The sequence below is a fragment of the Streptomyces sp. NPDC038213 genome, assembly GCF_055600495.1.
This window is the reverse complement of the sequence record NZ_JBVJYM010000028.1, coordinates 1-55,650: the sequence shown is the minus strand read 5'-3', so window position 1 is coordinate 55,650 and position 55,650 is coordinate 1. Positions and strand designations below refer to the sequence as shown.

General features: G+C 72.9%; 51 protein-coding genes and 1 pseudogene (1 of these 52 only partly in view). 18 read left to right on the top strand and 34 right to left on the bottom strand.

Translation table 11 applies throughout. The annotated features are described in order from the left end of the window. Positions 1–782 carry the 5' portion of an SCO1860 family LAETG-anchored protein gene (locus tag ACZ7JZ_RS28635; RefSeq protein ID WP_470944279.1) on the bottom strand. It extends 124 nt beyond the left edge of the window, so only the first 782 of its 906 coding nucleotides appear in the window; the start codon lies at positions 780–782; its stop codon lies off the left edge, out of view. Positions 783–1,136: 354 nt separating this feature from the next. Then, a complete protein-coding gene (locus tag ACZ7JZ_RS28630; RefSeq protein ID WP_470944184.1) occupies positions 1,137–2,246 on the bottom strand; it encodes an amidohydrolase family protein in 1,110 nt (369 codons plus the stop codon). 122 nt (positions 2,247–2,368) lie between these two features. Between ACZ7JZ_RS28630 and ACZ7JZ_RS28625 the strand changes: the two genes are divergently transcribed. After that, positions 2,369–3,454: a pyridoxal-phosphate-dependent aminotransferase family protein gene (locus tag ACZ7JZ_RS28625; protein ID WP_470944182.1), complete on the top strand. Its 1,086-nt coding sequence runs from the start codon at positions 2,369–2,371 to the stop codon at positions 3,452–3,454. Positions 3,455–3,495: 41 nt separating this feature from the next. On the opposite strand, the gene ACZ7JZ_RS28620 is transcribed toward ACZ7JZ_RS28625, so the two are convergent. The 5 genes from ACZ7JZ_RS28620 to ACZ7JZ_RS28600 form a co-directional block, all read right to left on the bottom strand. Beyond that, positions 3,496–4,554: an aminotransferase class V-fold PLP-dependent enzyme gene (locus ACZ7JZ_RS28620; RefSeq protein WP_470944180.1), complete on the bottom strand. Its 1,059-nt coding sequence runs from the start codon at positions 4,552–4,554 to the stop codon at positions 3,496–3,498. A 107-nt stretch (positions 4,555–4,661) separates the two neighbouring features. Beyond that, a complete protein-coding gene (locus ACZ7JZ_RS28615; RefSeq protein ID WP_470944177.1) occupies positions 4,662–5,393 on the bottom strand; it encodes a DsbA family oxidoreductase in 732 nt (243 codons plus the stop codon). A gap of 169 nt (positions 5,394–5,562) precedes the next feature. Continuing rightward, the gene (locus ACZ7JZ_RS28610) at positions 5,563–6,042 is read right to left on the bottom strand and encodes a GNAT family N-acetyltransferase (protein ID WP_470944176.1); all 480 of its coding nucleotides are present in this window, start codon (positions 6,040–6,042) and stop codon (positions 5,563–5,565) included. 119 nt (positions 6,043–6,161) lie between these two features. Beyond that, positions 6,162–7,613, bottom strand: coding sequence for a peptidoglycan D,D-transpeptidase FtsI family protein (locus tag ACZ7JZ_RS28605; protein ID WP_470944174.1), 1,452 nt, complete (start codon positions 7,611–7,613; stop codon positions 6,162–6,164). A gap of 105 nt (positions 7,614–7,718) precedes the next feature. Further along, a complete protein-coding gene (locus ACZ7JZ_RS28600) occupies positions 7,719–8,489 on the bottom strand; it encodes an IclR family transcriptional regulator (RefSeq protein WP_470944172.1) in 771 nt (256 codons plus the stop codon). Between the two features lie 160 nt (positions 8,490–8,649). Between ACZ7JZ_RS28600 and ACZ7JZ_RS28595 the strand changes: the two genes are divergently transcribed. The 4 genes from ACZ7JZ_RS28595 to ACZ7JZ_RS28580 all read left to right on the top strand — a co-directional run bounded on the left by ACZ7JZ_RS28595 (position 8,650) and on the right by ACZ7JZ_RS28580 (position 12,221). After that, complete coding sequence (locus ACZ7JZ_RS28595) at positions 8,650–10,269, top strand: aldehyde dehydrogenase family protein (protein WP_470944169.1); 1,620 nt, start codon at positions 8,650–8,652, stop codon at positions 10,267–10,269. Positions 10,270–10,394: 125 nt separating this feature from the next. Further along, positions 10,395–10,616 carry a hypothetical protein gene (locus ACZ7JZ_RS28590; protein WP_470944167.1) on the top strand — a complete coding sequence of 74 codons (222 nt, stop codon included), beginning with the start codon at positions 10,395–10,397 and terminating at the stop codon, positions 10,614–10,616. Positions 10,617–10,676: 60 nt separating this feature from the next. Continuing rightward, a complete protein-coding gene (locus tag ACZ7JZ_RS28585) occupies positions 10,677–11,948 on the top strand; it encodes a TerD family protein (protein ID WP_470944165.1) in 1,272 nt (423 codons plus the stop codon). Positions 11,949–12,026: 78 nt separating this feature from the next. Further along, positions 12,027–12,221, top strand: coding sequence for a hypothetical protein (locus ACZ7JZ_RS28580; RefSeq protein WP_470944162.1), 195 nt, complete (start codon positions 12,027–12,029; stop codon positions 12,219–12,221). A 277-nt stretch (positions 12,222–12,498) separates the two neighbouring features. On the opposite strand, the gene ACZ7JZ_RS28575 is transcribed toward ACZ7JZ_RS28580, so the two are convergent. Next, a complete protein-coding gene (locus ACZ7JZ_RS28575) occupies positions 12,499–14,028 on the bottom strand; it encodes a hypothetical protein (RefSeq protein WP_470944159.1) in 1,530 nt (509 codons plus the stop codon). A gap of 326 nt (positions 14,029–14,354) precedes the next feature. On the opposite strand from ACZ7JZ_RS28575, the gene ACZ7JZ_RS28570 reads away from it, so the two are divergent. Then, on the top strand, positions 14,355–16,205 hold the full coding sequence (locus ACZ7JZ_RS28570) for an endonuclease/exonuclease/phosphatase family protein (protein ID WP_470944157.1): 1,851 nt from the start codon (positions 14,355–14,357) through the stop codon (positions 16,203–16,205). Between the two features lie 198 nt (positions 16,206–16,403). Further along, the gene (locus ACZ7JZ_RS28565) at positions 16,404–16,658 is read left to right on the top strand and encodes a hypothetical protein (RefSeq protein WP_470944155.1); all 255 of its coding nucleotides are present in this window, start codon (positions 16,404–16,406) and stop codon (positions 16,656–16,658) included. Between the two features lie 94 nt (positions 16,659–16,752). Here the strand turns inward: ACZ7JZ_RS28565 and dapD are convergent, their stop codons facing one another. Together dapD and ACZ7JZ_RS28555 are read right to left on the bottom strand one after the other, a co-directional pair. Then, complete coding sequence (dapD, locus tag ACZ7JZ_RS28560; protein ID WP_470944152.1) at positions 16,753–17,730, bottom strand: 2,3,4,5-tetrahydropyridine-2,6-dicarboxylate N-succinyltransferase; 978 nt, start codon at positions 17,728–17,730, stop codon at positions 16,753–16,755. Positions 17,731–17,739: 9 nt separating this feature from the next. Next, positions 17,740–19,044 carry an MFS transporter gene (locus ACZ7JZ_RS28555; protein WP_470944151.1) on the bottom strand — a complete coding sequence of 435 codons (1,305 nt, stop codon included), beginning with the start codon at positions 19,042–19,044 and terminating at the stop codon, positions 17,740–17,742. A 103-nt stretch (positions 19,045–19,147) separates the two neighbouring features. Here ACZ7JZ_RS28555 and ACZ7JZ_RS28550 point away from each other — a divergent pair, with 103 nt between their 5' ends. After that, positions 19,148–20,029 (top strand): winged helix-turn-helix transcriptional regulator, encoded by an 882-nt coding sequence (locus tag ACZ7JZ_RS28550; RefSeq protein WP_470944149.1) that lies wholly within the window; start codon positions 19,148–19,150, stop codon positions 20,027–20,029. Between the two features lie 52 nt (positions 20,030–20,081). On the opposite strand, the gene ACZ7JZ_RS28545 is transcribed toward ACZ7JZ_RS28550, so the two are convergent. Further along, on the bottom strand, positions 20,082–20,654 hold the full coding sequence (locus ACZ7JZ_RS28545) for a TetR/AcrR family transcriptional regulator (RefSeq protein ID WP_470944147.1): 573 nt from the start codon (positions 20,652–20,654) through the stop codon (positions 20,082–20,084). Beyond that, positions 20,654–20,974, bottom strand: coding sequence for a DMT family transporter (locus ACZ7JZ_RS28540; RefSeq protein WP_470944144.1), 321 nt, complete (start codon positions 20,972–20,974; stop codon positions 20,654–20,656). The genes ACZ7JZ_RS28545 and ACZ7JZ_RS28540 overlap by 1 nt, the downstream gene beginning before the upstream one ends. A gap of 151 nt (positions 20,975–21,125) precedes the next feature. Here ACZ7JZ_RS28540 and ACZ7JZ_RS28535 point away from each other — a divergent pair, with 151 nt between their 5' ends. Next, positions 21,126–22,253: a hypothetical protein gene (locus tag ACZ7JZ_RS28535; protein WP_470944143.1), complete on the top strand. Its 1,128-nt coding sequence runs from the start codon at positions 21,126–21,128 to the stop codon at positions 22,251–22,253. A gap of 73 nt (positions 22,254–22,326) precedes the next feature. On the opposite strand, the pseudogene ACZ7JZ_RS28530 reads toward ACZ7JZ_RS28535, so the two are convergent. From ACZ7JZ_RS28530 to ACZ7JZ_RS28490, 9 genes and pseudogenes are all read right to left on the bottom strand, one after another. Continuing rightward, positions 22,327–22,638: pseudogene (locus tag ACZ7JZ_RS28530) on the bottom strand (metal-sulfur cluster assembly factor); the annotation flags it as partial. A 119-nt stretch (positions 22,639–22,757) separates the two neighbouring features. Beyond that, on the bottom strand, positions 22,758–23,219 hold the full coding sequence (gene sufU, locus ACZ7JZ_RS28525) for a Fe-S cluster assembly sulfur transfer protein SufU (protein ID WP_470944140.1): 462 nt from the start codon (positions 23,217–23,219) through the stop codon (positions 22,758–22,760). 28 nt (positions 23,220–23,247) lie between these two features. Next, the gene (locus tag ACZ7JZ_RS28520) at positions 23,248–24,504 is read right to left on the bottom strand and encodes a cysteine desulfurase (protein ID WP_470944137.1); all 1,257 of its coding nucleotides are present in this window, start codon (positions 24,502–24,504) and stop codon (positions 23,248–23,250) included. Then, positions 24,501–25,265 carry a Fe-S cluster assembly ATPase SufC gene (gene sufC, locus ACZ7JZ_RS28515; RefSeq protein ID WP_470944135.1) on the bottom strand — a complete coding sequence of 255 codons (765 nt, stop codon included), beginning with the start codon at positions 25,263–25,265 and terminating at the stop codon, positions 24,501–24,503. The genes ACZ7JZ_RS28520 and sufC overlap by 4 nt, the downstream gene beginning before the upstream one ends. Positions 25,266–25,272: 7 nt before the next feature. Further along, the gene (locus tag ACZ7JZ_RS28510) at positions 25,273–25,590 is read right to left on the bottom strand and encodes a bifunctional 3-phenylpropionate/cinnamic acid dioxygenase ferredoxin subunit (RefSeq protein ID WP_470944133.1); all 318 of its coding nucleotides are present in this window, start codon (positions 25,588–25,590) and stop codon (positions 25,273–25,275) included. Continuing rightward, positions 25,590–26,768 carry a Fe-S cluster assembly protein SufD gene (gene sufD, locus ACZ7JZ_RS28505; protein WP_470944130.1) on the bottom strand — a complete coding sequence of 393 codons (1,179 nt, stop codon included), beginning with the start codon at positions 26,766–26,768 and terminating at the stop codon, positions 25,590–25,592. The genes ACZ7JZ_RS28510 and sufD overlap by 1 nt, the downstream gene beginning before the upstream one ends. Before the next feature lie 71 nt (positions 26,769–26,839). Further along, positions 26,840–28,255 carry a Fe-S cluster assembly protein SufB gene (gene sufB, locus ACZ7JZ_RS28500; RefSeq protein WP_470944127.1) on the bottom strand — a complete coding sequence of 472 codons (1,416 nt, stop codon included), beginning with the start codon at positions 28,253–28,255 and terminating at the stop codon, positions 26,840–26,842. Further along, positions 28,252–28,989 (bottom strand): helix-turn-helix transcriptional regulator, encoded by a 738-nt coding sequence (locus tag ACZ7JZ_RS28495; RefSeq protein WP_470944277.1) that lies wholly within the window; start codon positions 28,987–28,989, stop codon positions 28,252–28,254. The genes sufB and ACZ7JZ_RS28495 overlap by 4 nt, the downstream gene beginning before the upstream one ends. A gap of 128 nt (positions 28,990–29,117) precedes the next feature. Next, complete coding sequence (locus tag ACZ7JZ_RS28490; RefSeq protein ID WP_470944125.1) at positions 29,118–29,921, bottom strand: formate/nitrite transporter family protein; 804 nt, start codon at positions 29,919–29,921, stop codon at positions 29,118–29,120. 121 nt (positions 29,922–30,042) lie between these two features. Here ACZ7JZ_RS28490 and ACZ7JZ_RS28485 point away from each other — a divergent pair, with 121 nt between their 5' ends. The 4 genes from ACZ7JZ_RS28485 to ACZ7JZ_RS28470 all read left to right on the top strand — a co-directional run bounded on the left by ACZ7JZ_RS28485 (position 30,043) and on the right by ACZ7JZ_RS28470 (position 34,156). Then, complete coding sequence (locus ACZ7JZ_RS28485; RefSeq protein WP_470944122.1) at positions 30,043–30,969, top strand: ABC transporter ATP-binding protein; 927 nt, start codon at positions 30,043–30,045, stop codon at positions 30,967–30,969. Then, positions 30,966–31,748 carry an ABC transporter permease gene (locus ACZ7JZ_RS28480; protein ID WP_470944120.1) on the top strand — a complete coding sequence of 261 codons (783 nt, stop codon included), beginning with the start codon at positions 30,966–30,968 and terminating at the stop codon, positions 31,746–31,748. Before ACZ7JZ_RS28485 ends, ACZ7JZ_RS28480 begins: the two co-directional genes overlap by 4 nt. A gap of 184 nt (positions 31,749–31,932) precedes the next feature. Further along, complete coding sequence (locus ACZ7JZ_RS28475) at positions 31,933–33,162, top strand: hypothetical protein (protein WP_470944118.1); 1,230 nt, start codon at positions 31,933–31,935, stop codon at positions 33,160–33,162. A 4-nt stretch (positions 33,163–33,166) separates the two neighbouring features. Beyond that, a complete protein-coding gene (locus ACZ7JZ_RS28470; RefSeq protein ID WP_470944116.1) occupies positions 33,167–34,156 on the top strand; it encodes a COX15/CtaA family protein in 990 nt (329 codons plus the stop codon). 55 nt (positions 34,157–34,211) lie between these two features. Here the strand turns inward: ACZ7JZ_RS28470 and ACZ7JZ_RS28465 are convergent, their stop codons facing one another. The 3 genes from ACZ7JZ_RS28465 to ACZ7JZ_RS28455 all read right to left on the bottom strand — a co-directional run bounded on the left by ACZ7JZ_RS28465 (position 34,212) and on the right by ACZ7JZ_RS28455 (position 36,738). After that, complete coding sequence (locus ACZ7JZ_RS28465) at positions 34,212–35,321, bottom strand: amidohydrolase family protein (protein WP_470944113.1); 1,110 nt, start codon at positions 35,319–35,321, stop codon at positions 34,212–34,214. A 130-nt stretch (positions 35,322–35,451) separates the two neighbouring features. Next, on the bottom strand, positions 35,452–35,763 hold the full coding sequence (locus ACZ7JZ_RS28460; RefSeq protein WP_470944111.1) for a hypothetical protein: 312 nt from the start codon (positions 35,761–35,763) through the stop codon (positions 35,452–35,454). A 24-nt stretch (positions 35,764–35,787) separates the two neighbouring features. Then, entirely contained in the window at positions 35,788–36,738 is a 951-nt protein-coding gene (locus ACZ7JZ_RS28455; protein WP_470944109.1) for a heme o synthase, read from the bottom strand. A gap of 333 nt (positions 36,739–37,071) precedes the next feature. On the opposite strand from ACZ7JZ_RS28455, the gene tkt reads away from it, so the two are divergent. Genes tkt through pgl form a run of 5 tightly spaced genes read left to right on the top strand, consistent with a single transcriptional unit; the run spans position 37,072 to position 43,727 of the window. Beyond that, positions 37,072–39,156, top strand: coding sequence for a transketolase (gene tkt, locus ACZ7JZ_RS28450; RefSeq protein ID WP_470944106.1), 2,085 nt, complete (start codon positions 37,072–37,074; stop codon positions 39,154–39,156). 35 nt (positions 39,157–39,191) lie between these two features. Next, on the top strand, positions 39,192–40,310 hold the full coding sequence (gene tal, locus ACZ7JZ_RS28445) for a transaldolase (protein ID WP_470944103.1): 1,119 nt from the start codon (positions 39,192–39,194) through the stop codon (positions 40,308–40,310). A 5-nt stretch (positions 40,311–40,315) separates the two neighbouring features. After that, complete coding sequence (gene zwf, locus ACZ7JZ_RS28440) at positions 40,316–41,842, top strand: glucose-6-phosphate dehydrogenase (protein WP_470944100.1); 1,527 nt, start codon at positions 40,316–40,318, stop codon at positions 41,840–41,842. Beyond that, positions 41,839–42,963, top strand: coding sequence for a glucose-6-phosphate dehydrogenase assembly protein OpcA (gene opcA, locus ACZ7JZ_RS28435; RefSeq protein ID WP_470944097.1), 1,125 nt, complete (start codon positions 41,839–41,841; stop codon positions 42,961–42,963). Before zwf ends, opcA begins: the two co-directional genes overlap by 4 nt. After that, positions 42,960–43,727, top strand: coding sequence for a 6-phosphogluconolactonase (gene pgl / locus ACZ7JZ_RS28430; protein ID WP_470944093.1), 768 nt, complete (start codon positions 42,960–42,962; stop codon positions 43,725–43,727). Before opcA ends, pgl begins: the two co-directional genes overlap by 4 nt. 267 nt (positions 43,728–43,994) lie before the next feature. Here pgl and pgi read toward each other — a convergent pair whose 3' ends face one another. The 10 genes from pgi to ACZ7JZ_RS28380 all read right to left on the bottom strand — a co-directional run. Next, positions 43,995–45,647: a glucose-6-phosphate isomerase gene (gene pgi / locus ACZ7JZ_RS28425; protein ID WP_470944275.1), complete on the bottom strand. Its 1,653-nt coding sequence runs from the start codon at positions 45,645–45,647 to the stop codon at positions 43,995–43,997. A gap of 151 nt (positions 45,648–45,798) precedes the next feature. Then, on the bottom strand, positions 45,799–46,134 hold the full coding sequence (locus ACZ7JZ_RS28420) for an RNA polymerase-binding protein RbpA (RefSeq protein ID WP_007263454.1): 336 nt from the start codon (positions 46,132–46,134) through the stop codon (positions 45,799–45,801). A gap of 114 nt (positions 46,135–46,248) precedes the next feature. Next, the gene (gene secG, locus ACZ7JZ_RS28415; RefSeq protein WP_226735004.1) at positions 46,249–46,479 is read right to left on the bottom strand and encodes a preprotein translocase subunit SecG; all 231 of its coding nucleotides are present in this window, start codon (positions 46,477–46,479) and stop codon (positions 46,249–46,251) included. A 153-nt stretch (positions 46,480–46,632) separates the two neighbouring features. Beyond that, positions 46,633–47,409, bottom strand: coding sequence for a triose-phosphate isomerase (gene tpiA, locus ACZ7JZ_RS28410; protein ID WP_470944091.1), 777 nt, complete (start codon positions 47,407–47,409; stop codon positions 46,633–46,635). Between the two features lie 5 nt (positions 47,410–47,414). Further along, a complete protein-coding gene (locus tag ACZ7JZ_RS28405) occupies positions 47,415–48,626 on the bottom strand; it encodes a phosphoglycerate kinase (protein ID WP_470944088.1) in 1,212 nt (403 codons plus the stop codon). A 134-nt stretch (positions 48,627–48,760) separates the two neighbouring features. Next, complete coding sequence (gap, locus tag ACZ7JZ_RS28400; protein ID WP_470944084.1) at positions 48,761–49,768, bottom strand: type I glyceraldehyde-3-phosphate dehydrogenase; 1,008 nt, start codon at positions 49,766–49,768, stop codon at positions 48,761–48,763. Positions 49,769–49,977: 209 nt separating this feature from the next. Then, positions 49,978–52,929: a M14 family metallopeptidase gene (locus ACZ7JZ_RS28395; RefSeq protein WP_470944082.1), complete on the bottom strand. Its 2,952-nt coding sequence runs from the start codon at positions 52,927–52,929 to the stop codon at positions 49,978–49,980. 221 nt (positions 52,930–53,150) lie between these two features. After that, positions 53,151–54,140, bottom strand: a complete 990-nt coding sequence (gene whiA / locus ACZ7JZ_RS28390) for a DNA-binding protein WhiA (RefSeq protein WP_470944080.1) — start codon at positions 54,138–54,140, stop codon at positions 53,151–53,153. Beyond that, positions 54,131–55,180 carry a gluconeogenesis factor YvcK family protein gene (locus ACZ7JZ_RS28385; RefSeq protein ID WP_470944078.1) on the bottom strand — a complete coding sequence of 350 codons (1,050 nt, stop codon included), beginning with the start codon at positions 55,178–55,180 and terminating at the stop codon, positions 54,131–54,133. Before ACZ7JZ_RS28385 ends, whiA begins: the two co-directional genes overlap by 10 nt. Next, positions 55,177–55,650: RapZ C-terminal domain-containing protein (locus ACZ7JZ_RS28380; RefSeq protein WP_470944075.1), on the bottom strand; the 474-nt coding region annotated here is incomplete at its 5' end. The genes ACZ7JZ_RS28380 and ACZ7JZ_RS28385, both read right to left, overlap by 4 nt.

Sequence of the window (55,650 nt, the reverse complement as noted above, 5' to 3'; positions counted from 1 at the left end):
GTGCCGCCGGACTGCGGTTTGACGTCCGGCTCCGGGACCGCGGGGGCCGGGGTGCTGGGCTTCGGGGTGGGCTTGGCGGCCTTCGGGGACCGGCAGGTGGCCTGCGCGAGGGTGACCTCGCCCTCGACCTCGGCCACGTTCAGCTTGAGCGGGTTCACGGAGACCTTGAGGCTCAGGGCGGTCGCGGCAGCCGTCCGGGAGGTGGTCTCGGTGCTCGACAGGTCGAGGGTGACCACGCCGACGGCGGGGACCTCCACCCGGGTGGGTCCGCCTGCGGAGAGGGTGACCTTCTTGCCGAGGACGGTGACGCTCCCGAGCACGTTCGACTCGGCGACCGGCCGCTTGCCCGCCACGCACAGGGCGCGCGAGGTGACCTTCTCGACCTGGACGAGCGAGAGCAGCGGCAGACCGGGCACGTGCACCTTCGCCCGGGCGAGGTTCACGTAGCCCTCGGCCCGCTTGCGGTCCGCGGTGGCCCTGGCGGTGGCGACGTCGGCGCGCAGCACGCTCAGGGGGCGGCCGCCCTCGATGCCGTCCAGGGTGACCGTGAGGGCGGTCTTCTCCGCGGTGCCCGGGGCGTGGACCTCGTTCAGGGTGGCCTCGAGGGGGACGTGGACGGTCTTGTTGAGCAGACCGACGTCGAGCCCGGTGCGCAGGACGACGGCGCTCGCCCTGCCCTCCCCGGCGCCGGTGGCGTGCGCGGGACCCGCAGCCATCAGGGAGAAGGGGCCGGCGGCCAGGGCGGCGGCCGCCAGGACTGCGGAGGTGCGGCGTGCGGGCATGCGGGAGGTGGCGGTGGTGCTGTTCAAGGTGGTGGAACCCCCAAGGAGTTATGGAGCCGAACGGCGCCGCCAATGGGGGACATTGCGCGCGCCGACGACCTCGACCCGGGAATCTTTACGCACGGAGAGTGAACGGGCGGCAACCTGACGTGAGTTCACCCCAAAGAGGGGTTTCCGCCCGTACATTCGAATCTATTGACCCGATCGGCCCCACCCACCCCGCGCGTCACAGCGTGAAGGGGCCCGAGCCGGGGTGCGCGCCATCCCGCCCGCCGCCGGAGGGCCTTGAGAACGAGCAGGTCCGGGCCGGGGTCACGGGTCCGTCAACCCGGCCGCGGCCGAAGGCCCTTCTGCTCAGCCCACGATCCGGCCGTTCAGCACCACCCGCCGCGGCTGCGCCAGCACGCCCGCGTCCGCCCGCGGGTCCGACGCGTAGACGACGAGGTCCGCCGGGGCCCCCTCGGTCAGCCCCGGCCGCCCCAGCCACGCCCGCGCGGCCCAGGTGGTGGCCGAGAGGGCGTCCAGCGGCGGCAGCCCCGCCTTGACCAGTTCGGCCACCTCGGCGGCGACGAGCCCGTGCGGCAGGGAGCCCCCGGCGTCCGTGCCGACGAACACCGGGACGCCCGCGTCCCAGGCCGCGCGCACGGTGTCGTACCGCCGCTCGTGGAGCCGGCGCATATGGGCCGACCAGCGCGGGAACTTCCCCTCGCCGCCCGCCGCGAGCCGCGGGAAGGTCGCGATGTTCACCAGGGTCGGGACGATCGCCACGCCCCGCTCGGCGAACAGCGGGATGGTGTCCTCGGTCAGGCCGGTGGCGTGCTCGATGCAGTCGATGCCCGCCTCGACCAGGTCCCGCAGCGCGTCCTCGGCGAAGCAGTGGGCGGTCACCCGGGCGCCCAGCCGGTGGGCCTCCGCGATGGCGGCCCCGACCTCGGCGCGCGGCCAGCAGGCCGTCAGGTCCCCGGCGTCCCGGTCGATCCAGTCCCCGACGAGCTTGACCCAGCCGTCGCCGCGCCGGGCCTCCCTGCCGACGTACTCGACCAGGTCGGCGGGCTCGATCTCGTGCGCGTAGTTGCGGATGTAGCGGCGGGTACGGGCGATGTGCCGGCCGGCGCGGATCACCTTCGGCAGGTCCTCGCGGGCGTCGATCCAGCGGGTGTCGGAGGGCGAGCCCGCGTCCCGGATCAGCAGGGTGCCGGCGTCCCGGTCGGTGAGGGCCTGCTTCTCGCTCGTCTCCTCGTCCACGGGCCCGTGGGCGTCGAGCCCCACGTGGCAGTGGGCGTCCACCAGGCCGGGCAGCGCCCAGCCCTCGACGGTGACGCTCTCGCGGGCGGTGCGGGGCCGGTCGTACGAGATCCTGCCGCCGACCACCCAGAGCTCGTCGCGGACCTCCTCCGGTCCGACGAGCACGCGGCCCCTCACGTGCAGCACGGTCCCGGTCTCCCGCTCACCCTGATCGCTCATGGCCGCACTGTACGCAGGCCCGGTGCGGGCTGCGGATACCCTCGGGGGCGCGGTACCGGACAATCCCCGCCAGCCGGGGACGAACAGTCACGGACGACAGTCATGGACGAAGGAAGCTGCACGTGAACCACCCCCTCCTGGACCTGCCCCCGCTGACCCCCGGGCGGTTCGCCTCGATCGAGCAGCGGGTCGCCCGCCTGCTGGACACCCGGCAGGACGTGGTCGTCATGCAGGGCGAGGCGCTGCTGCCGCTGGAGGGCTGCATCCGCTCGGGGGCGCGGCCCGGTTCGACGGCGCTGAACGTGGTGACGGGCCCGTACGGGAACACCTTCGGCAACTGGCTGCGCAGCTGCGGGGCCGAGGTCGTGGACCTGGCGGTGCCCTTCGACTCGGCGGTGTCCGCGGAGCAGGTGGCGGCGGCGCTGGCGGAGCGGCCGGAGATCGACTTCGTGTCCCTCGTCCACGCGGAGGCGGCGACCGGGAACACGAACCCGGTGGCGGAGATCGGCGGGGCGGTCCGGGCGCACGGCGCGCTGTTCATGCTCGACGCGGTGGCCTCGGTGGGCGCGGAGCCGCTGCTGCCGGACGCCTGGGGCGTGGACCTGTGCGTGATCGGGGCGCAGAAGGCGATGGGCGGTCCGGCCGGGGTCTCGGCGGTGTCGGTGAGCGGCCAGGCCTGGGAGCGGTTCGCGGCCAACCCCGCCGCGCCGCGCGGCTCGTACCTGTCGCTGCTGGACTGGAAGGAGCGCTGGATCGACGGCGGGCGCAGGGCCCTGCTGCACGCTCCGGCGCAGCTGGAGATGCTGGCCCTGGAGGCCTGCATCGAGCGGATGGAGGCCGAGGGGCCCGCGTCGGTGATGCGGCGGCACGCGGCCGCGGCGGCGGCGACCCGGGCGGGTGCGGCGGAGCTGGGCCCGGGGGTGTCCCCGTACGTGCGGGAGGCGGCCGCGGCGGCGCCGGTGGCCACGACCCTGCGGGTGCCGGACGCCTCGGCGGTGGCGGCGAAGGTGCTGGCCGCCGATCCGGCGCTGCCGGTGCTGGCGGGCGGGGGCGCGCTGGCCGGGGAGATGCTCCGGGTCAACCACTACGGCCCTGCGGCCGGTTCCGGTGTGGTCCGGGCCTGCCTGGAGGCCCTCGCCGCGGCCCTGGGCGTGCCCGCGGGGCCCGCGGTGGCGGCCGCGGAGGCCGCCTGGGCCGCGACCGTCTGACCCGTGCGGGCCCGACCGGGGCGGGCCCGCGCCCGCCCGGGTCAGTCCGCCAGGGCGTTCAGCAGGCGGTCCACGTCGGCCTCGGTGTTGTAGAGGTGGAAGGACGCCCGCAGCGATCCGGCGCGGGCCGCGGTCGCGATCCCGGCCGCGGCCAGCGCCGGCTGCCGGTGCGCGAGGCCGGGCACCGAGACGATCGGGGCCGCGCCCGGCACCGGCTCGTGGCCCAGCCGCAGGAGCCCGGCCCGGTAGCGGGCGGCGAGGGCGGTGTCGTGGGCGTGGACGGCCGCGATGCCGATGCCGTCGAGGAGTTCGAGGGCCGCGGCGGCCGCGTGGTAGGCGAGGAAGGCCGGGCTCTCGTCGTAGCGCCGGGCGTCCGGGGCCAGTTCGGGCATCGGCCCGTACGTGGCGTCCCACGGGGAGCGCGCCGCCACCCAGCCCGCGTGCAGCGGCACCAGGGTCTCCTGGGCCTCCTCAGAGACCGTCAGGTACGAGGCCCCGCGGGCGCCCAGCAGCCACTTGTACCCGGCCGTGACGGTGTACGCGTACGGCGAGGCGTCGAAGGGGAGCCAGCCCGCGGCCTGGGTGGCGTCCACGAGGATCCGGGCCCCGCAGCCCTCGGCGGCCTCGCGGACGGCTGCGAGGTCGGCGGTGCGGCCGTCGGCGGACTGGACGGCGCTCAGGGCGACCAGCGCCGTGCCCCGGTCGACCGCCTCGGCCACGGACTCCAGCGGGACGAACCGCACCTTGAGGTCCCCGCGCACCACGAAGGGGTTGACCACCGAGGCGAACTCCCCTTCGGGCGCGAGGACTTCCGCGCCCGGCGGCAGCTGGGCCGCGATCAGCCCCACGTGCGAGGCCACCGAGGAGCCGACGGCCACCCGGCCCGGGGCCACGCCCGCGAGCCCGGCGAAGAGCGTCCGCGCGCGCTCGACCCGGCCGAAGTCCCCGAAGCCGGCGGGCTCCCCCGCGCAGGCCGCGTCGGCCAGCTCCCGTACCGCCTCGCGGGCCCTGCGGGGCAGCAGCCCGCAGGTGGCGGTGTTGGCGTAGGTGGTGGTGTGCGTGAACTCCGCACCTGTCTGGTCGGAAAGGGCGCGATCCATGGCCCCACCCTGCACCGACTCGGACCCAAAGTCCATGGGCTGTTTTTATGGGGTGACCCAAAGGATCGCTTATTTACCGCGGGTGCGGCGCGGTCCGCGGGCCCACATCAGGCCTGCGGTACCGCGCAGGCCTCGTCCGGCCCGCACGCCGCCTCCGCAGCCGCGGCCGCCGTCGCAGGCGCAGCCGCCGCGGACTGCGGCTCGCGGCTCTCCCAGGCCTGCGCCAGGGCCTGCGCGAACACCTCGGCCGGCTGGCCGCCCGAGATGCCGTAGCGGCGGTCGATCACGAAGAACGGCACGGCGCTGGCGCCCAGTTCGGCCGCCTCCTGCTCGTCGGCGCGCACCTCCTGCGCGTACGCCTGCCCGTCGGCCAGCACCGCGCGCACCTCGGCCTCGTCCAGCCCGGCCTCCGTGCCCAGCGCGACCAGCACCTCGGGGTCGAAGACCGAGCGCTCCTCGGCGAAGTTGGCCCGGTAGGCCAGGTCGAGGAGGGCCTCCTGCCGGCCGCGGGCGGCCGCCAGGTGCAGCAGGCGGTGGATGTCGAAGGTGTTGCCGTGGTCGCGGCCCTCGGTCCGGTACCCGAGCCCCTCCTCGCGGGCGCTGCGCGCCACGTGCTCCTCCATGCCGCGGGCCTCGTCCAGGGTGCGCCCGTACTTGCGGGCCAGCATCTCCACGACGGGTGCGGTGACGCCCTTGGGGCTGCGCGGGTCGAGCTCGAAGGAGCGGTACACGACCTCGACGTCCTCCCGGTGCGGGAAGGCCGCGAGCCCCTTCTCGAAGCGGGCCTTGCCGATGTAGCACCAGGGGCAGGCGATATCGCTCCAGATCTCGACGCGCATGTTCTCTTCTCTCCGGTCCGTGGGGGGGGGCGGGGCCGTACCCGGTGGGGTCGGGCCCGCGGGGGCGTGCCGGTGGCACGGGCGGGCGCGGACGGGGCGCAGGGGTCTCCCGCGGCCGTCCGGGGAGCACAACGCGCAACCGGGCCCGGCTCATTCCCCGGCGCCCGGTTCACTGCCCGGCGGGGACCGCGAGCCAGAGGGTCAGGTGGGTCCCGGAGCGCGGTTCGCCCTCCCGGGCCCGCCAGCCGCGGGCGGCGTAGAAGGCCTGGGCGCGCAGGTTGTGCTCGTAGACCTCCAGGCGGGCCCGGGCCACGGCGGCGCGGCGCCAGGTCTCCACGCAGACGGCGTGCAGCTCCGATCCGATGCCGCGGCGCCAGCCGGACGGGTCCACGTGGAGCTGGGTGAGGTTCATCTCCCCGTCGACGGCGCGGAAGGCCGCGACCCCGGCGATCCGGCCGCCGCGCTCGGAGCACAGCACCCCGCCGTCCCCGCGGCCGACCGCCCGCGCCCAGGCCTCGCGGGTGCGGGTGAGCTCCGCCGCGCCCGCGTAGGCCTCCTCCGGGATCCGGTCGCGGTAGTACGTGGAGCGGGCCCGGAGGTGGAGGGCGGCGATCTCGTCGAGGTCTGCGGGTGCGGCGTTTCTGATCACGAACAGGAGTACGCGCCGGGTAGCGCGCCGGTTCCCGGCCGGGGCGCCGGTTCCGGCCGGACGACCGGATTCCGGGCCGCCCCGGACCCGGCTGCCCGCGCCGCCCGGCCCGCCCCGGGCTACTTCAGCGCCGCCGCCATCATCTTCTGCGCCACGGGGGCCGCGAGGCGGCCGCCCGCGATCTCGGAGCGGTCGGTGTCGGAGTTCTCGATGACGACCGCGACGGCCACCTGCCTGCCGTCCTTCTTGCCGTACGAGGTGAACCAGGCGTACGGGGACTTGCTGTTGTTCACCCCGCGCTGGGCCGTGCCGGTCTTGCCGCCGACCTCCGCCCCGTCCACCTGCGCGGTCCTGCCGCCGCCCTCGGTGACCACGGTCCGCATCGCGTCGCGCAGCTTCTCCGCGGTCTCCCCGCTCATGATCTGCTTCGACCCGCGGTCCTTGTGGCTCTCCAGGGAGTTGCCGTCCGCGTCGGTGACCTCGGAGACCATGAACGGGTCGACCAGCTTGCCGCCGTTCTCGACGGCGGCGGAGACCATGGCCATCTGGAGCGGGGTGGCGGTGACGTCGAACTGGCCGATGCCGGTCTGGGCCACCTGGTCCGGGGACATCTTCGCCTTCGGGTACAGGCTGGTGGTGGCGCGGACGGGGATGTCCTGCTCGGGGTCGTTGAAGCCGAACTTCTCGGCCGTCTCGCGCATCGTGTCCTGGCCCAGCCTGTGCGCCAGGTTCGCGAAGACGTTGTTGCAGGAGTAGCGCAGGGCCGTGCGCAGCGAGGCGTTCTCGCAGGGGGCGGAGGCGCTCTCGTTCTTCAGCACGGTCCGGGTGCCGGGCAGGGTGTACGGGTCCGGGCTGTCGGTGGGCTCGTCGATGGAGCCGTAGAGCCCCTTCTCCAGGGCCGCGGCCATGGTGACCAGCTTGAAGGTGGAGCCGGGGGCCACCGGCTGGCGCAGGGCGAGGTTGAGCATGGACCTGCCCTCCTCGGCGGAGAGCTCCTTCCAGGCCTTCTCGTACGCCTTGGTGCTCCCCGCGATCCGGCCGGGGTCGTAGGAGGGGCTGACGACGATGCCGAGGACGGCGCCGGTGGCGGGGTCGAGGGCGACGGCGGCGCCGGTCTTGCCCCTGAGGGCCTCGTAGCCCGCCTTCTGGACCGCCGGGTCGATCGTGGTGATCACGTTGCCCGGTTCGGCGCGCTTGCCGGTGAGGACGTCGAGCGGGTTCTTCAGCCGGGTGTCCGAGCCGTCGAGGACCTTCTCGTAGAGCTTTTCGAGCTGGTTCTTCCCGTACACCTGGGAGCTGTAGCCGGTGACCGGGGCGTACAGCGGACCGTCGGTGTAGGTCCGCATGTACATGTAATTGCCCTGGTCGACCTTCTTGGAGCCCGTGACCGCCTTCCCGCCCACGATGATGTTCCCGAGCGGCCCGGCGTACCGCTCGATGACGTTCCTCTTGTTGTGCTCGTCGTCTGCGAGGGCCTGGCCTTGGTACGCCTGCACCCAGGTGACCCGCACCAGCAGGGCGAGTACCAGGAGCAGGCAGAAGACCGACGCACGCCTGATCGTCTTGTTCATCCCCCTGCAAGACGCACGGCCGGGCGCAGCCGTTCCGTTCTGCCCCGGTTGTGGCGGGGTTCTCAGTGTTTCTTCATGAACGGCAACGCCGCCGGCCGCCCGGTGTCAGAGCCTCCGGGTGGCGAGCACCAGCCGGTCCCGGGCCTCGGACAGCGCCTCCCGGATGGCCCGCTCCCGCTCCGGGGCCAGCCGGGCGGCGGGGACCGAGCAGCTGATCGCGTCGCGGGCGGGGGTGCGGTACGGCAGGGCCACGCCGAAGCAGCGCAGTCCGAGCGTGCTCTCCTCGCGGTCCACGGCGTAGCCCTGCTCCCGGACCAGCGCGAGCTCTTCGATGAGCTGCTCGCGGTCGGTGGTGGTGTGCCCGGTGACGGGTTCCAGCCGCTCGGGCAGCAGCGCGCGGACCTGCTCGTCGGTGTGCGTGGCCAGCAGGGCCTTGCCGAGGGCGGTGGAGTGCGCGGGGAGCCGTCGGCCGACGCGGGTGAAGGGGCGCAGGAAGTGCTGGGACTGCCGGGTGGCCAGGTACACCACGCTGGTCCCGTCGAGCCGGGCCAGGTGGACGGTCTCGGTGGTCTCGTCGGCGAGCCGGTCGAGGGCGGGCCCGGCCGCGGCGACCACCTCGTCCCCGTCGATGTACGAGCTGCCGACGAGGAGGGCCCGCACCCCGATGCCGTACCGGGTGCCGGTCACGTCGGTCTCGACCCAGCCGAGGTCGACGAGGGTGCGCAGGAGCATGTACAGGCTGGACTTGGGGTAGCCGACGGCCTCCTGGACCTCGGCCAGGCTGTGCATCCCCGGGTGCCCCGCGCACCACTCGAGCAACTCGACCGTCCGCACCGCGGACTTGACCGGTGCCGCCCCCGACTCCGCTGCTGCCATGCGCGCCTCGCCCCTCTTGTCACGCGTCCGGCCCGGAAATAGAGTCCGCACCAGAATCGATCATTCACCTACTCGAACGGTGTTCAGAATACTGAACGACTGGACCCCGTCCGGGCAGGTCCGCGGAACTCCCCGCACAGATCCAGGAGGCAACGGCGCCATGGCAGCAGCACCAGTCTGGAGTGTGGACCCCCGCACCGGGAAGCAGCGCGAGCAGGTTGCGGCGGAGGCCACACCCCAGGACGTGGACGCGGCCGTACGGGCGGCCCACGCGACGCGCGCCGCGCTCGCCGACCGCTCCGTGCGCACCGCCTTCCTGCGGGCCGCGGCCGACCTCCTCGACGCCTCCGCCGAGGCCGTGGTGGCGGCGGCCGACGCCGAGACCGCGCTCGGCACCCCCCGGCTGACCGGCGAGCTCGGCCGGACCACCTACCAGCTGCGCGCCTTCGCCGACGCCGTCGAGGAGGGCTCGTACCTCGACGTGCGCATCGACCGCGCGGACCCCGGGCTGACCCCGCCCCGCCCCGACCTGCGCCGCTACAAGGTGCCCCTCGGCGTGGTCGCCGTCTACGCCGCCTCGAACTTCCCGCTCGCCTTCTCCGTCCCCGGCGGGGACACGGCCAGCGCCCTGGCCGCGGGCTGCCCGGTCGTGGTCAAGGCCCACCCGGACCACCCCGCGACCTCCGCGCTCTGTGCCGCCCTGCTGCAGGAGGCCGCCGTGCGCAGCGGGCTGCCCGCCGGGGTGGTCTCCGTGGTGCACGGCTTCGACGCGGGCCTCGCCCTGGTCCGGCACCCGCTGGTCACGGCCGCCGGGTTCACCGGCTCCATCCGCGGCGGGCGCGCCCTCTTCGACGCCGCCGCGGCCCGCCCGGTGCCCATCCCCTTCCACGGCGAGCTCGGCTCCCTGAACCCGGTCGTGGTCACCACGGCGGCCGCCGCCGAGCGGGCCGAGGAGATCGGCACCGGGCTCGCGGGCGCGGTGACGCTCGGCATGGGGCAGTTCTGCGTGAAGCCCGGCCTGGTCCTGGTGCCGGAGGGACCCGACGGGGACCGGCTGGCCGAGGCCCTGGCCAAGGCCGTGGGCCAGGCCCCCGGGGGCGTCCTGCTCGACCACCGGATGCGGGAGGGCTTCCTCGCGGGGGTCCGCGAGCGCGCGGCGCTCCCGGAGGTCACCTCCCCCGTGGCCCCCGGCGCCCCGACGGAGCACACCGTCAGCGCCGGGTTCCTGTCCGTGCCCGCCCGGCACCTGACGGCCGCGGCGGGTACGGACGGCGGCGCGGACGCCGGGGCGCCGGCCGGCGGGGACCCGTACGGGCTGCTGCTGGAGGAGTGCTTCGGGCCCGTGACGGTCCTCGCCCGGTACTCCGGGCCCGACGAGGCCGCCGCGGTGCTCACCCGGCTCCCCGGGAACCTGAGCGCCACCCTCCAGCTCTCCGCGGCCGAGGCCCTGGGCGCGCCCGGACCGGCCGCCGCCCTCCTCGACCTCGTCACCGGGCTGGCCGGCCGGGTGCTGGTCAACGGCTGGCCCACCGGCGTGGCCGTGGCCCCCGCCCAGCACCACGGCGGCCCGTACCCGGCCGCCACCTCGCACTCCACCTCCGTCGGCGGCACCGCGATCGAGCGCTGGCTGCGCCCGGTCGCCTACCAGTCCGTACCGGACCCGCTGCTTCCGGCGGAGCTGCGCGAGGGCAACCCGCTCGGGCTGCCGCGGCGCGTGGACGGCGCCCCGGAGCAGGGCGGGCCGGAGCAGGGCGGGCCCGGGCAGGACGGGCGGGCGTAGCCCCGGTCCGTACCGAAGCGGCCCGGCGCGCGACGCCGGGCGCAGGGCCGCGCCCGGACCGGACGGGGCAGCCGGGAGGGGAAACCCGGTTGCCGGGCCGGGCGCGGCCGGGTGAGCCTTTGCGCATGCCGAGACCCTTTGGATTCACGTACGAGCAGCGCGGCGACGGAAGCGTCGTCATCACCCACCGCGGACGCGCCGCGGGGACCCTGCGCGGGTCCCGCGCGGACAAGTTCCTCGAGGAGGTGGAGTCGGGCGACGCCCAGCTGGTGATGGCCCGCTGGACGGGCGCGTACAAGTTCGGCAACGAGCGGCTCGCCCGCAGCCATCCGCGCAACCGGGGCTGAAGTTCCCGCAGGGTAAGGGAACGGCAAAAGGGGTTCGGTCGTTCACGGGGCATGACCGCTATGACCCCTGGTGCGAACCTCCCCCTGAACTCCGTCCGCGTGACGGTCGACGTCGCCGCCCCCGTACGGCTGGACGTGTCGGGGCTGCTGCTCGCCGCGGACGGCAAGGTGCGTTCCGACGAGGACTTCATCTTCTACAACCAGCCGGCGGGCCCCGGTGTCGCCTACCGCTCCGGCGGCGGCGCCGCCCCCGACTCGATCGCGGTGGACACCTCCGCGGTCCCGGCCGGCATCGAGCGGATCGTGGTCACGGCCAGCCCCGACGCGGCGGGCCAGACCTTCCAGGGCATCGAGCCCACGGCCACGGTGCGCAACGCCGACGACGGCAGCGTGATCGCGACGTTCACCCCGCCGCAGCTGGGCTCGGAGACCGCGCTCGTCGTGGTCGAGGTGTACCTGCGCGGCGGCGCCTGGAAGGTCCGCGCGGTCGGACAGGGGTACGCGGAGGGCCTGGCCGGGATCGCCCGGGACTTCGGGGTCTCGGTGGACGAGGAGCCCGCCGCCCCGGCCGCGGCCCCGCAGGCGCCCCCGGCCCCCGCCCCGGCGGCCCCGGCGGCTCCCGCCGCGCCCGCCGCCTGGCCGGCCGCCCCCGCGCCCGCCTCGCCGCCCACGGCCGCGTGGCCCGCCCCGTCGGAGCCCACGCTGGCGCAGCCCGCGCCGGCCGCTCCCCCGGCGGCCCCCGCACCGGGCGCGGGCAAGATCAACCTGGACAAGGGCCGGGTCAGCCTCCAGAAGAACCAGACCGTCTCCCTGGTCAAGGGCGGCCGCCCGCTGCTCTCCCAGGTCAAGATGGGCCTCGGCTGGGAGCCCGCCTTCCGCGGCAAGGACATCGACCTCGACGCCTCGGTCATCGCGTACGGCCCGCAGCGCAACCACCTCGACAGCTGTTACTTCGGCAAGCTGACGATCCTGGGCGGCGCCATCAAGCACTCGGGCGACAACCTGACCGGCGAGGGCGCCGGGGACGACGAGGTGATCGTCGTCGACCTGGGCCGCCTGCCCGCGGAGGTCACGGGTCTGGTCTTCACGGTGAACTCCTTCTCCGGCCAGAAGTTCACGGACGTGGCCAAGGCTTACTGCCGCCTGATCGACGCGGCGAGCGGGGAGGAGCTGGCCCGCTTCGACCTCACGAGCGCGGAGCCCCAGACGGGCGTGATGATGGCGAAGCTGATCCGCCAGTTCTCGGGCGAATGGGAGATGACGGCCATGGGGGAGTTTGTGAAGTCCCGCACAGTCCGCGGCATGGTCAAGCCCGCTGCCCAGGCACTTTGACCGCCGGGCGGGCCCGACATGACGGATCGGCGCGAAAACCGGGCGTGACTGTCAGTGCCCGCCCGTAACCTGGTTCCCATGCACGACACACTCACACCCGCGGGCCCCGCGCGTCCTTCCGCCGCCGAGGCGAACGACGCGATACGGCTGCTCGTGGACAACCTCGCGGGCGAGGAGTGGCCGGCAGCGGCGTACGAGTTCCTGCTGGAGCAGTGGGCCGCCGCATCCCGCTCCGAGTCCGAGGCGGCGGCCGCCGGGTACGGGGAGTACTGACCCCCGTACCCGCGGCCCCGGCCGGGCCGCCCGCGGCGGTCCCGTCCCCCGCGCACCGCCCCTGCGGCCTCCCCTGAAGCACCGTGCTTCCCGCACCACCCCTGAAGCACGCGCCCGAAGCACAGCGCCTCCCGCTCCTGCGGACCCCGCACCGCCCTGCCCATACCCGCGGCCTCCCCGGGGAGCCCGGACTGCGCGTACCCGCCGCCTCCCCGCGGACCCCGGACTGCCCGTACCCGGAAGCCCGTTCGCCCCGGTCCAGCCGGGGCCGGATCCCTCAGCCCTGGCGGGAGCGGGCCCGGTGGGCCGCCCTGCGGGCCTCCTTGGCCGCCTTGCGCTCGGGGTGCAGCCGCCCCATCGCCTCCAGCACCTCCGCCGTGGCCGGGTGCTCCACCCGCCAGACCGCCTCGAAGAACCCGCTGTGCCCCTCGGTCAGACCGGCCATCAGCCCGGCCAGGTCCGCCGTCTCCCCCTCCGCGGCCAGCTGCGCCGCGATCGTGTCCACGGTCAGCCAGAAGACCATGTCCTGGTCGGGGGCCGGGACTCCGTCGACCACGCCCCGCTCCGCGAGCCAGACCCGGGCCAGCCCGCCCAGCTCCCCGTCGTCGAGCACCGCCCGCAGCGCCGGTTCGGCGGCCGTGTCCATCAGGGCGAGGGCCTGCTGGCAGCGCAGCCGGCGCAGCGGGCCGCCCGCGTCGCCGCCGCGGGCCGCGGCGAGCAGTTCGGCGGCGGCCCCCGGGTTCTCCCGGCGGGCGAGCCACAGCTCCGTCTCGGCGCGGGCCGCCTCCTCGGGGAAGTGCGCGACGGCGTCCAGCAGGGCGTCCGCGCCCTTGTCCGCGAACTCGCCCACGGCCGGGGCGGCCACGCCCGCCTCCACCAGCCGGGCCCGGATGCCGAACACCCCGAGGGGGGTCAGCCGCACCATCCCGTACCGCGCGACGTCCTCGTCCCCGCCGGCTGCGCCCGCAGCTCCGCCCGTACCGCCGCCCGCGGCGAGTTCGGCGTCCCCGGCCTCGGCCATCAGCTCCTCGTCGACCGGGCGGTACTCGACCAGGCCGACCGCCTCCAGCTGCCGGAACTGGTCGTCCAGCCGCATCATCGTGTCGGAGACCCGCTCGAGCACCTCGTCGGTGGGCTCGGCCATGCCCTCCGGCACGACCATGGACGCGGCGAGCACGGGCAGCGGCACCGGCCCGTCCCCGGCCCCGCCCTCGGCCACGGTCAGCAGGTACAGGTTGGCGAGTACGCCGTCCAGGAAGTCCGCCTCGCCCTGCGGGTCCCAGTCCAGCCGGTCGAAGTCGATCCCGCCGCCGGAGTCCAGGGCGTCGACCAGGTCGTCGAGGTCGGGCACGGCCGCGTCGGCCAGCACGGTGTCGAGGGCCGCCAGCCACAGTTCCAGCACGTCGGCCGGGGAGCCGCCCGTGACCTGGGCCAGGTCCTCGCCGGGAGCGGCGGTCCCGGCCGCCTCCCCGCCGTTCCCGTCCCCGCCGCCGTCCCCCTCGTCCGTGTCGCCGAAGGCGGCCCCGGCGTCCTCGGCCACCTCCACCAGCCCGGTGTCCAGCGCCACCCGCCACGCCTCGCTCGCGTACGCCTCGCCGTCCGGGTCCTCCGCCAGCCCGAGCAGGGCGGCCGCCTCCGCCAGCTGCGCGCGCAGGAGTTCGCCGCCCGCGCCGACCGGGACCGCAGGCCCGGCCCACCGGGCCAGGAGCACCGCGCGGGCCAGCAGCGGGGCCGCGAGGGCGGCCCGGGCGAGCTCCGCCTCGGAGTGCAGCCGTACCGGCGGCAGCGTGGAGCGCTCTGCGGACATCGGGGGTCTCCTCGTGCTGGTGGGAGCGGCGGGGCCGGTGCCTGGGCCGCGGGGCCGCCGCCGCGGCCGGGTCGAGCCGGACCCGTGCCGGAAGGGCGCGGCCCGGGCTCCGCCGGCGGTCCGCACGCGGCCCGTCGGCGGCCCCAGCGTAGACGCAATTCACCCCATCCCGACCCGTTCACCGGACGGTCCGCCCCCGTACCCCCGGTAGACCTTGACAACAGACCTGGTCAACCAAGAGATTGACGCGCGTAGAGCGCGCAGATCCCCCTCAGAGATCGCACCGCCACTCCGTTTCCCTCATCCTCACACCGGAGTTCCTGCCCATGCGTTCCCGTCCTCAGGTGACCGGACCCCTTTCCCGTTCCGCAGCCGTTGCGACCGTCGTGGCCACCGCCCTGGCCGCCGGCCTGCTCGCCGGCACCGCCACCGCCGCCGAAGGCGACGCCCCCGTCCGCATCCACGACATCCAGGGCACCACCCGGATATCCCCGCTCGTCGGCAAGCAGGTCGCCGGCGTCGAGGGCATCGTCACCGGTGTCCGCACCTACGGCTCCCGCGGCTTCTGGATCCAGGACCCGCAGGCCGACGACAGCGAGGCCACCAGTGAGGGCGTCTTCGTCTTCACCAGCTCGGTCCCGACCGTCGCCGTCGGCGACGCCGTCACCGTCTCCGGCCTGGTCGGGGAGTTCGTCCCCGGCGGCCTGAACTCGGGCAACCAGTCGGCGACCCAGATCAGCAAGCCGACCGTCAAGGTGCTGTCCTCCGGCAACGCCCTGCCCGAGGCCGTCCACATCAACGAGTACTCCGTCCCGGAGCTGTACGCCCCCGCGGGCGACGCGGCCGCCGGCGGCAGCATCAACGGCCTGGAGCTGGAGCCCGGCACGTACGCCCTGGACTACTACGAGTCCCTGGAGGGCATGAACGTCCGCATCGGCACCTCCCGGGTCGTCGGCGCCACGGACCCGTACTCCGAGCTGTGGGTCACCGTGAAGGGCTGGGAGAACCCCACCAAGCGCGGCGGCACGGTCTACGGCTCGTACGAGTCCCAGAACACCGGCCGCCTCCAGGTCCAGCAGCTCGCCCCGATCGCGCAGAGCCCCTTCCCGGTGGCGAACGTGGGCGACCGCCTGACCGGCACCACCGAAGGCCCGCTGGACTTCAACCAGTTCGGCGGCTACACGCTGGTCGCGCGCACCCTCGGCACCGTGGTCTCCAAGGGCCTGGAGCGGGAGCGCACCAAGTCCCAGAAGCCCGGCGAGCTGGCCGTGGCCACGTACAACGTGGAGAACCTGGACCCGAGCGACCCGCAGGAGAAGTTCGACGCGCTCGCCAAGGCGGTCGTCGAGAACCTGGCCTCCCCCGACGTCCTCGCCCTCGAGGAGATCCAGGACGACACGGGCGCCAAGAACGACGGCGTGGTCTCGGCCGGCCAGACCCTGACCAAGTTCACGGACGCGATCAAGGCCGCGGGCGGCCCCGCGTACCAGTGGCGCACGGTCGACCCGGAGAACAACAAGGACGGCGGCGAGCCCGGCGGCAACATCCGCCAGGTCTTCCTCTTCAACCCGGAGCGCGTGTCCTTCAACGACCGCGCCGCGGGCGACGCCGCCACCGCCACCGGCGTGGTGCGCGAGGGCGGCCACGCCCGCCTGACCCACTCCCCCGGCCGCATCGACCCGGCGAACACCGCCTGGGAGAACAGCCGCAAGCCGCTCGCGGGTGAGTTCACCTTCCGCGGCCGCACGGTCATCGTCGTCGCCAACCACTTCGGCTCGAAGGGCGGCGACCAGGGCCTGACCTCGCAGTTCCAGCCGCCGGCCCGCTCCTCGGAGGCCAAGCGGCTGCTCCAGGCGCAGTCCGTGAACGCCTTCGTGAAGGACGTCCTGGCCGCCCAGCACAACGCGAAGGTCGTCGTCCTCGGCGACATCAACGACTTCGAGTTCTCGGCGACCACCGAGGCGCTGACGGACGGCGGGGCCCTGTACCCGGCCGTCAAGTCCCTGCCGCGCGCGGAGCGCTACTCGTACGTGTACCAGGGCAACTCGCAGGTGCTGGACCAGATCCTGACCAGCCCGGCGATCCGCAACTTCACGTACGACAGCGTCCACATCAACGCCGAGTTCGCGGACCAGAACAGCGACCACGACCCGCAGGTACTGCGCTTCATCCCGTAGCCGCCCGCGCCCCGGAGGGCCCGGCCGCCGTCCCGGCCGGGCCCTCCGGCACACCCCCGCCCGACCCTCTCGGGACAACTCGGGACTTTCGGCACTGGCGTGATCCTCGCCACATCCGTCCGCGTTTCGCCCCGGATGTGGTGTTGAGTGTCCCCACGCACGCACCGCTTGCGCCCGCACCCCCCTCTGGAGGTCCGTGTGTCCCCCTCCATCTCGACCGCCCAGGAGATCGGCCTCGCCATCCTGGCGGTCGCCGCCGTGGTCTGGCTGCTCGGCCTCGGCCACATGCTCTGGGACAGCCGCTTCCACCACCCCGAGCCGGGCGCCTACGAGGGCCTCCCCTCGATCCCGACCCAGCGCACCGCACAGTCGCACCCCCTGGAACGCGTGGAACTCACCCAGGAGGAACAGGAGGCCTTCGCAGGCCTGGTCCGCACCATCGCCCTGCCGTAGGGCCCGGCGCGCCTGCGCATACGACAGCCCGCCGACCGGAGTCCGGTCGGCGGGCTGTCGTGCGGGCGGCCTACGGCACCGAGGTGCGGGCCACTCAGTTGTGGCTGTGGAGGACCTCGTTCAGGCCGCCCCAGTTCGCCTTGTACGGGCGGGCCTCGACGGTGCCGGTGACCGAGTTGCGGCGGAAGAGGATGTTGTCGGCGCCGGAGAGCTCCAGGGCCTTGACGACCTGGCCGTCCGGGAGGGTGACGCGGGTGCCGGCGGTGACGTAGAGGCCGGCCTCCACCACGCACTCGTTGCCGAGGGCGATGCCGATGCCCGCCTCGGCGCCGACCAGGGTGCGCTCGCCGATCGAGATGATCTGCTTGCCGCCGCCGGAGAGGGTGCCCATGGTGGAGGCGCCCCCGCCGATGTCGGAGCCGTCGCCGACGACGACGCCCGCGGAGATGCGGCCCTCGACCATGGAGGTGCCGAGGGTGCCGGCGTTGAAGTTCACGAAGCCCTCGTGCATGACCGTGGTGCCCTCGGCCAGGTGCGCGCCGAGGCGGACCCGGTCGGCGTCGGCGATGCGGACGCCCTTGGGGGCCACGTAGTCGGTCATCCGCGGGAACTTGTCGATCGAGGTGACCTGGAGGTGCAGGCCCTCGGCGCGGGCGTTCAGGCGGACCGTCTCGACCTGGTCGACGGCGACGGGGCCGAGGGAGGTCCAGGCCACGTTGGTCAGGAGGCCGAAGACCCCGTCCAGGTTCTGGCCGTGCGGCTTGACCAGGCGGTGGCTGAGCAGGTGCAGGCGCAGGTACGCGTCGTGCGCGTCCAGCGGCTTGTCCTCCAGGGAGGCGATGACGGTGCGGACGGCGACGACCTCGACCCCGCGGACCGCGTCCGTGCGGACCGCCTTGGCCGCGGCGGCGCCGAGGAGTTCCACGGCCTGCTCGGCGGTGAGGCGCTCGGTGCCGGCCGGGCCGGGCTCGGCGACGAGCGCGGGGGCGGGGAACCAGGTGTCGAGGACGGTGCCGTCGGCGGTGAGGGTGGCAAGTCCGGCGGCGACGGCGCCGGTGGTACGCGTAGTCATGCCCGAACGCTAACCGGCCGCGGCCGCTGCGGGCGAACCGGTCTCATGTGCCGGGCGCCCGGCCCCGCCCGGCCCTGCGTCCGGGGAGGCGGCCGCCGGGGAGCCGGCCCGGGCCGGCGCGGAGGCCGCCGTCCTGCGGCCGGCCAGGAGGACGGCGGTCCCGGCAGCGAGGCCCAGCGCCGCGCACAGCGGCCACAGCAGCCCGGGGGCGGCGGCGTACAGGGCCCCGCCGAGCGGCGGTCCGAGGACGACCCCGGTCACGGACACCCCCGCGTACAGGCTCTGGAAGCGCCCGGCCGCGTGCGCGGGGGCCTCGTCGGCGACGTAGGCGGTGGCGGTGGTCTTGTAGAGGATCTCGCCGAGGGAGAGCAGGACCATCATGGCGAGGGCGGTCGCGATGCCGGTGCCGAGCAGCAGGGCCGCGTACCCGGCGCCCACCAGGACCAGGCCGGTGCCGATGACCCGCAGGGCGGGGTGGCGGCGCAGGGTGAGGGCCAGGGGGAGTTCGAGGAGGAGGATCACGGCCCCGTTGACGGCGACCAGCAGCCCGTACGCCCGGGTGCCGAGGCCGTGGTCGGCGAGGTGCACGGGGAGCGTGTAGTACTGCTGCCGGTAGACCACGTCGACCACGACGATCGAGCCGAGGAGCACCAGCAGGGCGGGCCGGGCGCGCAGTTCGCGCAGGATGCCGCCGCCCCGACCCCCGTCCGGGGCTGCGGCCGGCCGCGGTGCACCGGCCTCGGGGACCACCCGCGCGGTCCAGGCGGCGAGGAGGAGGGTGCCGAGCCCGTCGCCGACGAACAGCCAGTCGTACGAGGCGCCCGTCGCGACCAGCGCCCCCAGCGGGGGCCCGATGGCGAACCCGCCGTTCGCGGCGCACCGGATGACGGCGAAGGACTGCCGGCGGCCCCCCTCGGGCACGGTCACGGCCACGAGAGCGGCGTTCGCGGCGCGTACCACCCCCGAGGCGTACTGGGCGGCGGGCAGGGCCGCGTACATCAGGGCGGTGGGCAGCAGCGGCAGGGAGACGAGGACGGCTCCCCCGGCGGCGGAGGCGGCGAGCAGCACCCGGCGGTGGCCGAGCCGGTCCCCGAACCAGCCGCCGGTGAAGTTGCCCGCGACCAGCCCGATGCCGCCGAGCCCGGTGAGCACCCCCGCCTCGGCGGCGCCGAGTCCGCGCGGTCCGGTCAGGTACAGGAAGACGAAGACGAAGGTGAAGCTGACGACGGCGTTGACGAACCCGCCCGCCGCCAGCAGCCAGACCGCCTTCGGCACCTCCTTGAGCCCGCTCCGCACCCCTGTGTCCCGTGCCATGCGCACACCCGCCCCCCGAGTCAGTTCCCTTTGGGAACCGACTATGCCAACATGGCAGCCTCGGGTCAACGCCCCCCAGGGACTCACAGGAACCGGAGCGGACATGGCCCAGCGCACGAGCCTCGGTGACGCCGACTGCGCCATCGCGCAGTCCCTCGACGTGGTCGGGGACTGGTGGACGCTGCTGATCGTGCGCGACGCGGCCCGCGGCCTGTCCCGCTTCGAGGAGTTCCAGCGCGAGCTGGGCGTCTCCCGGAAGGTGCTGGCCGAGCGGCTGCGGCTGCTCACCGACGCCGGTGTGCTGACCCGGGAGCCGTACCAGGACCGCCCGGTCCGGTACGCCTACCGCCTCACCCCGCGCGGCCGCGCGCTGCTGCCCGTCCTGGTCGCACTCCAGGACTGGGGTGACACCTGGGTACTGGGAGAGGGAGAGATGACGGCGACCACGGCGCAGGCCTCACGGGAGGCGGAGCGCGTCCACGCGCTGAGGGGCACCCGGCTGCCGGAGCTGCTGCTGCCGGACGCGGACGGGGAGCCGCGCGATCCGGTGGCGGACACCGCGCACACCGTCCTGTACTGCTTCCCCGGGGCGTACGCGCGCTCCGACGCGTACCCGCCGGGCTGGGCCGGGATCCCCGGCGCCCGCGGCTGCACGCTGGAGTCGTGCACGTACCGCGACCAGCTGGCCGAGTTCACGGCCGCCGGGGTGACGGTCACCGGGGTCTCCACGCAGCGCCCCGACGAGCAGCGGGCCTTCGCCGCGGCCGAGCGCCTGAACTTCCCGCTGCTGTCGGACGCGGACCTGGCCCTGACGGCGGCCCTGCGGCTGCCGACCTTCCGGGCGGGCGGGGTGAGCCGGATCAAGCGGCTGACCCTCCTGGTGGACCGCGACCGCACGGTCCGCGAGGTCTTCTACCCGATCACGGACATCGAGGCGAGCGTGACGGCGGCACTGGCGGCGGCCCGGACGGCGGCCAACGGCTGACGGGCGGCGGCCAACGGCTGACCGCTGGCGTACGGCGGGTGGCAGGCGGCAGCTAGGCCGCCCCGCCGCCCCCCGCCGGCGCCCCCCGCAGGATCCGGGACAGCACCTCGCGCGCGTAGGACGCGTCGTACGCGCCGCCCGTCAGCAGCACCTGGAGGCAGATGCCGTCCATGGCCGCCACCAGGGCCCGGGCCGTGACCGGGTCGCAGCGGTCCGCCAGGGCCGCCGCCACCGACTCGCCCCACTCCGCCGCCACCGGCCGCAGGGCGGGGCGCCGCAGGGCGGCGAGGTAGAGCTCGTACTCCAGCTCCGCCCGGGCCCGCTCCCCGTCCAGCCACTCCCCCAGCAGCGCGGCGAGCGCCCCGGCCAGGTCCCGGCCCGGCTCCGCGACCAGCGGGTGGCCGGCCGTCTCGCGGGCGAAGGAGTCGTTGGCCCGGCGCAGGGCGGCGACGAGCAGGTCGTCGAGGGTGGCGAAGTGGTACGTCGTGGAGCCCAGCGGCACGTCCGCCTCCGCGGCCACCGAGCGGTGGCTCAGCCCCGCGATCCCCTTGGCGGCGACCACCCGGATCGCCGCGTCGACGATCCGGTCCCGGCGGCCGGGGTCGTACCGGCGGCCCGCCGCCATCAGTGGGAGCCGCCCAGGTTCAGCAGGACCACCCCGGCGATGACCAGCGCGATCCCGGCCAGTTTGGCCGCGCCCGCCGCCTCCCCGAGGAAGAGCATCCCGATGGCCGCGACGGCCGCGGTGCCGACCCCGGCCCAGATCGCGTAGGCCGTGCCGACGGACATGCTCTTGAGGGTCTGGGCGAGCAGGGTGAAGGCGATGAGGTACCCGACCACCGTGATCACCGAGGGCCAGAGCTTCGTGAACCCCTCGCTGAACTTCATGGCGGTGGTTCCGGCGACTTCCGCGGCGATGGCCGCGGCCAGCAGGAGGTAGGGCATGTGTACGAGCGTACACATCGTTGCGTACACCCGTACACATCCGGTCCCGCGCACCCCCTGCACCACCCGCACCTGGCCCGCCCCGGATGCAACCGGACCTGCGGGTTAGGGTGTCCGTTCCATCAGGTGACCAGCAGCAACGGGGGAAGAGATGGCACACGGAACGGGATGGGGACCACAGCCCTGGGGCGGCGGCTGGATGCCCCCGCCGCCGCAGCCGGGGGTGGTTCCGCTGCGCCCCCTGACCCTCGGCGAGATGCTCGGCGGGTCCTTCTCCACCCTCGGGCGGTACTGGAAGCCGCTGGCCGCCGTCACCGCCGTCGCCCACGGCGCGGCCGCCCTGGTCGTGGCCGCGGCGGCGGGGCTGGCGCTGCTCTTCGTCTACCCGGAGCTCGACGCGGTCCTCCAGACGTTCACGCACGAGGAGGGCGCCGACCCCGGGCACGTGACGACGCTCCTGCTCGCCGCGCTGCCCGTGGGCGTGGTCGCCTTCCTGGCGGGGCTCGCCCTGTACGCGGTCCTGACGGCCGTCTTCCCGGCCGTCCTGATGGACGCGGTGGCGGGCCTGCCCACGACCGCCCGGGAGCTGGGGCGGCGCTGCCTGCCGCGGACCCCCGCGGTCCTCGGCACCCTGCTGCTGACCTGGCTGGTCGTGGCCGCGCCGGTGGCCCTCGGGGCGCTCCTGGGCCTCGCGGGGATGTTCGCGGCCGGGGTGGACTCGCACGGCCCCGGTGCGAGCGTGCTGTTCGTGCCGCTGGGGCTGCTCGCCACCCTGCCGGTCAGCATCTGGCTCGGCGTGAAGCTGGGCCTCGCCCCCGCGGCCGCGGTCTGCGAGGGCCTGGGCCCGGTGGCCGCGATGAGCCGCTCCTCGCGGCTGGTGAGCGGGGGCTGGTGGCGGGCGTTCGGGATCGCGCTGGTGACGATGATCATCGCGGCGACCCTGGCGTACCTCATCCAGATGCCGTTCTCGCTGGTCGGCGTCTTCGCGCTGTTCCCGGCCGCCCTGACCGATTCCGGCGACGGGGCCTCCGCGGCCGGGGCCGTCGGCGGGTTCGTCGTCTACTTCATCGTGCTCATGGTGGGCTCGGTCCTCGGCCAGCTCTTCCAGATCGGCTACCCGGCCCTGGTCTCGGGCCTGCTCTACGTCGACCTCCGCATGCGCAAGGAGGACCTGGCCGCCACCCTCACGGCCACGTACGCCCCGGGGTACCCCACCGGTCCCGCAGGCCCCGCAGGCCCCACCACTCCGTACGGGCCCGGCCCCGGCCCCGCCGTCTGAGGAGCCGGCCCGGACGCACGAAGGCCCCCCGGCTGCTGCCGGGGGGCCTTGCGCATGTCCCTGCGGAACGGGATCAGACGTTGAAGCCCAGCGCGCGGAGCTGTTCGCGGCCGTCGTCGGTGATCTTGTCCGGGCCCCACGGGGGCATCCAGACCCAGTTGATGCGGAGCTCGTTGACGATGCCCTCGGTCGCCGACTTCGCCTGGTCCTCGATCACGTCGGTGAGGGGGCAGGCGGCCGAGGTCAGGGTCATGTCGAGGGTGGCGATGTTGGCGTCGTCGATGTGGACGCCGTAGATCAGGCCCAGGTTGACCACGTCGATGCCGAGCTCGGGGTCGACCACGTCGTAGAGGGCCTCGCGGACCTCCTCCTCGGTGGCGGGCTTGAGCCCGGCCTGCGGGGCCGCGGGGGCCGCGACGGCCTCCGTCGCGCCCTCGGCCGCCTTCGCCGCCTCGGCGCTCTCGCCGGCCTCGGCCACGGCGGCCTCGGGCGTTGCGTTCTCGGTCATGCCGTCTTCCTCTCGGCGTCGCCCAGGGCCTGGGCGGTCGCGTCCTTCCACGCCATCCAGCTCAGCAGCGCGCACTTCACACGGGCGGGGTACTTGGAGACGCCGACGAACGCGACCGCGTCCTCCAGCACCTCCTCCATGGCCTCGTCGGGCTCGATCCTGCCCTTGGACTGCATCATCTCCAGGAAGGTGGCCTGGATCCGCTGCGCCTCGGCGAGCTCCTTGCCGACCAGCAGCTCGTTGAGCACCGACGCGCTGGCCTGGCTGATGGAGCAGCCCTGGCCCTCGTACGAGACGTCCGTGAGGGTCTCGCCGTCGTACTTCACGCGCAGCGTGATCTCGTCGCCGCAGGTCGGGTTGACGTGGTGCACCTCGGCATCGCCGTCGCGCAGGCCACGCCCGTGCGGGTGCTTGTAGTGGTCCAGGATCAGTTCCTGGTACATCGAATCCAGCTTCACAGCGGCCCTCGTCGCCTCGTCGCCCTCGTTATCCGAAGAAGTTCCGTACGTGCTCCAGCCCGTCGACGAGCGCGTCGACCTCGGCCGGAGAGTTGTACAGGTAGAACGACGCCCGCGTGGTCGCAGGAATTCCGTACCGCAGGCAGACCGGGCGCGCGCAGTGGTGTCCCACGCGGACCGCGATGCCCTGCTCGTCCAGGACCTGGCCGACGTCGTGCGGGTGGATGTCGCCGAGTACGAAGGAGAGCGCGGCGCCGCGGTCCTCGGCCGTGGTGGGGCCGATGATCCGCAGGTCCGGGACCTCCTGGAGCCGCTTGAGGGCGTACTCCGTGATCGCGTGCTCGTGCGCGGCGATCTTCTCCATGCCCACCGAGGTCAGGTAGTCCACGGCCGCGCCGAGGCCGACGGCCTGGGCGATCGGGGGCGTACCCGCCTCGAACTTGTGCGGCGCGGGGGCGTACGTGGAGGAGTGCATCGAGACGGTCTCGATCATCTCGCCGCCGCCGAGGAACGGGGGCAGGTCCTCCAGCAGCTCCTGGCGGCCCCACAGGACGCCGATGCCGGTCGGGCCGCACATCTTGTGGCCGGTGAAGGCCACGAAGTCGGCGCCGAGGGCCTGCACGTCCAGCGGCATGTGCGGGGCGGCCTGCGAGGCGTCGATCAGCACCAGGGCGCCGACCTCCTGCGCACGCCGGACGATCGCCTCGACGGGGTTGACCGTGCCGAGCAGGTTGGAGACCAGCGCGAAGGAGACGATCTTCGTCTTCTCCGTGATGACCTCTTCCATGTTCGACAGGTCGAGCCGGCCGTCGTCGGTGAGGCCGAACCACTTCAGCTTCGCGCCCGTGCGCTGCGAGAGCAGCTGCCACGGCACGATGTTGGAGTGGTGCTCCATCTCCGTGATGGCGATCTCGGTCTCGTGGTCGACCCGGTAGGGCTCCTCGGCCCAGCCGAGCATGTTGGCCACGAGGTTGAGCGACTCGGAGGCGTTCTTGGTGAAGATCACCTCGTCGCGGCTCGGCGCGTTGATGAAGGCGGCGACCTTGTCGCGGGCGCCTTCGTACAGTGCCGTGGCCTCCTCGGCGACCACGTACACGCCACGGTGGACGTTGGCGTTGTGCCGCTCGTAGTACTCGTTCAGGGCGTCGAGCACCTGACGCGGCTTCTGCGAGGTCGCCGCCGAGTCCAGGTAGACGATCTTCTTCCCGTCGTGGACCACACGATCCAGCAGGGGGAAGTCCTTGCGGATCGCCTCGATGTCGAGGAGGCCGGGCAGCTGCGTCACGCGGTCACGCCACCCTTCACGTACTTGTCGTAGCCCTCGGCCTCCAGCTGGTCGGCGAGCTCGGCGCCGCCGGACTCGGCGATGCGGCCGTTCGCGAACACGTGCACGAAGTCGGGCTTGATGTAGCGCAGGATGCGCGTGTAGTGGGTGATCAGCAGGGTGCCGACCTCGCCGGACTCGCGGACGCGGTTGACGCCCTCGGAGACGATGCGCAGGGCGTCGACGTCGAGGCCGGAGTCGGTCTCGTCGAGGATCGCGATCTTCGGCTTGAGGAGCTCCAGCTGGAGGATCTCGTGGCGCTTCTTCTCACCGCCGGAGAAGCCCTCGTTGACGTTGCGCTCGGCGAAGGAGGGGTCCATGGACAGCTGCTCCATGGCCTCCTTGACCTCCTTGACCCAGGTGCGCAGCTTGGGGGCCTCGCCGCGGATCGCGGTGGCGGAGGTGCGCAGGAAGTTGGAGACCGAGACGCCGGGGACCTCGACCGGGTACTGCATGGCGAGGAAGACGCCGGCGCGGGCGCGCTCGTCGACCTCCATCTCCAGGACGTCCTCGCCGTCGAGGGTGACGGTGCCGCCCGTGACCGTGTACTTCGGGTGGCCGGCGAGGGAGTACGCCAGGGTGGACTTGCCGGAGCCGTTGGGGCCCATGATGGCGTGCGTCTCGCCCTGCTTCACGGTGAGGTCGACGCCCTTGAGGATCTCGCGGGAGCCGTTCTCGGTCTCGACGGAGACGTGCAGGTCGTGGATTTCAAGCGTAGCCATGGGTGCCTCAGGACTCCTGGGAGAGGGAGACGAGCACATCGTCCCCTTCGATCTTTACGGGGTATACGGGAACAGGGCGCGTGGCGGGCAGGCCCGAGGGCTTGCCGGTGCGCAGGTCGAAGGCGGATCCGTGGAGCCAGCACTCGATCTGGCAGTCCTCGACCTCGCCCTCCGAGAGCGAGACGTTCGCGTGCGAGCAGATGTCGTGGATCGCGAACACCTCGCCCTCGGTGGAGACGACGGACACCGGCGTGCCGTCGAGCTCCACCCGCAGCGGGGTGTTCTCGCTCAGCTCGCTCAGCGCGCAGGCCTTCACGTACGTCATCAGACGGACGCTTCCAGCTCGGCCTCGATCTTGGCGATCAGGCGCTCCTCGATGTCGTCCACGCCGATCTGCTGGACGAGCTCGGCGAAGAAGCCGCGCACGACCAGGCGGCGGGCCTCGTCGGCCGGGATGCCGCGGGCCTGGAGGTAGAAGAGCTGCTCGTCGTCGAAGCGGCCGGTGGCGGAGGCGTGGCCGGCGCCGACGATCTCGCCGGTCTCGATCTCCAGGTTGGGGACCGAGTCGACCCGCGCGCCGTCGGTGAGGACGAGGTTGCGGTTCATCTCGTACGTGTCGGTGCCCTCGGCGGTCTTCTCGATGAGGACGTCGCCGATCCACACGGCGTGGGCGGCCTCGCCCTGGAGGGCGCCCTTGTAGACCACGTTGGACTTGCAGTGCGGGGCGTCGTGGGTGACCAGGAGGCGGTGCTCCTGGTGCTGGCCCGCGTCGGTGAAGTACACGCCGAGCATCTCGGCCTCGCCGCCGGGGCCGGCGTAGGAGACGCGCGGGTGCAGGCGCACCAGGTCGCCGCCGAAGGTGACCACGACGGACTTGAAGGTCGCGTCGCGGCCGACGAGGGCGTTGTGCTGCGAGGTGTGGACGGCGGTGTCGTCCCAGTCCTGCACGGACACGAAGGTGACCTTGGCGCCGTCGCCGACGAGGATGTCGACGTTGGCGGCGCGCACGCCGTCGCCGGTGTGGTCGATCACGATGATCGCCTCGGCGAAGGGCTTGACGTCGAAGACGGTGTGCCCGAAGGTCGTGCCGCCCTCGCCGTGCAGGGCCACGCGGATCGGCTCGGCGAGCACGGTCTCCTTGGGCACCGTGACGACGGTGGCCTTGGCGAAGGAGGAGAACGCCTGCGCCGAGACGCGGTCGACCGGCTTGCCGGCCTTGCCGATGCGCTCGTCGCCGCGGTCCACGGACTCGACGGTGACGCCCTCGGGGGCGTCGATCTGGGCCTTCATGGTGCCGTTGGCGACGGCGGTGCCGTCGTGCAGGCCGCGCAGGCGCTCCAGCGGGGTGAAGCGCCACTCCTCCTCGCGGCCGTGGGGCACGGGGAAGTCGGCCACGTCGAAGGACGGGGGCGCGCTCATCCGGGTGGCGACGGTGGACTCGGCGGCCACCGCGATCGCGCCGGCCGTCGTGGAACCGGCCGGAATGTTCTGAGCCTCAGCCATGGCTGTCGTCTTGCTCTCTTCCTACGTCTACAGAATCGTCGCTGTGCTGCGGGTGTCGGGCCGTCGGCGGATCAGCCGACGGAGCCCTCCATCTGCAGCTCGATCAGCCGGTTGAGCTCCAGCGCGTACTCCATCGGCAGCTCCTTGGCGATCGGCTCGACGAAGCCGCGCACGATCATGGCCATGGCCTCGAACTCGGTGAGCCCGCGCTGCATCAGGTAGAAGAGCTGGTCGTCGGAGACCTTGGAGACGGTGGCCTCGTGGCCCATGGTCACGTCGTCCTCGCGGACGTCCACGTACGGGTACGTGTCCGAGCGGGAGATGGTGTCCACGAGCAGGGCGTCGCAGAGCACGTTGCTCTTGGAGCCCGCGGCGCCCTCGCCGATCTCGACCAGGCCGCGGTAGGAGGTGCGGCCGCCGCCGCGCGCCACCGACTTGGAGACGATGTTCGAGGAGGTGTTCGGCGCCATGTGGACCATCTTGGAGCCGGCGTCCTGGTGCTGGCCCTCGCCCGCGAAGGCGATGGACAGGGTCTCGCCCTTGGCGTGCTCGCCCATCAGGTAGACGGCCGGGTACTTCATGGTGACCTTGGAGCCGATGTTGCCGTCGATCCACTCCATGGTCGCGCCCTCGTACGCCACGGCGCGCTTGGTGACCAGGTTGTAGACGTTGTTCGACCAGTTCTGGATCGTCGTGTAGCGGCAGCGGCCGCCCTTCTTCACGATGATCTCGACCACGGCGGAGTGCAGCGAGTCCGAGGAGTAGATCGGGGCGGTGCAGCCCTCGACGTAGTGGACGTACGCGTCCTCGTCGACGATGATCAGCGTCCGCTCGAACTGGCCCATGTTCTCCGTGTTGATGCGGAAGTAGGCCTGGAGCGGGATCTCCACCTGCACGCCCTTGGGCACGTAGATGAAGGAGCCGCCCGACCACACGGCGGTGTTCAGCGAGGCGAACTTGTTGTCGCCGACCGGGATGACGGTGCCGAAGTACTCCTTGAAGAGCTCCTCGTGCTCCTTCAGCGCGGTGTCGGTGTCGACGAAGATGACGCCCTGCTCCTCCAGGTCCTCGCGGATCTGGTGGTAGACGACCTCGGACTCGTACTGGGCCGCGACACCGGCGACGAGGCGCTGCTTCTCCGCCTCCGGGATGCCGAGCTTGTCGTACGTGTTCTTGATGTCCTCGGGCAGGTCCTCCCAGGAAGCGGCCTGCTTCTCGGTGGAGCGCACGAAGTACTTGATGTTGTCGAAGTCGATGCCCGAGAGGTCGGAGCCCCAGGTCGGCATCGGCTTCTTGCCGAAGAGGCGCAGGCCCTTGAGGCGGAGGTTGAGCATCCACTCGGGCTCGTTCTTCTTGGCCGAGATGTCGCGGACGACATCCTCGTTCAGACCGCGCTTGGCGGCGGCGCCGGCCGCGTCGGAGTCGGCCCAGCCGTACTCGTACTTGCCCAGACCCTCGAGTTCAGGGTGAGCAGTCTCCGTGGTCATGCGGGGTTCCTCCCGGCCGTGCTTGCAGATGCTGGTGTGGTGGTCTGTGCGGCGCTTCGCGGAATGAACGTCGTGCACACCCCGTCGCCGTGGGCGATGGTGGCCAGACGCTGCACGTGCGTCCCGAGCAGGCGGGAGAAGACCTCGGTCTCCGCCTCGCACAGCTGCGGGAACTGCTCGGCTACGTGCGCGACCGGGCAGTGGTGCTGGCAGAGCTGTTCTCCGCTGCGCGGACCGGGAGCGCTGCGCGCCGTAGCAGCGTACCCGTCCGCGGTCAACGCCTTGGCAAGGGCCTCGGTGCGCTGTGCGGGGGCGGCCGCTTCCACGGCCTCCCGGTAGGCCTCGGCCTGGGTCGCCAGCCTGGCGCGGGCGAAGGCGGCGACGGCCGCTTCGCCCTGCTCCCCGCCGCCGGCCGCCTGCGCGATCCAGCGCAGGGCGTCCGCGGCGAGCGCGTCGTAGGACTGGTCGAAGGTCTCGCGCCCGCAGTCCGTGAGGGCGAAGACCTTGGCGGGCCGGCCCCGGGTGCGGGCGCCGTACACGCGCTTCTCGCGGGCTTCGACCACGTCCTCGGCGACGAGCGCGTCGAGGTGGCGGCGGACGGCCGCCTGGGTGAGGCGCAGGCGCTCGGCGAGGTCGGCGACGGTGGACGGGCCGTTGTCGAGGATCGAGCGCACCACCCGGTTGCGGGTCGACCGCTCCCCGGTGGCGAGCTCCCCCTGGGGGGCCTCGATCATCCGTTCGCCGTTTTTCACAACGCCATTGTTGCGTAATTAGTCGAGCCCCGACAAGCCGTGACGGAGGCCACTCCTGGTGTCCTCTATCACTAAGGGTTACCTTATTTGTCTACGGAGAGTTATTCGGATCATGGCATTCCGGTTGTCCGGCGGGCCTCCCCCTCGGGCCTGCTGGAGCCCCCCGCGAACCAGTACACGGCCCCCACCAGCAGTCCTCCGCCCACGATGTTTCCGGGCACCACGTAGAAGAGGTTCCGCAGGAGGTCACCGAAAGACGCCGAACCGTCCAGGACGGCCATGCTGAAAACGGCCATGTTCGCCACGCAGTGTTCGAAACCCACGGCGACGAAGACCGCCACGGGCAGCCACAGCACGAAGATCTTCGCGGCATCGCCCCTGGCCCGGGAGAACATCCACACCGCCAGGCAGACGAGCATGTTGCAGAGCACCCCGCGCCAGAAGAGCTGCCCCCCGCTGAGCGCCGCCTTCCCGTGCACCATCTCGGCGAGCATGGCCCGCGCGGAGGGCGAGGAGGCCACCCCGGAGGCGTGCACCATCGCCCCGAAGGCGAAGGCCCCCGCCAGGTTCCCGACCAGGGAGAGGGCCCAGCTGCCCAGCAGGTCCCTGATCCCGGTCCGGCCGGTCAGCGCCCCCACCAGCATGACCATCACGTTGCTCGTGAAGAGCTGCGCCCCGGCGAACATCACGATCGTCAGCGCGATCGGGAAGACCGCCCCCTCCAGCAGCCGCGTGGCCGCCGACCCGGAGGCCACGAACGGCGAGACCGCCACCAGCAGCAGCACCTCGCCGATCGCGATGTACGCCCCCGCCAGCATCGCCGAGACCAGGTAGCGCGGCGGGTGCGCCAGGTCCCGGGCCTTGTGCTCGGCCAGCCCCGAGGTGGTGTCGACGTTCTGCGCGATGCTGTTCACCCTTTCGACGCTAGGGTTCCCGGCGGCCCCGTCCGACGGGAAAAAGTCATGACATAAGGGCCCCGGGCCCCGGCGCCCCCCGGGACCTCCGGCCCCCCGCGCGCTCCGTAGACTCGCCCGCATGAGTTACGACCCCGCCGTGGAGATCCGCGGACTGGTGAAGCGGTACGGCGCCGAGACCGCGGTGGACGGGCTGGACCTCACGGTCGCCGGCGGCTCGGTGACCGCGGTCCTCGGGCCCAACGGCGCGGGCAAGACCACCACCGTCGAGACCGCCGAGGGCTACCGCCGCCCCGACGCCGGCACCGTCCACGTCCTGGGCCTCGACCCGGTCGCCGACGCCGCCCGGCTGCGTCCCCGGATCGGCGTGATGCTCCAGTCCGGCGGGGTCTACTCCGGCGCCCGCGCGGTCGAGATGCTCACCCACATGGCCAAGCTCTACGCCGACCCCCTGCCCGTCGCCCCGCTCGTCGAGCGCCTCGGGCTGGGCGGCTGCGGCCGCACCCCCTACCGCCGGCTCTCCGGCGGCCAGCAGCAGCGCCTGTCCCTGGCCATGGCCGTGGTGGGCCGCCCCGAGCTGGTCTTCCTCGACGAGCCCACGGCCGGTCTGGACCCCCAGGCCCGCCGGGCCACCTGGGAGCTCGTACGGGAGCTGCGCGCCGACGGGGTCACCGTCGTGCTCACCACCCACCACATGGACGAGGCCGAGCAGCTCGCCGACGAGGTCGCGATCGTGGACGCCGGCCGGGTCGTCGTCCAGGGCAGCCCCGAGGCGCTGTGCCGCGGCGGGGCCGAGAACACCCTGCGCTTCACCGGCCGCCCGGCCCTCGACCTGGCCTCCCTGCTCAAGGCCCTGCCCGACGGCACCGGGGCGGTCGAGCTCACCCCCGGCAGCTACCGCGTCACCGGCGGCGTGGACCCCCAGCTGCTGGCCACCGTCGCCTCCTGGTGCGCCCAGCACGGCGTCATGCCGGACAGCCTCTCCGTGGAGCGGCACACCCTGGAGGACGTCTTCCTCGAACTGACCGGTAAGGAGCTGCGCGCATGAGCGCCGGCACGTTCGCCCCCAGGCCGGGCGCGGCCCCCGTCACCCGCATGATCGCCGCGCAGACCGCGCTGGAGACCCGGATGCTGCTGCGCAACGGCGAGCAGCTGCTTCTGACCGTGGTGATCCCGGCCCTGCTGCTGGTGCTGTTCTCCACCGTCGACATCGTCTCCCTGCCCACGGGCGGGGACGGGTCCGGCAGGGCCGTGGACTTCCTCGCGCCGGGCGTGCTCGCGCTCGCCGTGATGTCCACGGCCTTCACCGGCCAGGCCATCGCCACCGGCTTCGACCGGCGGTACGGGATCCTCAAGCGGCTCGGCGCCTCCCCGCTGCCCCGCTGGGCGCTGATGGCCGCCAAGACCCTGTCGGTGCTGGTCACCGAGGTGCTCCAGATCGCCCTGCTGACCGCCATCGCCTTCGCGCTGGGCTGGTCCCCGCAGGGCGGGCCGCTGCCGGTGGCGGTGCTCGTCCTGGCCGGTACGGCCGCCTTCTCCGGGCTGGGCCTGCTGATGGCGGGCACCCTGAAGGCCGAGGTCACCCTGGCCGCCGCCAACCTGGTCTTCCTGCTGCTCCTGGTGGGCGGCGGGGTGATCGTCCCGCTGGACCGCTTCCCGGAGGCCCTCCAGGGGGTGCTGGGCCTGCTGCCGATCGCCGCCCTGTCCGAGGGGCTGCGCGAGGTGCTCCAGCAGGGGGCCGGGATGCCGTGGCGCGAGGTCGCCGTACTCGCGGGCTGGTCGGTCCTCGGGCTGGGCGCGGCGGCGCGCTTCTTCCGCTGGGAGTAGCGGGAGGAGCCCGTACGGCCTCCGGGATCGGCTCCTGCGGCCGCCCGCACGCCCGCCGGGACCGTTCGGCGGGCCTCCGGCCGACCGGAAGTGACCGGCCGGTAGTGACCTGCCCGCGCGGATGCGCCAGGATGGAGCGCCTCCGGGACACGGAGGTCGCGCACCACGACGCCGGGGGGTGGACATGGGGCAGCTGGAGGCCGCACAGCGGCTCGACGCGCAGTGGGCCCGCATCAGGTCCGGGGAGGCGCACGCCTCCCCCGCCGAACGCACCGGCCTGCTGGAGGCGCTGATCGGCGCCCTGCGCGGGCCCGCCGCGGAGGACCCCGGCTGCGCCGCCCGGCTGGGGCTGCGCCTGGGCGACCTGGCCGCGGAGCGCTTCGCCGCCGGGGACCGCCCCGGCGCCCTGGCCGCCGCCCAGGAGTCCCTCGTCCACTCGGGCAGCGCGGCCCCGCACTCCCCCGAGTACGCCCGCTGGTACGCCCGCGGGCTCATCAACCACGGGGTCTGGCTGGCCTGGCCGCTCAGCGACGGCCGCCGACTGCCCCGCTACCCGCTCGGCCCGGCCGCCGAGGAGGGGCCCGGCCCGATGGAGCGGGCGGCCGGGGAGCGGGCCCGGGACCAGACCCGCGCCGCCGTCGAGGTGTGGCTGGGGCTCGACGGGTCCGACCCCGTCAACCGCCGCGGGCTGGCCCAGGCGAAGGTCTTCCTCGCCGACCGGCTGGCCGAACTGGGCTACGCGCAGGACGCGGTCGCCTGGGCGGTGGCCGCGGAGCACGACTTCCGGCTGCTGCCCGGTGCGGACGGCCCGGCCCCCGGCTCCGGCCCGGGATCCGCAGAGCCCAGCTTCGGCCCGGCCTCCGGACCCGACCCGGACCTCGACCCCGAAACCGCCGACGCAGCCGACGCCGCCCAGGAGACCGCGGAGGCCCTGGCCCACCTCGCCCGCCAGCTGGAACTGCGGCTGCGCTTCCTCTCCTTCGACAGCCTGGTCCGGCTGCGCGCCGACGGCCTGCTGCCGGACCGTCTGGTTCCGCAGGCGGTGCTCGCGGCCGGCATCCAGGGCCTGGCCCCCGCTGAGATCGGGGCGGGCCTGCGTCTCGATGCGGACACGGTTGCGGCGGTCCTGGCCCGCTGGCCGTGGCGGGCCGTCTGGCGGATCGAGGTCCGCGGACCCGGCGGGGAGTGGAGCGTACAGGGGCATCCCTGGCAGGGAGCCACCGAGGTGACAAACCGTACAGCCGAGGACGTAGGGTCCGAATTGATACGGGATTTCCTGGACTCTCCGGACAATCCGGGCCCGGCGGCGCACTGGCGGATCCACGTCTGGTGGCACGAGGAGGGCGATCCGGCCGGTTCCCGCTTCCGGTTGATGTACGCGCCGGGAAGCGGAGCCGCGGGCACCCCCTCGTGAAAGTTTGCACAAAGGGCCGCCTACGATAGGGCCCGTGTTGACCCCCCTCGCCTTTATCGCCCGACGCTGGACGCCCTCGCCCCGGACCGTCCAGCGTGCCGCGCTCGCCGCCCTCGTCATGAGCGTGGTCATCGTCGTCACCGGCGGCGCGGTCCGGCTCACCGGTTCGGGCCTGGGCTGTGACACCTGGCCCAAGTGCACGGACGACAGCCTCTTCGCGACCCCCGCCCAGGGGGTCCACGGCGCCATCGAGTTCGGCAACCGGATGCTGACGTACGTCCTGTGCGCGGCCGTCGGCTGGACCATCGTCGCCGCCCGTTCGGCCACGCCCTGGCGGCGTCCGCTGACCCGCCTCGGCTGGCTGCAGTTCTTCATCGTGATGGCCAACGCCGTCCTCGGCGGCATCACCGTGTGGACCGGGCTCAACCCGTACAGCGTGGCGGGGCACTTCCTGCTCGCCACCTCCCTGATCACGGTGACCACCCTCACCTGGCAGCGCACCCGCGAGGGCGACGCCGATCCGCGCCCGCGGGTCCCCGTGCCGGTGCGCCGGCTCTCGCAGGCCCTGGTGGCCGCGACGTTCGTCCTGATCGCCGCGGGCACGGTCGTGACCGGCTCCGGCCCGCACGCCGGGGACAGCAGCGAGGTCAAGCGGATGCCGTTCGACTGGGAGTCCACGGCGCACCTGCACGCGATCGCCGCGTGGCTGGTGTGCGCGCTGGCCCTGGCGATGTGGCTGGTGCTGCGGGTGGCGGACGCCCCGGACGACACCCGGGCGCGCGCCCGCGACCTGCTGCTCGTCCTGCTGGCGCAGGGCGCCATCGGGTACGTGCAGTTCTTCACGGAGCTGCCGGAACTGCTCGTCGGCGCCCACATGCTCGGCTCCTGCCTGGTGTGGATCGCGGTGCTCCGGCTGGCCCTGAGCCTGCGCGAGCGCCCGGCGCCCACGGCCGGCATCCCGCAGCAGAACGACCCCGAGCTGTCCCGGGTCTGACCCCGCCGCAGGCCCGCCGGGGCGCCGTCCACAGCCGGACGGCGCCCCGCGGCGCCTACTGCGGCAGCCCGTACACCCGCCGGGCGTTGCCCGCCGCGATCATGGCGGCGACCCGTTCGGCGTCGCGCCGGGACCAGGACCCGTCGCCCACCCAGCCGCCGAGCACCCGGCCCAGGGCCTCCCGGAACACCCGGGCCCCCACCACGTGCAGTTCGGGCAGCGCCCGGCCCCCGCTGGAGAACAGCAGCTTCCCGAAGGGCGCCAGCTCCAGCAGTTCGGCGAGCACCTCCGCGGCCCGCGCCCCGGTCCGCGCGAGCGCAGGCCCCAGATCGGCGTAGACGTGCGGGAAGGCCCCCGCCAGGTGCGCGGCGTGCCGGTGGTACGGGTACCCGTGCAGCAGGACCAGGTCGGTCCCGTGCCCCGCGGTGGCCCGGACGAAGTCGGTCAGCAGGGTGGGGTCCGTACGGTCGATCCGCTCGTACGGGTCCGCCGCCCCCGCGTGCAGCTGGAGGGGCAGCCCGCTGGCCACCGCGCTCCACAGCAGGTGCCGCAGCAGGACGGGGTCGCGGACCGGGCCGCCCTTGGGCCGGGCCGCGAGCCAGCGCCCCGCGGCCCCGCGCACCTCCCCCGGGCCGGGCGGCTCGGGGGCGAAGGCGAGGGTGCAGCCCGCCGCGGCGGCCGAGGTGAAGGCGACGGCCGTGTCGGCGGCCGCGTGCACGGCCGCGGAGAAGTTGGCGAGGAAGGACTCCACGGTCCCCGAGGTGTCCGCGGCCTGCTCGGCGAGGAGTTCGAGGCGGACGATCTCGTGGGCCCGCGCCTCCCCCGCGGCGGCGAGCTCGCCGGGGCCCGTGAGGTCCCCGGGCGGTCCGGTGTCCACGAGGTACGTGGAGATGCCCGAGCCCCGCAGCAGCCGCCGGCCGGACTCCGCGACCCCGAGCTCGCGCCGGCGCGCCAGGTAGCGGGCCGGAGTGCAGTGCGGCTCCAGTCCGAGCAGCGGGGGGCACCAGCGGCGCACGGCGAAGCCGGTCTGGGTGTCGAAGAAGGTGGTGCCCGCGGCGGCGGGGCCCGCGCCCCGGCCGAGGTGGGCCTCGAAGGTGCCGAGGCCCAGCTCCGTGCGGAGCACCCCGTGGCAGTACTGGTCCACCAGGGAGGGCGTGTCGATCATCCGGGCATCCCGTTGCGGACGGTGCGGTTGCTTCTTCCACACGTCCTAACGGGTGAGCCCTGCGCCAGGTGTTGCTCGCGCAGGTGCCCGATGCGTGACCCTGCCGGCCGGCGGGGCGGCCGGACCGGTCCTACTGCTTGCCGCCGAGCTGGAGGCCGGCCATCCGCTTCCACTCGTACGGGCCCGTCCTGACCTTGGCGGCGAACTCGCCGTCGAACTCCTCGTGGAGGGTCAGCCCGGCCTTCTCGGCGGCGAGCTGCGCCACCGGGTGGCTGGGGGCCACGAGGTCGCCCCAGCCGCCGTCGGCGCCCACGAGGACGATCCGGGTGCCCATCTGTCCGATGTACGCGAGCTGCCCCTCGGCGCCGCCGTGCTCCTTGGAGAACGCGCCGATCTGCCGGGCGAGCCTGGCGGCGGTGCGCTCCTGCTTGGTGTCTGCCATGACAGGAATGCTACCGGCCGGTAATCAACGGAGGAAGGGATCCACGGCGACCGCCACGAACAGCAGCGAGACGTACGTGATCGACCAGTGGAAGAGGCGCATCTCCTTGAGCTTCGCCCCGGTGACCCCGGCCTTGGCCCGCGCCTGCAGCGCGTGCGCCTCCCACAGCCACCAGCCGCCGGCGACCAGCGCCACGGAGGTGTAGAACCAGCCGGTGTAGCCGAGCGGGGTGAGCAGCAGCGAGACGGCGACCATCACCCAGCTGTAGAGGACGATCTGCTTGGCCACGGCCCGGTTGCCGGCCACCACGGGCAGCATCGGCACGCCGACGCGCGCGTAGTCGTCCTTCACCTTCATGGACAGCGGCCAGTAGTGCGGCGGCGTCCAGAAGAAGATGACGAGGAAAAGGACGACTGCGGCCCAGGAGACCTCGTTCTTCACCGAGGACCAGCCGATGAGCACCGGCATGCAGCCCGCGATGCCGCCCCAGACGATGTTCTGGGCGGTGCGCCGCTTCAGCAGCATCGTGTAGACCACGACGTAGAAGAGGAGTGCCCCGAGGGCGAGGGCGGCGGACAGCCAGTTGACGAGCAGTCCGAACCACAGGGTCGAGACCACGCCCAGCGTGATGCCGAAGACCAGCGCCTCGCGGGGGCTGACCATGCCGGTGACCAGCGGGCGCTGCGAGGTGCGGTCCATCAGCGCGTCGATGTCCCGGTCGATGTACATGTTCAGCGCATTGGCGCCGCCCGCGGACAGGTAGCCGCCCAGGCAGGTCGCGAGGACCAGCCACAGAGACGGCACGCCCTGTTCGGCGAGGAACATCACCGGAACGGTCGTGATGAGCAGCAGCTCGATGATCCGCGGCTTGGTCAGCGCCACGAAAGCCATGACCCTGGCACCGAACGGCCGGCGACCGGGGATCTCGGTCCCGAGCACCCCCGCCGGACGGGATTCGACGGCCGTCACGCACACCCCTGACGAAAGACTCCCAGCAAGCCCCGGACATGAGATTCCGGTAAAGACTTGCGCGTACCACGCCACTCTAGACGTTGCCCCTCCGTGGCCCTGCGCGGGGGTCGGGTCGTGTTGGGCCGACGGGCGGCCCGCGTACGCCCTGCGGACGCACGCCGATGTACGGCGAGTCCCTCATCCGGGCGGCGGCAACAAATGAGCGCGACGGGGCGTAACAGAGCGGCACCTCTCCGAATATCTGCACGCCTTGGCGGGGGTAGGCTCGGAATCGCGCCGGTGCACCGTTCGTCACCGGGACCGTTCAGACATGTGGAGAGGAGCCCTGAACCAACGGTGAGCACCAAGCCGACCACCACAGAGCTCGAGTGGACCGAACTGGACCAGCGGGCCGTCGACACCGCCCGCGTCCTGGCCGCGGACGCCGTACAGAAGGTCGGAAACGGCCACCCGGGCACGGCGATGAGCCTGGCCCCGGCCGCGTACACCCTCTTCCAGAAGGTCATGCGGCACGACCCCGCCGACCCCGAGTGGGTGGGCCGCGACCGGTTCGTGCTCTCCGCGGGCCACTCCTCGCTGACCCTCTACACCCAGCTCTACCTGGGTGGGTTCGGCCTCGAACTGGACGACCTGAAGGCGTTCCGCACCTGGGGCTCCAAGACCCCGGGCCACCCGGAGTACGGCCACACCGCCGGCGTCGAGACCACCACCGGCCCGCTGGGCCAGGGCGTGGCCAACGCCGTGGGCATGGCCATGGCCGCCCGCTACGAGCGCGGCCTGTTCGACCCGGAGGCCGCCCCGGGCACCTCCCCCTTCGACCACATGGTCTACGTGATCGCGGGCGACGGCTGCCTCCAGGAGGGCATCTCCGCGGAGGCCTCCTCCCTGGCCGGCCACCAGAAGCTCGGCAACCTCGTGCTGCTGTGGGACGACAACCACATCTCCATCGAGGGCGACACCGAGACGGCCGTCTCCGAGGACACCCTGAAGCGCTACGAGGCGTACGGCTGGCACGTCCAGCGCGTGGCCCAGCAGCCGAACGGCGACCTCGACCCGAAGGCCCTGTACGAGGCCCTCCAGGCCGCCAAGGCGGAGACCGGGCGCCCGTCCTTCATCGCCGCCCGCTCGATCATCGCCTGGCCGGCCCCGCACGCCCAGGGCACCGAGGCCTCCCACGGCTCGGCGCTCGGCGACGACGAGGTGGCCGCCACCAAGCGCGTCCTCGGCTTCGACCCGGAGCAGACCTTCGAGGTCTCCGACGCCGTCATCGCGCACACCCGCGCGCTGGGCGACCGCGGCCGCGAGGCCCGCGCCGCATGGGACAAGGAGCTCGCCGCCTGGCGCAGCGCCAACCCCGGGCGCGCCGCCGAGTTCGACCGCATCCAGGCCAACGAGCTCCCCGAGGGCTGGGAGGCGCAGCTGCCCTCCTTCGAGCCGGGCACCGGCGTCGCCACCCGCGCCGCCTCCGGCAAGGTGCTCGCCGCCCTCGGCGCGGTCATCCCGGAGCTGTGGGGCGGCTCGGCCGACCTGGCCGGCTCCAACAACACCACCATCGACAAGAACTCCTCGTTCCTGCCGGTGGGCAACCCGCTGCCGGAGGCCGACCCGTACGGCCGCACCGTGCACTTCGGCATCCGCGAGCACTCCATGGCCGCGGCCATGAACGGCATCGCGCTGCACGGCCACACCCGCATCTACGGCGGCACCTTCCTGGTGTTCTCCGACTACATGCGCAACGCCGTGCGCCTGTCCGCGCTGATGCACCTGCCGGTGACGTACGTGTGGACGCACGACTCCATCGGCCTCGGCGAGGACGGCCCGACCCACCAGCCGGTCGAGCACCTGGCCTCGCTGCGCGCCATCCCGGGCCTGAACGTGGTCCGCCCGGCCGACGCCAACGAGACCGTCGTGGCCTGGCGCGAGATCCTCAAGCGCCACACCAAGGTCTTCGGCAAGGGCGCCCCGCACGGCCTGGCGCTGACCCGCCAGGGCGTGCCGACGTACGAGCTGAACGAGGACGCCGCCAAGGGCGGGTACGTGCTCTTCGAGGCCGAGGGCGGCAGCCCCGAGGTCGTGCTGGTCGCCACCGGCTCCGAGGTGCACCTGGCCGTCGGCGCCCGCGAGCAGCTGGCCGCCGAGGGGATCGCGGCCCGCGTGGTCTCGATGCCGTCGGTGGAGTGGTTCGAGGAGCAGGACCAGGAGTACAAGGACAGCGTCCTGCCGCCTTCGGTGAAGGCGCGCGTCGCGGTCGAGGCGGGCATCGGCCTGACCTGGCACCGCTACGTGGGCGACGCCGGCCGGATCGTCTCGCTGGAGCACTTCGGTGCCTCCGCGGACGCGAAGGTGCTGTTCCGCGAGTTCGGGTTCACCGCCGAGGCCGTGACCGCCGCCGCCAAGGAATCCCTGGCCGCCGCGCGCTGACGCCGGTACCAAGTCAAGTAGGAGATGCAATTCCCATGACAGACGCACTCAAGCGCCTCTCGGACGAGGGCGTGGCGATCTGGCTGGACGACCTGTCCCGCAAGCGCATCACGTCCGGCAACCTCGCCGAGCTGATCGACCAGCAGCACGTCGTCGGCGTCACGACCAACCCGGCGATCTTCCAGAAGGCGATCAGCGGCGGCGAGGGCTACGGCCCGCAGCTCGCCGACCTGGCCGCCCGCAAGGTCACCGTGGACGAGGCCCTGCGGATGATCACCACGGCGGACGTCCGCGACGCCGCCGACATCCTGCGCCCGGTCTACGACTCCACCCAGGGCCAGGACGGCCGGGTCTCCATCGAGGTCGACCCCCGTCTGGCCCACAACACGGCCGCCACCGTCGCCGAGGCCAAGCAGCTGGCCTGGCTGGTGGACCGGCCCAACACGCTCATCAAGATCCCGGCGACCAGGGCCGGCCTGCCGGCGATCACCGAGGTCATCGGCCTGGGCATCAGCGTCAACGTCACGCTGATCTTCTCGCTGGAGCGCTACCGCGAGGTCATGGACGCCTACCTGGCGGGCCTGGAGAAGGCCCGCGAGCGCGGCCTCGATCTCGCCAAGATCCACTCCGTGGCGTCCTTCTTCGTGTCCCGCGTGGACTCCGAGATCGACAAGCGCCTGGACGGCATCGGCACCGACGCGGCCAAGGCGCTCAAGGGCAAGGCCGCCCTGGCGAACGCCCGCCTGGCCTACGAGGCCTTCGAGGAGGTCTTCTCCTCCGAGCGCTGGGCCGCCCTGGACCGCGCGCAGGCCAACAAGCAGCGTCCGCTGTGGGCCTCCACCGGCGTCAAGGACCCCTCGTACAAGGACACCCTGTACGTGGTGGACCTGGTCGCCCCGGGCACGGTGAACACCATGCCGGAGGGCACCCTGGAGGCCACCGCCGACCACGGCGAGGTCTCCGGCGACACCGTCCGCGGCACGTACGACCAGTCCCGCGCGGAGCTCGCCGCGGTCGCGGAGCTGGGCATCTCGTACGACGATGTCGTTCAGCTGCTCGAAGACGAGGGCGTCGAGAAGTTCGAGCAGTCCTGGAACGACCTGCTGAAGTCGACCGAGGCCGAGCTCGCTCGTCTCGCCCCCACGGAGGCCTGAGCACCTTGTCTGTAAACGGAGCGAACCCGCTTCGTGACGCACAGGACCGGCGGCTCCCGCGTATCGCGGGGCCGTCCGGCCTGGTCATTTTCGGCGTTACGGGCGACCTCTCGCGCAAGAAGCTGATGCCCGCCGTCTACGACCTCGCGAACCGCGGTCTGCTGCCCCCGGGCTTCTCCCTGATCGGGTTCGCCCGCCGCGAGTGGCAGGACGAGGACTTCGCGCAGGAGGTCCACGACGCGGTCAAGCAGCACTCGCGCACGCCCTTCCGCGAGGAGGTCTGGCAGCAGCTGGTGCAGGGCTGCCGGTTCGTCCAGGGCGACTTCGACGACGACAACGCCTTCGAGACGCTGAAGGCGACGATCGAGGAGCTGGACAAGGCGCAGGGGACGGGCGGCAACTTCGCCTTCTACCTGTCCGTGCCGCCGAAGTTCTTCCCCCAGGTCGTCCAGCAGCTCAAGAAGCACGGGCTGGCCGAGAAGGAGGGCTCCTGGCGCCGCGCGGTCATCGAGAAGCCGTTCGGGCACGACCTGGAGAGCGCTCAGGAGCTCAACCAGATCGTCCACGAGGTCTTCCCGCGCGACGAGGTCTTCCGGATCGACCACTACCTCGGCAAGGAGACCGTCCAGAACATCCTGGCGCTCCGCTTCGCCAACACGATGTTCGAGCCGATCTGGAACCGGTCCTACGTGGACCACGTGCAGATCACCATGGCCGAGGACATCGGCATCGGCGGCCGCGCCGGGTACTACGACGGCATCGGCGCCGCCCGCGACGTCATCCAGAACCACCTGCTCCAGCTGCTCGCGCTCACGGCGATGGAGGAGCCCGGCTCCTTCCACCCCAAGGCGCTGGTGGCGGAGAAGCTGAAGGTGCTCAGCGCCGTCGAGATCCCCGAGGACCTCGGCAAGGACACCGTCCGCGGCCAGTACACCTCGGCCTGGCAGGGCGGCGAGAAGGTGGTCGGCTACCTCGAAGAGGACGGCATCGACCCCGCCTCGAAGACGGACACCTACGCCGCGATCCGCCTGGAGATCAACAACCGCCGCTGGGCGGGCGTCCCCTTCTACCTGCGGACGGGCAAGCGCCTGGGCCGCCGGGTGACGGAGATCGCCGTGGTCTTCAAGCGGGCCCCGTACCTGCCCTTCGAATCCGGCGCGACCGAGGAGCTGGGGCAGAACGCCCTGGTCATCCGCGTACAGCCGGACGAGGGCGTCACGGTGCGCTTCGGCTCGAAGGTCCCCGGCACCTCCATGGAGGTCCGCGACGTGACCATGGACTTCGCGTACGGCGAGTCCTTCACGGAGTCCAGCCCGGAGGCCTACGAGCGGCTGATCCTCGACGTGCTCCTCGGTGACGCGAACCTCTTCCCGCGCCACCAGGAGGTCGAGCTGTCCTGGAACATCCTCGACCCGATCGAGAAGTACTGGGACACGCACGGCAAGCCCGCGCAGTACCCGGCGGGCACCTGGGGTCCGGACGAGGCGGACGAGATGCTCGCACGAGACGGACGGAGCTGGCGCCGGCCATGAAGATCGACCTCACGGAGACCACCTCCAGCAAGATCAACAGCGCCCTGGTGCAGGCGCGCCGGGACATCGGCACCCCGGCCATCGGCATGGTGCTCACGCTGGTGATCGTCACCGACGAGGAGAACGCGTACGACGCGCTCAAGTCGGCGAACGACGCCTCCCACGAACACCCCTCGCGGATCATCGTGGTCATCAAGCGGGTCAGCCGCTCGCCGCGCAGCCGGCGCGACGCACGGCTCGACGCCGAGGTGCGCGTCGGCGCCGACTCGGGCACCGGTGAAACGGTTGTCCTGCGGCTGCACGGCGAGCTGGTCCACCACGCCCAGTCGGTGGTCCTGCCGCTGCTGCTGCCGGACGCCCCCGTGGTCGTCTGGTGGCCCGAGGGTGCGCCCCCGGACCTCGCCGGCGACCCGCTGGGCGCCCTCGCCCAGCGCCGGATCACGGACACGTACGCGGCCGAGGACCCCCTCGCGGAGCTCGGCTCGCGCGCCGCCGCCTACGCCCCCGGGGACACCGACCTGTCCTGGACCCGGATCACCCCGTGGCGCTCCATGCTCGCCGCGGCCCTGGACCAGCAGGCGCTGTCGATCACCTCCGCGGTGGTCGAGGGCGAGGACGAGAACCCGAGCTGCGAACTGCTGGCCATGTGGCTGGCGGACCGGCTCCAGGTGCCGGTGCGCCGGTCCGTGTCCGCCGGACCCGGGCTGACCGCCGTACGCCTGGAGACCGCGGACGGCGCGATCGTCCTCGACCGGGCGGACGGCTTCCTGGGCACGCTGAGCATGCCGGGGCAGCCCGACCGCGCGGTGGCGCTCAAGCGCCGGGACACCGCGGAGCTGCTCGCGGAGGAGCTGCGCCGGCTGGACCCGGACAACACGTACGAGTCCGCGGTGAAGTTCGGCGTGGACAAGCTGCACGCGGCGGCGGCGCAGGCGGAACGGGCCGCTGCGGCGGCCCCGCAGCCGGCGCCGGAGTCCGGCGCGGCGGCCGGGCCGGCGGCGGAGCCCGCCTCCGCCGAGTCCGCCCCGGCCAAGCCCGCCTCCGCCAAGCAGACGGCCGCGAAGCAGACGGCCGCGAAGCAGACGGCGGCCAAGCCGGCCCGGAAGGCGGCCGCGAAGTGACCGCCCCGGCCGCTCCGCAGGTGGTCGTCCACCGCGACAAGGAGCTGATGGCGCAGGCCGCGGCGGCCCGGCTGATCACGAAGATCGTGGACGCCCAGGCCGAGCGCGGTACGGCGTCGGTCGTGCTCACCGGCGGGCGCAACGGCAACGGCCTGCTGGCCGCCCTCGCCGCCGCGCCCGCCCGGGACGCGGTGGACTGGTCGCGGCTGGACCTGTGGTGGGGCGACGAGCGGTACGTCGCCGCCGAGGACCCGGAGCGCAACCACGTACAGGCCCGTGCGGCCCTGCTGGACGCGGTCCCGGTGGACCCGGCGCGGGTGCACGCCATGCCGGCGCTCGACGGCCCGTACGGCACGGACGTGGACGCCGCAGCCGCGGCGTACGCGGCCGAACTGGCCGCCGCGGCGGGCCCGGACGACCGGGCCGGGGTCCCCGCCTTCGACGTCCTGATGCTGGGCGTGGGCCCGGACACCCACGTCGCCTCGCTCTTCCCCGAGCACCCGGCGGTACGGGAGACCGAGCGCACGGTCGTCGGCGTGCACGGCGCGCCGAAGCCGCCGCCCACGCGGATCTCGCTCACGCTCCCGGCGATCCGGGCGGCGCGCGAGGTCTGGCTGCTGGCGGCGGGCGAGGACAAGGCCGGTGCGGTGGCGCTGGCGCTGGGCGGGGCGGGGGGTGTCCAGGTGCCGGCCGCCGCCGTGTCCGGCCGCTCCCGCACCGTGTGGCTCCTGGACCGGTCCGCTGCCGCGAAGCTCCCGGCGTAACCCGGATCCCGAACCGAAGGCCCCGCCCTCCTCCCGAGGAGAGCGGGGCCTTCGGCATTGCGCTCTCCCCTACCCGCCCCTTCCCGAAACCGGGGGCAAGCCCCCGGACCCCCGGACCGTGCGCTCCGCGCCCGGTGCGCTCAATCGCCGCGCGGGCTTGATATTGCCGCTGCGCGGCAAATCAAGCCTCGCCAGGGGGTCCCCCCGGACGGAGTCTGGGGGAGGGTAGGGGAAACGGCCCCGCGCAGCGGGCCCGGTACGGAAGGGTCAGCGGCCGCGCAGCGACCGGTACGTGGCGACCAGCGCCACACTGGACGGATCGAGGCCCGCCACATCGGCACCCTCCGTCAGCGCCGGCTCCACCCGCTTGGCCAGCACCTTCCCCAGCTCGACCCCCCACTGGTCGAAGGAGTCGATGTTCCACACCGCCCCCTGCACGAACACCTTGTGCTCGTAGAGCGCGATCAGCTGCCCCAGCACGGACGGCGTCAGCTCCCCCGCCAGCACGGTGGTCGTCGGGTGGTTGCCGAGGAAGGTCTTGTGCGGGACGAGCGCCTCAGCGACCCCCTCCGCCCGCACCTCCTCCGGCGTCTTGCCGAAGGCCAGCGCCTGCGTCTGCGCGAAGAAGTTGGCCATCAGCAGGTCGTGCTGGGCGGCGAGCGCCGGCGACAGCCCCGCCACCGGCCGGGCGAAGCCGATGAAGTCGGCCGGGATCACCTTCGTACCCTGGTGGATCAACTGGTAGTACGCGTGCTGCCCGTTGGTCCCGGGCGTGCCCCACACCACCGGCCCGGTCTGCCAGTCCACCGGATTGCCGTCCCGGTCCACGGACTTGCCGTTGGACTCCATGTCCAGCTGCTGCAAGTACGCGGTGAACTTGGACAGGTAGTGGCTGTACGGCAGCACCGCGTGCGACTGCGCGTCGAAGAAGGCCCCGTACCAGACCCCCAACAGGCCCATCAGCAGCGGCGCGTTGGCCTCCGGCGGCGCGGTGCGGAAGTGCTCGTCGACGAGGTGGAAGCCGGCCAGCATCTCGCGGAAGTTCTCCGGGCCGACGGCGATCATCAGCGAGAGCCCGATGGCGGAGTCGTACGAGTACCGGCCGCCGACCCAGTCCCAGAACTCGAACATGTTCGCCGTGTCGATGCCGAACTCCGCGACCTTCTCGGCGTTCGTCGACAGGGCCACGAAGTGCCGGGCCACGGCCTCGCGGTCGCCGCCCAGGCCCTCCAGCAGCCAGGCGCGGGCCGAGGTGGCGTTGGTGATGGTCTCGATGGTCGTGAAGGTCTTGGAGGCGATCACGAACAGCGTCTCGGCCGGGTCGAGGTCCCGCACCGCCTCGTGCAGGTCGGCGCCGTCGACGTTGGAGACGAAGCGCACGGCGAGGTCCCGCTGCGTGAAGGAGCGCAGGGCCTCGTACGCCATCGCCGGACCGAGGTCGGAGCCGCCGATGCCGATGTTGACGACGGTGCGGATGCGGCGTCCGGTGTGGCCGGTCCAGGCGCCCGAGCGGACCCGCTCGCTGAACTCCGCCATCCGGTCCAGGACCGCGTGCACCTCGGGGACGACGTTGTGCCCGTCCACCTCGACCACGGCGTCCGCGGGGGCCCGCAGGGCCGTGTGCAGGACCGCCCGGTCCTCCGTGGTGTTGATCTTCTCGCCGCGGAACATCGCGTCCCGCAGCTCCGCCACCCCGGTCGCCGCCGCCAGCTCCCTCAGCAGGGCCAGCGTCTCGTCGGTGACGAGGTGCTTGGAGTAGTCGATGTGCAGATCGCCGACCTGCAGGGTGTAGCCGGAGCCGCGGCCGGGATCGGCCTCGAAGAGCTCGCGCAGATGCGTCTGGCCCAGCTGCTCCCGGTGCTTCGCGAGCGCCGCCCACTCCGGCGTCCGGTTGAGCCTGGTGTGGCCGCCTGCGTTCATCTCGGACATCAACCCATTTCTTCCGTCCTGTTGTGCCCCGCCACCCCCCAACCTAAAGGATCGCAACGGGGTCAACGCGCACAAACGGGCCCGGCCCGCGGGAGAAGGACTCCCGCGGGCCGGGCCCGGCGACGTGCGTGCGCGCTGCGCGTCAGATCTCGCCCCGCAGCTTGGCGAGGGCCTCGGCGAGGATCGCCTCCCCGTCGGCGTCGGTGCGCCGTTCGCGGACGTAGGCGAGGTGGGTCTTGTACGGCTCGGTGCGCGGGGGGGCCGGGGGGTTGTCCCGGTCCTGGCCGGCCGGGAACCCGCAGCGCGGGCAGTCCCAGGTGTCCGGCACCTGCGCGTCGCTCGCGAAGCTCGGCTGCGTCTCGTGCCCGTTCGAGCACCAGAAGGAGATGCGCAGGCGGGGCGCGGACTCGCCGCGCTCGGCCTCACCCATCGGCCCCGCTCCGACCCGACTTCCACGGATGGCGTTGCCACTTGCCACGGTCGTAACTCCCTGCGTGATGGTGCCGCGAAGCGTGAGGTGATTTCCGCCGCGGGCGCCCCAGTCTACGGAAGGCCCAACGCGCATCCAATGGCGCGAGTTACTCGCCCGGGGTCAGCTGTCGAGCTTCATGAGGAGGCCGAGCGCGACAATGCACGCGAACCACAGCAGACCGACCACCACGGTGATGCGGTCGAGGTTGCGCTCCGCGACGGAGGAACCGCCCACGGAGGACTGCATGCCGCCACCGAACATGTCGGAGAGGCCGCCGCCCTTGCCCTTGTGCATCAGCACCAGCAGCATCAGCAGCAGGCTGAAGACGATCAGGGCGATCGAGAACCCCATAATCACGGCTGGATCCTACTTTCCTGGACTTTCCGGGTTTTCCGGGATTTCCGGGACTTTCCGGGAATCGAAGCGGGGGCCTGGCGGCTGTCTCAGCCACCGGCCCCCGCAAGGGTACGACGGATCCGTCCTACCGCATACTCACAGCGACCGTCACTGGTCGCGGAAGCGGACGATCTTCACGAACTCGTCCGCGTCGAGCGCCGCGCCGCCGACCAGGGCGCCGTCCACGTCGGCCTGGGCCATGATCGCGGCGATGTTCCCGGACTTCACGGAGCCGCCGTACTGGATGCGGACCTTGTCGGCCAGCTCCTGGGAGTACAGCTCCGCGAGGCGGCCGCGGATGGCCCCGCAGACCTCCTGGGCGTCCTCGGGGGTGGCGACCTCGCCGGTGCCGATGGCCCACACGGGCTCGTAGGCGATGACGATGGTCTCGGCCTGCTCGGCCGGGAGGTCCTTCAGCCCGCCGTCGACCTGCGCGAGGGTGTGCGGGACCTGCTGGCCGGCCTTGCGGACCTCCAGGCCCTCGCCCACGCACAGGATCGGCGTGATGCCGTGGGCGAAGGCGGCCTTCACCTTGGCGTTGCACAGCTCGTCGGACTCACCGTGGTACTGGCGCCGCTCGCTGTGACCGACGGCCACGTACGCGGCGCGCAGCTTGGCGAGCATCGGGCCGGAGATCTCGCCGGTGTAGGCGCCCGACTCGTGCGCCGAGATGTCCTGGGCGCCGTACTTGATCTTCAGCTTGTCGCCGTCGACCAGGGTCTGCACGGAGCGCAGGTCGGTGAAGGGGACCAGGACGGCGACCTCGGTCGCGTCGTAGTCCTTGTCGGTGAGGGCGAAGGCGAGCTTCTGGACGTGGGCGATGGCCTCGAGGTGGTTGAGGTTCATCTTCCAGTTGCCCGCCATCAGCGGGGTGCGGTTGCTCATGTGGTTCAGCCCTCCAGGGCGGCGAGACCGGGGAGCGTCTTGCCTTCGAGGTACTCGAGGCTGGCGCCGCCACCGGTGGAAATGTGGCCGAAGGCATTCTCGTCGAAGCCCAGGATGCGGACCGCGGCGGCACTGTCGCCGCCGCCGACCACGGTGTAGGCGCTGCTGTCGAGCAGGGCCTGGGCGACGGCTGCGGTGCCCTTGGCGTAGTCGGGGTGCTCGAAGACGCCGACGGGGCCGTTCCAGAAGACCGTACCGGCGTCGGCGATCTTGGAGGCGTAGAGCTCGCGGGTCTTCGGGCCGATGTCGAGCCCCTCCTTGTCGGAGGGGATCTTGTCGGCGTCCACGGTGTCGTAGTCCGCCGGGGTCTTGCCCTTGAGGTCGGGGAATTCCGTGGAGACGAGCACGTCGACGGGGAGGACCAGCTCGACGCCGTTGGCCTCGGCGCGGGCCATGTACTCCTTGACCGTGTCGACCTGGTCCTTCTGGAGCAGGGAGATGCCGACCTCGTGGCCCAGGGCGTAGAGGAAGGTGTACGCCATGCCGCCGCCGATCAGCAGGCGGTCGGCCTTGCCGAGCAGCTCGTCGATGACGGCGAGCTTGTCGGAGACCTTGGCCCCGCCGAGGACGACCACGTACGGGCGCTTGACCTCGTCGGTGAGCTTCTTCAGGACGCCGACCTCGGTGGCGATCAGGTAGCCGGCCGCGTGCGGCAGGCGGGCGGGGAGGTCGAAGACCGAGGCGTGCTTGCGGTGCACGGCGCCGAAGCCGTCACCGACGTACACGTCCGCCAGCTCCGCGAGCTTGTCCGCGAAGGCGCCGCGCTCGGCGTCGTCCTTGCTGGTCTCGCCCGCGTTGAAGCGCAGGTTCTCGATCACGGCGACGCGGCCGTCGGCGAGCGCGGCGACGGTCTCCTTGGCGGAGTCGCCGACGGTGTCGGTGGCGAACGCCACCTCCTGGCCGAGCAGTTCGCCGAGGCGGACGGCGGCGGGGGCCAGCGAGAAGGCCGGGTCCGGGGCGCCCTTGGGGCGGCCCAGGTGCGAGGCGACGATCACGCGGGCACCCGCCTCGGCGAGCTTCGCGATGGTCGGCAGCACGGCGCGGATGCGGCCGTCGTCGGTGATGGCGCCGTCGGCCAGCGGCACGTTGAGGTCGGCGCGGACGAAGACCCGCTTGCCGGCGACGCCTTCGGAGAGAAGTTCGTCGATCGTCTTCATAGGTGTTTCAGACTCCTTGTGAACCCTTCGGGGAAGGGCGCGGAAGGGGAACGGGCAAACAACAGGGCCCGTGCTGCGCTTCGTCGCGCTGCCCGGACCCTGGTGCTCACATCGTGGTGACTTGCTCGTGGTGCTTAGAGCTGACCACCAACGAAGACGGTGAGGTCGACGAGTCGGTTGGAGTAGCCCCACTCGTTGTCGTACCAGCCGACGACCTTGACCTGCGTGCCGTCCTGGACCATCGTCAGCGAGGAGTCGAAGGTGCAGGAGGCCGGCCAGTTGACGATGTCCGAGGACACGATCGCGTCCTCGGTGTAGTCGAGGATGCCCTTCAGCTGGCCTTCGGCGGCCTTCTGGAAGGCGGCGTTGATCTCTTCCCGGGTGGTCTCGCGGGAGAGCTGCAGGACGAGGTCGGTGACCGAGCCGGTGGGCACCGGGACGCGCATGGCGATGCCGTCCAGCTTGCCCTTGAGCTGCGGGAGGACCAGGGCGGTGGCCTTGGCGGCACCCGTCGAGGTCGGGATGATGTTCTCGGCGGCGGCGCGGGCGCGGCGCAGGTCCGAGTGCGGGAAGTCCAGGATCCGCTGGTCGTTCGTGTAGGCGTGGACCGTGGTCATCATGCCCTTGACGATGCCGAAGTTCTCGTCGAGGACCTTCGCCATCGGCGCCACGCAGTTGGTGGTGCAGGAGGCGTTGGAGATGACGTGGTGGTTGGCCGCGTCGTAGTTCTCGTGGTTGACGCCCATCACGATGGTGATGTCCTCGTCCTTGGCCGGAGCCGAGATGAGGACCTTCTTCGCGCCGGCCGCGATGTGCTTGGCGGCGTCGGCCTTCTTCGTGAAGATGCCGGTGGACTCGACGACGATGTCGGCGCCCAGCTCGCCCCAGGGGAGGTTCGCGGGGTCGCGCTCCGCGAAGGTCTTGAAGGTGTGGCCGTCGACCGTGATCGTGTCGTCGGTGTGGGTCACCTCGGCCTTGAGGCGTCCCAGGATGGTGTCGTACTTGAGCAGGTGCACCAGCGTCGCGTTGTCCGTCAGGTCGTTGACACCGACGATCTCGATGTCCGCCCCCTGCTCAAGGAGCGCCCGGAAGTAGTTACGGCCGATACGGCCAAAACCGTTGATGCCTACGCGGATCGTCACGAACCGATCTCCTCGTTGGTGTGCCGGTCTGTCACCCGGCGAGCTGTATGGGATGTCCCCGACCGCCTCCGACCCTACCTCTCCGTGAGCCTTTGGGTGACATCGGCGGCGCTCTTACACTCGTGCGGATCGCCGTGCGGGCCCCCTGGCGGGCTGTACCAATGGGCCGCGGCGGCCCGCCAGGGGACTTCGGTCCCGACTACTCAGAGTCAGCGCCGGAGGGAGCCCAGCGCCTTACCGATGAGTAGCGATCGGTCCGCGGCCTTTGCCACGTGCTCCAGCCCGAAACCGAGCAGGACGGTGTCACGCGTAGTCACCGCCGCGTACGAGGTGAACAGCTCCCCCGTACGGGACCAATCTCCCGGAATCACGGGGCTTCCGGCCGGAGCGCCCTGGGCCGTCCAGGCCCCGAGCGAGGTCTCGAAGCCCTCGTTCTCCCGCTCCGCACCCCCTGTGACCAGGCGCGCCTGGTCGGCGAAGACCCCGCGGCCGCCGAAGCCGCCGTCGCTGACGGAGGACAGGGCCACCTCGACCTTGGTGCCCGCGTAGGCGCTGAGGTCGAAGCGGACCTGCTGCCAGCCGCCGGAGGATCCGGTGAAGCTGTTCCAGGCGCCGGTGGTGCCCGCGGCCGTGCAGCCGGTGGAGCCGAGGGTCAGGTAGCGGCCGAGGAAGGGGTGGCCGCGCAGGAAGAACCCGGCCGCGCACTCCTCCGGCACGGTCTGCACGGTGCGGCCGTCGGCCTCGGGCAGGGTGGTCCAGTCGTCGGCGCCGGAGCGGTGGGCCTCCAGCAGGACGTGGTCGTAGCCCTGCTCGACGTTCCAGTTCAGCGCGAAGCGCAGCTCGGGGCGGTCGGCGGCGGTGACCCCGGTCAGGTCGATCGTGCGGACCAGCCGCTTCCAGTCGTCGTCGGCGTGGACGGCCGAGGCCATCCCGGAACCGGCGTAGGGGGCGTACGGGTTGACGACCCCGGCGTACTTGCCGCCCTGCACGCCCTTGAACTGCGGGAACTGCGCCGGGGGCAGGACGTCGGAGGTCAGGCTGTAGGCGCCCGGCCCGTCCAGCGGGTTCCCGGCGGCGTCGCCGAGGGCGCCGCGGGCGCCCGCGAGGGGGCCCGCACCGTTGAAGCCGTTGGCGCCGGGGGCGCCCACGCGCCCGAAGGCGCCGAGCCAGTACTGGCTGAAGTCGTCCGTGACGGCGGGGCCGACCTGGGCGTCGCCGCCCGCCTGCTCGCCGGCCTCGACCAGCTTGCCGCCCTCGTTGAGGTAGGAGCGCAGGGCGAGCTGGGTGGGTCCGCCGGGGGCCTGGGCGCCGGTGTAGTGGACGACGGCGCGGAAGTGGGACAGGACGCCCAGGGCGTCGGGTGCGCCCTTGGCGGAGGCGTCCCAGACCGCCGCGGAGCGGCCGCTGCGGCGCAGCGCGTCGGTGTACTTCTTCGCGTGCGGGGCGCCCGCGCCCTCCTCGGCCACCACGAGCACGTCGGCGCGGGGGCGCTGGGCCACGGTGTACGTGAAGTAGTTGCTGGCCACCGTCTTGCCGGCCTCGTCGCGGCCGGTGAACCAGACCTCGACGGCGTCCCCCTGGTCCGCGCCGCGGACCGCGGCCCGGTACTCGTCGTACCAGAGGTTGTCGTCGCCGCCGTAGGTCCTGCCGCCCTTCCAGGCCTTGAGGTCCGCGCGCTGCGTCCTGCCGCCGTTGACGCGGTAGTTGAGCTTCTTGTCGCGCAGGGCCTTGCGGGCGGTGACGGAGACGGGCTGGGCGCCGCCGCGGGCGTAGGAGGTGGCGAAGCGGTTCGGGGTGAAGTCCGCCGCCTTCATGCCGACGGAGGACTTGGGCCGGTCGGGCCGGGCGGCGCTCTCGGCCACGGACAGCGCGAACGGGATGTTCTTGGCGAACTCGCCCTGGATTAGCTTCTCGTCGTCGGGGAAGTTGAAGCCGGACTGGCAGTCCTGGGGCCGCCACGGGTCGTTCGGGTCGAGGGCGGAGGCCGTCTGGCAGGTGGTCATCTCCGGCGTGAACATCATGATGCCGTTGACATTGGCGGCGTGGCCGTCGGCCTCGCCGTTGGTGGTGTAGAGCTCGGAGGAGACCTGCGGGTGGTAGCCGGGGACGGCGGGCTTCTCCGGGGTGCCGGCGAGGGCCTTGTAGACCACGTCGTCGGGGGTGTCGGTGGCGACCTGCCAGCCCACGCCGTAGAGGATCAGCTCGGCGGCGGAGTGGTAGTTGATGCCGTACTCGAAGCCGATGCGCCGCTGGAAGCGGTCGAGGGCCGCGGTCTCGGGCTCGGAGCCCGGTCCGGCGCCGCGGAAGGTCTCGCTGAACGGGCTGGGCGAGGAACCCTCGTTGTCGTAACCCCACTTGTAGGTGAAGTTGCGGTTGAGGTCGACGCCGTCGCCGCTGGTGTGCTTGCCGTCGCCGTCGTTGTCCCGCATGTTCTTGCGCCACAGGCGGCGGCCGTCGGCGGCGTGGGTGTAGTCGTAGCCGTCCGGGTTGGCGGAGAGCAGGAACCACAGCTCGGTGGAGTCCACGGCCTTGGTGACGCGGCGGTCCCTGCCGTAGTTGTCGAGGTAGTGGTGCATCAGCCGCCGGGTCATCTCGGGGGTGATCCACTCGCGGGCGTGCTGGTTGGACATGTAGAGCACGGCGGGCTTCGCGCCGTCCTTGGTGGTCCGCGCGTTCTTGGAGACCTTGAGCGCGAGGATGTCCTTGCCCTGGACGGTCTTGCCGATCGAGACGACCTTGGCGAGACCGGGGTGGGTCCGCGCGGTCTCCAGGATCTCCTCCTTGAGCCCGCCCGGGCCGCTGTACGGCCGGAACACGCCGTCCCCGGCGGCCCCGGCCCGGGCCAGGGCGCCCGCGGAGGGCCGGCGCTCGGTGAGCGCGACCCCCTGCGCGGCGAGCGCGCGGGCCTGCTCGGCGGTGAGGAACAGCTCGACGCGGGCGGTGCCCCGGGCCGGCGGGCGCTCGGCCAGCTCGTGGGCGTCCTGGCCGGCGGCCAGGACGAGCGGGACCTGCTCCCGCGTGATGTCTGCCTGGTAGACGCGTACGTCGTCCCCGGCCGGGGCGGGGCCGCCGCCCGGCTGCGCCTGGGCCGCCGGTACGGCGGCCAGGGAACCGAGGACGAGGACTCCGGCGGCGAGGATCGATCTCGCGCGGTGGATCATGTGCCCCCCTGGGCGTTGTCTTCGCAAAGCGGGTCGCACGCCAGGCTCACCAGCCTCCATGGTCATGTCAACAGGAATTCCGGCAGTTCTCGGCGGTCTCCCGAGGCAACCGGAAGGGGCCGGTGCGCCGCGCGCACCGGCCCCCGGGGGCGTGTTCCGGCCGGACCGGTCCGGGGCCCGCAGCCCCGGCCGCCCGCTCCCGGCCCCTGAGCCGTCGGCCCTCAGCCGACGAGGTTGTCGGCCATCTCCTCGGTCAGGTTCGACTCGGTGCCGGGGATGCCCAGGTCCTGGGCCCGCTTGTCGGCCATGGCCAGCAGCCGCCGGATCCGGCCCGCGACCGCGTCCTTGGTCAGCGGCGGGTCGGCGAGGGCGCCCAGCTCCTCCAGGGAGGCCTGCTTGTGCTCCATGCGCAGCCGGCCGGCCGCCGCCAGGTGCTCCGGGACCTCCTCGGCGAGGATCTCCAGCGCGCGCTGCACGCGGGCCCCGGCCGCCACGGCCGCCCGGGCCGAGCGGCGCAGGTTGGCGTCGTCGAAGTTGGCCAGGCGGTTGGCGGTGGCGCGGACCTCGCGCCGCATCCGGCGCTCCTCCCAGGCCAGCACCGACTCGTGGGCGCCGAGGCGGGTCAGCAGGGCGCCGATGGCGTCGCCGTCGCGGACCACGACCCGGTCCACGCCGCGGACCTCGCGGGCCTTGGCCGCGATGGACAGCCGGCGGGCGGCGCCGACCAGGGCGAGGGCGGCCTCGGGGCCCGGGCAGGTCACCTCCAGGGAGGAGGAGCGGCCCGGCTCGGTGAGCGAGCCGTGCGCCAGGAAGGCCCCGCGCCAGGCCGCCTCGGCATCACAGGTCGCCCCGGAGACCACCTGCGGGGGAAGACCCCGGATGGGCCGCCCGCGGCCGTCCACGAGCCCCGTCTGGCGGGCCAGCTGGTCCCCGCCGGCCACGACCCGGACCACGTACCGGCTGCCGCGGCGCAGTCCGCCGGGGGCCATCACCACGAGGTCGGAGGAGTGGCCGAAAATCTCCAGGATGTCCTTGCGCAGCCGGCGCGCCGCGATGCCGGTGTCCAGCTCCGCCTCGATCACGATGCGGCCGCTCACCAGGTGCAGGCCGCCCGCGAACCGGAGGATCGCCGAGACCTCCGCCTTCCTGCAGCAGGTCCGGGTGACGGGGAGCCGCGAGATCTCGTCCTTCACCGCTGCAGTCATCGCCATGGGCCGATCCTTCCATGCATCCGAAAAATACGGTCGTACGCGGCGGCCAGGAGCTCCGGATCGTGCTTCGGAGTTCCGTCCGGCCTGGCCACCGGCGCCAGCTCGACCGCGGCGCCGAACCGCTTGGCGGCATCGGCGAGGGACTCGCGGTCGTGCACGGCGGCCTCGTCGGCCAGCACCACGTCCAGGGCGAGTTTAGGGGCGTGTCGTGCCAAAACCTCCAAATGACGCTGCGGAGAGAAGCCCTCGGTTTCGCCCGGCTGCGGCGCGAGGTTCAGCGAGAGCACCCGGCGGGCCTTGGTCTGCGCCAGCGCGTCGAGCAGCTGCGGGACGAGCAGGTGCGGGATCACGGAGGAGAACCAGGAGCCGGGGCCGAGCACCACCCAGTCGGCGTCGAGCACCGCCTCGACGGCCTCGGGGACCGCCGGCGGGTCGTGCGGGACCAGGTGGACGGACTGCACCTCGCCGGGGGTGAGGGCGACCGTGGCCTGCCCGCGGACGGTGTCCACGTCGTCGGGGCGGGCCGGGTCGTGCCCCCGTACCAGCGCCTGGAGCTCCAGCGGGACCGCGGACATCGGCAGCACCCGGCCCTGCGCGCCCAGCAGCCGCCCGACCAGGTCGAGGGCGCTGACGTGGTCGCCGAGCTGCTCCCAGAGGGCCACGATGAGGAGGTTGCCCACGGCGTGGCCGTGCATCTCGCCCTTGGACTGGAAGCGGTGCTGGATGACCCGGGCCCAGGTCTGGCCCCAGTCGTCGTCCCCGCACAGGGCCGCGAGGGCCTTGCGCAGGTCGCCCGGGGGCAGGACGCCCAGCTCCTCGCGCAGCCGGCCGCTGGACCCGCCGTCGTCGGCGACCGTGACCACCGCGGTCAGGTCGCCGGTGATGCGGCGCAGCGCGGCGAGGGAGGCCGACAGGCCCATGCCCCCGCCGAGCGCCACGACCTTGGGCTGCGCGCCGCGCCTGCGGGCGGCCCGGGGCTCGGTGCCGCGCCCCGGGGTGAGCTGCCGCAGCCGGCGCAGCCGCAGGGTCCTCCCGGTCACTCGCGCCCCATGTCCCGGTGTACGACGACGGTCTCGACTCCCTCGGAGGCCAGGCGGGCGGCGAGCTTCTCGGACATGGCCACGCTGCGGTGCTTGCCGCCCGTGCAGCCCACGGCGATGGTCACGTACCGCTTGCCCTCGCGGCGGTACCCGGCCGCGATGAGCTGGAGGAGCTCGGTGTAGCGGTCCAGGAACTCCTTGGAGCCGGGCTGGTCGAAGACGTAGTCCGAGACCTCCGGGTTCAGGCCCGTGAAGGGGCGCAGCTCCGGGACCCAGTGCGGGTTCGGGATGAAGCGGCAGTCCACGACGAGGTCGGCGTCGACGGGCAGGCCGTACTTGTAGCCGAAGGACATGACGGTGGCCCGCAGCTCGGGCTCCTCGTCGCCCGCGAACTGGGCGTCCATCTTGGCGCGCAGCTCGTGCACGTTCAGGCTGGAGGTGTCGATCACCAGGTCGGCGTCCCCGCGCAG

Bases quoted from the DNA above. Each gene is read 5' to 3' on its own strand.
- ACZ7JZ_RS28630 (WP_470944184.1), bottom strand. From the start codon at position 2,246: ATGAGCGATCAGGGTGAGCGGGAGACCGGGACCGTGCTGCACGTGAGG.
- ACZ7JZ_RS28620 (WP_470944180.1), bottom strand. From the start codon at position 4,554: ATGGATCGCGCCCTTTCCGACCAGACAGGTGCGGAGTTCACGCACACC.
- ACZ7JZ_RS28615 (WP_470944177.1), bottom strand. From the start codon at position 5,393: ATGCGCGTCGAGATCTGGAGCGATATCGCCTGCCCCTGGTGCTACATC.
- ACZ7JZ_RS28605 (WP_470944174.1), bottom strand. From the start codon at position 7,613: ATGAACAAGACGATCAGGCGTGCGTCGGTCTTCTGCCTGCTCCTGGTA.
- ACZ7JZ_RS28600 (WP_470944172.1), bottom strand. From the start codon at position 8,489: ATGGCAGCAGCGGAGTCGGGGGCGGCACCGGTCAAGTCCGCGGTGCGG.
- ACZ7JZ_RS28595 (WP_470944169.1), top strand. From the start codon at position 8,650: ATGGCAGCAGCACCAGTCTGGAGTGTGGACCCCCGCACCGGGAAGCAG.
- ACZ7JZ_RS28590 (WP_470944167.1), top strand. From the start codon at position 10,395: ATGCCGAGACCCTTTGGATTCACGTACGAGCAGCGCGGCGACGGAAGC.
- ACZ7JZ_RS28585 (WP_470944165.1), top strand. From the start codon at position 10,677: ATGACCCCTGGTGCGAACCTCCCCCTGAACTCCGTCCGCGTGACGGTC.
- ACZ7JZ_RS28580 (WP_470944162.1), top strand. From the start codon at position 12,027: ATGCACGACACACTCACACCCGCGGGCCCCGCGCGTCCTTCCGCCGCC.
- ACZ7JZ_RS28575 (WP_470944159.1), bottom strand. From the start codon at position 14,028: ATGTCCGCAGAGCGCTCCACGCTGCCGCCGGTACGGCTGCACTCCGAG.
- ACZ7JZ_RS28570 (WP_470944157.1), top strand. From the start codon at position 14,355: ATGCGTTCCCGTCCTCAGGTGACCGGACCCCTTTCCCGTTCCGCAGCC.
- dapD (WP_470944152.1), bottom strand. From the start codon at position 17,730: ATGACTACGCGTACCACCGGCGCCGTCGCCGCCGGACTTGCCACCCTC.
- ACZ7JZ_RS28555 (WP_470944151.1), bottom strand. From the start codon at position 19,044: ATGGCACGGGACACAGGGGTGCGGAGCGGGCTCAAGGAGGTGCCGAAG.
- ACZ7JZ_RS28550 (WP_470944149.1), top strand. From the start codon at position 19,148: ATGGCCCAGCGCACGAGCCTCGGTGACGCCGACTGCGCCATCGCGCAG.
- ACZ7JZ_RS28545 (WP_470944147.1), bottom strand. From the start codon at position 20,654: ATGGCGGCGGGCCGCCGGTACGACCCCGGCCGCCGGGACCGGATCGTC.
- ACZ7JZ_RS28540 (WP_470944144.1), bottom strand. From the start codon at position 20,974: ATGCCCTACCTCCTGCTGGCCGCGGCCATCGCCGCGGAAGTCGCCGGA.
- ACZ7JZ_RS28535 (WP_470944143.1), top strand. From the start codon at position 21,126: ATGGCACACGGAACGGGATGGGGACCACAGCCCTGGGGCGGCGGCTGG.
- sufC (WP_470944135.1), bottom strand. From the start codon at position 25,265: ATGGCTACGCTTGAAATCCACGACCTGCACGTCTCCGTCGAGACCGAG.
- ACZ7JZ_RS28510 (WP_470944133.1), bottom strand. From the start codon at position 25,590: ATGACGTACGTGAAGGCCTGCGCGCTGAGCGAGCTGAGCGAGAACACC.
- sufD (WP_470944130.1), bottom strand. From the start codon at position 26,768: ATGGCTGAGGCTCAGAACATTCCGGCCGGTTCCACGACGGCCGGCGCG.
- sufB (WP_470944127.1), bottom strand. From the start codon at position 28,255: ATGACCACGGAGACTGCTCACCCTGAACTCGAGGGTCTGGGCAAGTAC.
- ACZ7JZ_RS28495 (WP_470944277.1), bottom strand. From the start codon at position 28,989: ATGATCGAGGCCCCCCAGGGGGAGCTCGCCACCGGGGAGCGGTCGACC.
- ACZ7JZ_RS28485 (WP_470944122.1), top strand. From the start codon at position 30,043: ATGAGTTACGACCCCGCCGTGGAGATCCGCGGACTGGTGAAGCGGTAC.
- ACZ7JZ_RS28480 (WP_470944120.1), top strand. From the start codon at position 30,966: ATGAGCGCCGGCACGTTCGCCCCCAGGCCGGGCGCGGCCCCCGTCACC.
- ACZ7JZ_RS28475 (WP_470944118.1), top strand. From the start codon at position 31,933: ATGGGGCAGCTGGAGGCCGCACAGCGGCTCGACGCGCAGTGGGCCCGC.
- ACZ7JZ_RS28465 (WP_470944113.1), bottom strand. From the start codon at position 35,321: ATGATCGACACGCCCTCCCTGGTGGACCAGTACTGCCACGGGGTGCTC.
- ACZ7JZ_RS28460 (WP_470944111.1), bottom strand. From the start codon at position 35,763: ATGGCAGACACCAAGCAGGAGCGCACCGCCGCCAGGCTCGCCCGGCAG.
- tal (WP_470944103.1), top strand. From the start codon at position 39,192: ATGACAGACGCACTCAAGCGCCTCTCGGACGAGGGCGTGGCGATCTGG.
- opcA (WP_470944097.1), top strand. From the start codon at position 41,839: ATGAAGATCGACCTCACGGAGACCACCTCCAGCAAGATCAACAGCGCC.
- pgi (WP_470944275.1), bottom strand. From the start codon at position 45,647: ATGAACGCAGGCGGCCACACCAGGCTCAACCGGACGCCGGAGTGGGCG.
- secG (WP_226735004.1), bottom strand. From the start codon at position 46,479: ATGGGGTTCTCGATCGCCCTGATCGTCTTCAGCCTGCTGCTGATGCTG.
- tpiA (WP_470944091.1), bottom strand. From the start codon at position 47,409: ATGAGCAACCGCACCCCGCTGATGGCGGGCAACTGGAAGATGAACCTC.
- ACZ7JZ_RS28405 (WP_470944088.1), bottom strand. From the start codon at position 48,626: ATGAAGACGATCGACGAACTTCTCTCCGAAGGCGTCGCCGGCAAGCGG.
- ACZ7JZ_RS28395 (WP_470944082.1), bottom strand. From the start codon at position 52,929: ATGATCCACCGCGCGAGATCGATCCTCGCCGCCGGAGTCCTCGTCCTC.
- whiA (WP_470944080.1), bottom strand. From the start codon at position 54,140: ATGGCGATGACTGCAGCGGTGAAGGACGAGATCTCGCGGCTCCCCGTC.